Source organism: Flaviaestuariibacter amylovorans (assembly GCF_039541815.1).
GTDB lineage: Bacteria > Bacteroidota > Bacteroidia > Chitinophagales > Chitinophagaceae > Flavisolibacter > Flavisolibacter amylovorans.
The window spans coordinates 801,876-858,607 of sequence record NZ_BAABGY010000007.1 but is presented as its reverse complement, the minus strand read 5'-3'; the positions used below and the strand labels follow the sequence as shown (position 1 = coordinate 858,607).

Here is a 56,732-nt window from a genome sequence, read left to right as displayed (position 1 = left end):
GTGAAGACACCTACGGTTACCCCGCCATACGAGATCGTAAAGCTGTACGGATCGGCCGCATCGTGCACCTTGGAAAAGGCCTGGATGGAGAGCGAACCGATGTTGAAGGTCAATTGGCCGGAGAAATCATGCACTTTCGAGCGCTCCAGGTACATCCGTCCGCCTTTATAGGTTCGTGCCGTCACATAGATCGGGATGCCGTGCTTGCGCGTAAGGGTGGGCAATCCGCGGATATGGTCGGAGTGCTCGTGCGATACCAGCACCGCCCGCACCTTCTCCAAAGAAAGGCCGAGCCGCTCCATCCTCCGCTCGATCTCGCGGCACGAGATGCCCGCATCTACGAGCACGGCGTCGGTGTCGTTGCCGACGTAATAGCAGTTGCCGTTGGATCCGGAATTGAGCGAGGTGAACTGAAGGGCCATGGAGGCACAAAAGTAAGCATTGCCGCCGGGTGGGGACGGGGGCGGTCCTTAAGAATTCGGTAAAGCCGCCGGCAGTTCCGACGGATGCCGCCGCAGTGCCGCCGCCGCGAGCCCATACCGTTCCTGTATGGCGTCCACCAGGCTATCGCGGACCACCAGCACGAGCGCTGTTGGGGATGCCTTTTGCGTTCCGGCATGCAACAGGTGGCGCAGCGTGGCGTCGAAACCCTGCCCCGCCAGTTCGAGCTTCCCGATCTCGTCGATCAGCAACCACCCGCCCGCCTTTTTTACGGCTTCCAGCAGCACGTTTTCGGCCCGGGCGAAGGCGGCGATGGAGAACGAATACCGACCCACCGTGAACGCTTCGGCGCTGCCGGGCTCCGCCGAGGCGGGCCAGCTCGCTCCTGTAGCGATGTCCAGGAAACGACGGTCCGCACCGGTGCCCGGCATCAGGATCCCACACACCTCCTCCCGGTCGTTTGCCCAGGTGGCGAGGGCCGTGGTCTTGCCGCTTTCGATGGGCCCGGTAAGGAGAAATACGTTCATGGCAGGGCCTCCTGCAGTTCGGGAGCTCCCGCCGTCAGCGACCAGAAAATGAGCAGGCGGAGAAACAGCGGCACCCGGCGCCAGCCGCGGCGCGCGCGGCTTTCCTGCCAGGCGGCATGCGAGAGGTGGCGCATCTGCGGCAGGAGTCCGAGCAGCTCATCTACCTGGCCTTGGTACGCCGTCCCTTGCCGGCGCAGGTAGCGACGCAAAAGGCCCAGCACGAACGGAGCCAGTATCCCGTACCAGACAATAAGTGCCGTACCGGTCCAGAGCAACGCCAGCACCACACTCCGGCTCCCTGCACGCGCCGAGTCGGCCTCGAGGAAGCGGATGGCGCAAATGGCCGCGAGCAGGAGCACCACCAGCGCTGCGCGGCTGCGCCGGCGCCGCTGCACAGGGTCGGGTGGCGCAGCAATGGCCGGGCAGGCAGGCAGGTCGGGGCGGAGGGCACTGTCGGCCACCAGCCGCGTAGCCATGGCGCCGCAGGCGAGTCCGCCCAACAAGTAAATGCCCAGGTAGATACCGGTGAGCAGCAGGGCGCCGTCGGGGAGGGCCACCGACAGCTCCCGCCCGATATAGGCCACGAGCTCGTCGGCCGCCTGCCAGAACGAGCGTCCGAAGAAGAGCGTGAGCGTGAGCAGCTTTTGAACCGCCGATTCGAGCAGGGCCAGTATGGCCAGCGTGTAGATGGCGGGCTTGCGGACGCCGCCCAGCGAGAAGAGCAGGTAGCCCACCAGCGCCTGGAAGGAAACGGCGAGGTAGGCCGTCGGCGGCGAGTGCGGGCTCACGGCCGCCTTGATGATCAGCACCAGCAGCAGGCTGTGTAGGATCCGCCGGTAGTGGCCTTCCGAATACCGGCCGATGAGCGAGATGCAAATAACGGCAAACGAGCCGACCAGCAGGCCGGTGAACGGAACCTTGAGCGCATGCATCACCCCGCCGAGCCCCGACTCGCCAAAGGCCCAGAGGGCGGTGAGGCGGTGCAGGGCCAGCCACCGGTGGGCAGGTGTCGGCAAAGCGGGTGCGTTCATAGGGATAAAGGTAGCCCGCTCCGGCCGGTGGGCAATTCCCGGTTTTTTTCGCGGATGATCTCGGCGGCGATGCTCACGGCGATCTCCGCGGGTGTTTTGCTGTAGATGGGCAGGCCCACCGGTATGAAGCAATGCTGCCACGCTTCAGGGCTGATCCCTTCCTGCTGCAGCTCGCGCATCAGCGTCAGCACCTTCGACTCGGAGCCCATCATGCCGAGGTAGGCATACTTGCGACCGAGGAGGCGGCGGAACACCGTCTTGTCGTCGCGGTAGCCGAAGGTCATGATCACCACGTAGTCGTCGGGGCGGTCGCCGATGAGGGCGTCGATGGTTTCGTAGTCGGCCACCACACGCTCCTGGGCGTGCGTGTTCCCGGCAAAGGTGTTCAGCTCCGGCCGGTTGTCGTAGATGCGGATGTAGAAGCCGAGCAGCGTCATCTGCTGCGACAGGGCGAGGCCCACGTGCCCGCCGCCGATGATGTGGATCACCGGCCGCTGGTCGAGTCGCTCGGAGTAGCTCCAGTCGGTATCGTCGCGGTAGGCAAAATGACTACCGGACGGGTGCCCTGCTGGTTCAAGGGCGAAGCCGCCGGGCGATAGCCGGATGCGCGTGTCGTGGTGCCCGGCATAGGCTTCCAACAGTGAGTTTACCAATGCTTCTTTCTCCGGCCCGATGGGCACGAACGCGACGAGCTGGCTTCCCGAGCAGATGAGGCCCGACTGGTCGCGGCTGTGCTCCTTGTCGTGGTACTGGCGTTGCAGGAGGATGTCGCCGAGGCCGGCCTGCAGCAGGGCGCGGGCCTTTTCTACCAGCTTATGCTCCATGATGCCGCCGCCGATGGAGCCGGTGATGGCGCCATCGGCGCTCACCGCCATCTTGAACCCCCTGCGGCCGGGCGAGGAGCCTTCGCTTTCGAGCACCCACAGTAATAATACGGGGATGCCCACTTCGAGCTTCCCGTGGATAAAATGCCAGGTGTTCATCAGCGCGCCCGGTTTTCCAGGATTTTTTTGAAGGATCGGCCACGGATCTCGTCGAGTGTAAGACCGGTGCGCAGCACTTCCTCCTCGGTGATGGCGCCGCTGTTGAGGGCCTTCAGAAAGAAGTTGAGCAGTCCTTGCCCGGTGGCCGCATCGTCGAATACGTCGCCGATGAGGGTGGCCCGCGCTGCCTTTTCCACGAAGGTCTTCAGGCGGTCTACCGCGTCCTCGTAGCTTTCGAGGAAGAAGGCGAAAACGGCCGTATAGCGCATCGGCAGCTGGGCCGGGTTGAGGTCCCAGCCCTGGTAGAAGCCGTTCCACAGCGAGTGGCGGATATGGTCATAGCCCTTCTTCCAGGCGCGGTGCACCACCTGGCGGTTCTCCTCCTGTTGCGCTTCGGTGAGCTCGCCGCGGTGCGGTCCGATCGGCATCGTGTTGGTAGCGCCGTCGGAAAGCCAGATGCCGGTGTGCGCCAGGGCCACCTTGGTCATGTGGTGCGCGAAGTCGCACACGGGGTGGTCCATCTCCTGGTAGCGGGCGGTGATGCCGGCGGAGGCGGTATAGTCGTAGGTGCCGAAGTGCATGGCGATGCAGCGACCGCGGCCCGCCTCGATGAATTTGTACAGCGGGTTGGTGCCTTCGATCGACATAATGCTTTGCGTGGTCTCCACCATCATCTCCATCTTCAGGCTTCCTGCCGGCAGCTGCAGCTCCGATTCGAGCAGGTCGAACAGGGCGGCGAGCGTGGCTGGCTGCTCGGGTATCGTGACCTTGGGCAGCATCACCACGAAGTTGTCGGGGAGCTTGCCGCCTGTTTCTTTCACGAGGGTGCTCACAAAGAGGTCGAGGGTGCGGAGGCCGCGCTCCTTCATCTCCTCGGTAAAGGGCTTGATGCGGATGCCGATGAAGGGCGGGAGGGTGCCGGCGGCCATGCCTTTCGCCACTTCCTGCGCGGCGCTAACGGCGGTGGCATCCTCTTCCTCGTTGGCGCGGTTTCCGTAGCCATCTTCAAAGTCGATGCGGAAGTCTTCCACGGCCTCGTGCTGCAGCTTGCGGATCACCTTCCCGTACACTTCGTAGGAAAGGCGGGCGGGGTGCCGGCGCTTTTCTTCGGGCGGGAGGGCTTCGTATTCTTTGGCGATGTGTTCTGCCTTGCTTTCTGCGTTGAACTGTCCGGAGCCGTTAAGGTGAAATATGCGGCCGAAGGAGAGGAAATCAGGCGCATAGGTCTGGAAGGTCTCCAGGGCACGCTCGCCGAGGGAGCGGGCGAGGTCGGAGCGGAACAAGTTGGCGCCGCCGTAAACGGTATGCACGGGCTGCCGCTCGGGGCGGTCGCCGGGGTAAAGCTGTTGAAAGGCCAGGTTGGCGGTGCGCAGGCTGCCGAAGAGCTGCTCGCGGGCGCCGGTGGGGATCGACGTATTCATGTGGTCAGTGTCAGTTGGTAAAGAAAACGGGTCTGTAAAATAGCGCAATCTGCGCACCCGGCGGCAGCTGTTTGCCTCCGGGCCGATGCTCCCTCAGCTTCCCCGGTAGGTGGAGTAGCCGAACGGGTTGACGAGCAGCGGCACATGGTAATGGCTTCCGTCGAATACGGTGAATTGTATTTCTACGGCCGGGTAGAAGCCCGTGAGCCCCTGCGCCGCGAAATAGGCGCCGGTGTCGAAGGCCATCCGGTAGGTGCCGGGCGGAAGCGTACGCCCCGGGGGCAGCAGGTCGGGGATGCGCCCGTCGGCATTGGTGACGCCCTGCGCGATGGTGCGCCAGCTCTTGCCGAGCGGCACCTGAAGACGAATGGTGATGTCCTTGCCGGGGCGACCGATGGAGGTGTCGAGCACGTGCGTGGTGAGCTGGCTTACCCTAAGAAAGGACCAGTCCTCCCCGGGCAGCAGCTTTTTCAGGCGCAGCAGCGTGATCTTGTGCTGCTCGCCCATGGCCACGTGTATCTCCTCTTCGGATTCGTTGTGCAGCCGGTCCTGCAGCAGCCGCGCCATTTCGGGGGCCGATTTGCCGGTGGCGCAGACAATGAAGATGAAGCCCTGCTGCTGCTCGTACCGGTCGTTGCCAGCGGCGAGCGACTGCAGCGTGCGCTCATCGGCGCTGTTGACGCCCGATTGCTCGGCGCCGGCCAGGTGGCTGGTAGCGGCGTATTTCTTCCGGAGGCTGTCGAGGTCGCCGATCTTCGGATGGTGCGTGAAGGCTTCGCGCCAGTCGGCGTCGGCGCAGTGCCCGTACCAGGCATCGGTGGCCTGCCGCGCAAGGTCTTCGACCGACGGGAAGGGCATCCCTTCGAGCATGCGGGCCACCCAGCGCCCCGATCCGCAGCAGGATTGCAGGGCCGTTGCCGCTTCGGCGGGCGGAAGGTTGTTGAGTTCGTTCAGGGTCATTGGTTTATTTGTCTATTGGTCTATTGGTAAGGTCGTTTCAGTGGAGGCGTCCTCTGGTAGCGAAGCTAGCTTTGGGTGGTACAGGGTGACGCCTCATGAGGCTTTACGGGGCTTCGAAAGTGGAGCTCAGACCTTCCTAGCCCATCACTCCATCACCCCATCACCCCATTATCCCATTATCCCATTACCCCATCAGCACATTATTTCCCCTGTTCCAGCCAGCAGCGCACCTGGTTCCGCTCTTCTTCCGTCATGCCGGTCTTGTTGTTCTGGGGCATTGTTTTCGTGATCACCACGCGCTGCAGCACCTTGTCCTTCAGCTTCAGCAGGTCCTGCGGACTTTCGAACATCACACCGTTCGGGGCAGAGGTGTACACGTCGTCGGTGGGGCGGGAGGAGTGGCAGGACATACAGCGTTTCTGGACGATGGTCTGTACGGTTGATGGGGCAACGTCGCCCGTGCAGGCGCCGGGGTTCTTCGGCGGCGCGGTCATGAAGGCGGCGCCGAGCAAAATGGCGGCCGACACAGGCAGCACCCACAGGTTCAGCTGGCCCTTCTCGCGCAGGTTGAGCCAGTGCTTCACACCCGCCGTTCCAACGGTGATGATGGCCAGGATGAGCCAGCCCTGTGCGTTGCCGAAGGTGCTCGGGAAGTGATTCGAGATCATCACGAAGAGCACCGGCAGCGTCAGGTAGTTGTTGTGCAGCGAGCGGAGGCCGGCGAACTTGCCCAGCGCCGGATCGAGTGGAAGTCCTTTTTTGGCCGCCGACACCATGGCCTTTTGCGCGGGGATGATGATGAAGAACACGTTGCCTGCCATCAGCGTCGCCAGCATGGCGCCGAAGTGGATGTAGGCTGCACGGGCGCTGAACAGCTGGCTGTAGCCCCAGGCAAACCCCACGGCCAGCAGGAGGCCGACGAGCCCAAAGAGCGGTCCCTTTCGCACAAGCGGCGTCTTGCAAAGAAGGTGGTACAGCATCCAGGCCACGACGAAGGAGCCGACGCCGATGCCGATGGCCGCGGCCGGCGACAGTGCCCGCACGTTGGGATCGATCAGCATGCCCTTCGCGTTGAAATAGTAGACCACGAAGAGCAGGCAGAAGCCCGAGAGCCAGGTGAAGTAGGCCTCGTACTTAAACCAGTGCAGCTCGCGCGGGATCTCTTTCGGCGCCACCTTGTATTTCTCCAGGTAGTAGAAGCCGCCGCCGTGCACGGCCCACAGGTTGCCCGCCAGCTCGTCGCGCAGGCCCTTGGTGCGGTTGAGCGCATTCTCGAGGAATACGAAGTAGAACGAGGCGCCGATCCAGGCGATGCCGAAGGTGATGTGCAGGAGGCGAACCACGATGTTGAGCCACTCCATGAGGTGACCTTCCCAGGGCGTGTCGCGCACGAGCTGCCACGTAAAGGCCACGGCCGATACGAGCACGAGCAACAGCGCTGCGTAGACCAGTCCCTGGTACCAAGAGAGCTGGTCGTGCCGCTCGTCGTCGCCGGCTTCATGGCTCGCCTTCGCGATCGCCGGCAGCTGGTAGGTCAGCGACACCAGCATGAAGCCGATCACGAGCAGCAACAGGTATACAAAGGCGTTCATCATGGGCTCAGCGGGTTGGCGTACCGAACAGGCGCAGGCGGCTTACGCCGCCGTCGGGGTAAATGGTGAGCCGCACGTGGGTGAATACAGCATCACTCGTCAGCTCTTTGGTGAATTCGTGGATGCTGTCGGCCTCCAGCTTTTGCTCCGGCAGCAGCGGGTACCAGTCGGCATGGTTCTCCAGCGCGTCTTCGTCGGTGGGCGCGTGGCAAGCCTCCAGCGAGCAGCGATCGGGATAGTTGCCTTTGAAGTGGGCTGTGTCCACTACGGCGCGGCGGATGCTGCCCGGGTGGGCAAGGCGTAGGATCACCCAGTCGCGGTTGCCCGGCGTGCGGTTCCGCTTCGTTTCCCAGCCATCGCCCATATTGACGCCACGGCCCGGCATGATGAGGTTGCTCATCGACGAGAAGAACATATCGTTGCAACCGATGGCCTGTCCGCCGTTGATGGCTGCCGCGAGATCTACTTCTTCGTCCGGTGCTACTCGGCTCCAGTCTTTGACCACCGTACCGTACACCTTGAGGCGGGCCACGCCGCCGTCGGGGTAGATATGCAGGCGCAGGTGGCTCCAGGCTTTTTCGGAAGCGCATTCGTAAAAATTCTGGCTCCCGGGGTCCAGCGGGGATTGCGGCAGGAGTTCTTCCCAGGGCACGCTTTCCCAATCGGTGATGCCCGACGCGTCCTCGATGAGGGCGGCCTCTATGGACGCGTGCGGCGGGTGGTTGCCCAGGAAGAAGTTGGTGTCGATGTCGAAGCCGGCGATGGTGCCCGTGGTAGCTAGCTGCACCACGCACCAGTCGTGGCCCGGTGTGCGCTTGCGGCGCGACTCCCAGCCGTCCATCCACTTACCGCGGTCGGTGTATTTGTCGGTGATGAAGATGCCGCGGCCGGGTTGTATCAGGTTCTCTTTCTCGGCAAAGAAGTCGTCGGTGGCGTACAGCACTTTTCCGCCAAGCCGGGCGGCTGCCAGGTCGGTGAGCTGCGCAAAGGCCGGTGCTTCTTTGATGATCTCGCTTACTTTCTGAAAAGCCATGTTCCGTTCGGGGTTTTGGGTAAGTTATGAAATCCGGCTGTGATGGGTATGCCAGCTAAAAAGCTATCGCCTCCAACGTCTTGGAGACCGTGCTCGAGATAAGGGGTGGTCTTGTGGCGGTGCAATACCGCCCCGGAGACCGGACGAATTTTCCAGTCAGCACTACCGGGCGACCATAAGGTAAGGTCGGCATCGTAGCCAACCCGGATAAACCCTTTCCGGTTGTCGAGGCGGAGCAGGCGGGCTGGCGCTTCTGTCAGCAGCGGGATGAATTGCTCCGGTGTAAGTACGTCCGCTAGCGCGGTCCAACTCGCAGGGAGCAGGTATTGAAGACCGGCGATGCCACCCCAGGCCTCCAGCAGATTGCCGCTATCGAGCATTTTCAACTCGGGCGGGGCGGGAGAGTGATCCGAGGCGATAAGGTCGAGGATACCGTCGCGCAGGGCCGCTTTCAATAATTCGTTGTTGGCACGCTCGCGTATCGGCGGCGCACATTTATACAGGGTATTCCCATCGGCAATGTTCTCTGCGTTGAAGAGCAGGTAGTGCGGACAGGTTTCCGCGGTCAGCGGCAGTCCCTCTGCCTTAGCTGCGGCAATGAGCGGTAATGCGCTTGCCGACGAAACGTGCACAATGTGCACAGGACAGCAAAAACGTCGGCAAACATCGATGGCCATCGCCACCGCTCGATCTTCCCAGTCCTTGGGCCTACTAGCGAGGTATGCTGCGTAGGAACGCGGCGAGTGCTTGAGGGCTTCTCTGGTGCCTGGCTCGTCGAGTTCACAATGGAGGAGCAGTGGCACGTTGTGTTGGGCGAGCAAGGGCGCCGCGGCCTCCAGGTCAGCCTCGGTCACGTTCGGAAAATCGTCGATGCCTGAATGCGTCAGAAAGGCTTTAATACCTAGTACACCCGCTTCAATCAACGGACCGATTTCGTGAAGGTTACCCGGTACCAGGCCTCCGTAAAAACCGACATTGGTGTACATCTTGTCGCGTGAGGCTTCCTTCTTGGCCTCCAGCGCCGCCACCGACGTGGTGACCGGCGAGGCGTTGAGGGGCATGTCGACGATGGTGGTGATGCCACTCTGGAGCGCCGCTTTGGTAGCGGTTTCAAAGCCTTCCCAATGGGTGCGTCCTGGCTCGTTTACATGCACATGCACGTCGATCAGTCCGGGGATTACCATATGAAATCGCGCGTCGATCGGTTTTGTGTGGGGCATTCGTTCAGCCGGGAAGGGACCAGGCTCGATATGCGTGATGATACCGTTGCGCATGAATACGGTCGCTTCGTGGAAGCCGCCATCGATCCAGACCTTTTTGCTGTATACAGAATTCCGGTCCTTTCTCATCATACTTCCGGATTATACAGTCCCATCAATACTTTTTCGGGCGTCATCGGTGCGCTATACGGCACCAGCGCGTTTTTATTGAATGCCAGTACCGCGTTGCGCAGCGCGAAGAAAGCGCCGATGCCGTACATGAGCGGCGGCTCGCCCACGGCCTTCGAGCGCAGAATGGCCCCATCGGAGCCCGGCGCATCCAGGAAGTGGATATCGAGCACCTTCGGCACCGAGTAGATGTCGGGGATCTTGTAGGTAGAGAGCGCGTTCGAGAGCAGCTTGCCCTGTTCATTGTAGACCACTTCCTCCATGGTCATCCAGCCGATGCCCTGCACGAGCCCTCCCTCGCACTGGCCCAGGTCGATGAGCGGGTTGATGCTCTTGCCGAAATCATGCACCACTTGCACCGCGTCGAATTCATAAGTGCCGCGCAGGCAATCGACGGTGCACACGGTGATGGCCGTGCCGTACACATGATAGGCGAAGGGGTGCCCCTTGCCGGTAGCCTTGTTGAAATGGATCTCGGGCGTGGCATAGTGTCCTTTGGCGCTCAGGTTGACGCGCTGCGCAAAGGCCAGGTGCACCAGTGTCTTCCAGTCGAGCTCCGTAGCGATCCCGTCTATGTGTACAAGCTCGTTGCCGATCGAGATGTCGGCATCGCCGGCCGCCAGGTGTTGCCGTGCTACGGCGGTCAGTCGCTCCAGTACTTCGGCGCAGGCGATCTGCACGGCCTTGCCATTGAGATCGGCGGTGGCCGATGCGGCCGAAGGCGAGGTGTTGGCAACGCGCGTCGTATTGGTGCTCTCCACGCGGATGCGGTCGCGGCGGATGCCGAGGCTGCGTGCCGCCACCTGCTGCATCTTCGTGTTCACGCCCTGGCCCATCTCCACCGCGCCGGTGCTGAGGCTCACGCTGCCGTCCCAGTAGATATGCAGTAGGGCGCGCGCCTGGTTCATCATCGTATTGGTGAACGAGATGCCGAAGCAGATCGGCATCAAGGCAAGTCCTTTCTTAAAAAGCTTGTTCGCTCCATTGAAGGTTTCCACCTCGCTTTGCAGGCGGGGCAGGTCGAAACGACGCGCAGCCTCGTCCCAGCATTCGGCGGCGTGGCAACCCCGCACGATCTGGCCGTACGAAAATTCATAGCCTTCCGGCATCAGGTTCTTCCGCTGCAGCTCGATCGTAGAAATACCGAGCGCCTTCGCGGCCTGATCGATGGCGGCCTCGATCACGAACATGCCCTGCGGGCCGCCGAAGCCCCTGAAGGCGGTGTTGGGCGGCAGGTTGGTTTTGCAGGAATGTGCGGTCAGGTGCACATGCGCTACCCCATAGGTGTTGGTGCCGTGAAAGAGCGTTCGCTCCAGGATGGCGGGAGAGAGGTCCGCCGCGGCGCCGCCGTTTTGAAAGTAGGTAGCCTCGAAGGCGACGATCTTATGATCGGCATCAAGCCCAATTCTGTAGTCGGAGCTGTAGGGGTTGCGCTTGCCGCTCATGCGCATGTCTTCCATGCGGTGGGGCATGCATTTCACCGGGCGCCGCAGGTGGTACGCGGCAAGGCCGGCCATCGCGGCCCACATGGCGGCCTGATCTTCCTTGCCGCCGAAGCCGCCGCCGAGGCGCGTTACGTCCACCTCCACCTGGTGCATGCCCATATTCAGGAGGTGGGCCACCGTTTCCTGCACGTGGCGGAGTCCCTGCGTCGACGAGTACACCCGCAGGCTGCTGCCTTCTAGCGGCTGCACATAGGCGCCGTGGGTTTCAAGATAGAGGTGCTCCTGTCCGCCGGTCTCGGCGCGGCCGGAAAACACATGGGCGCAATTCGCGAAAGCTGCCGCCACATCGCCCTTTTGAAACGTGCGCGAAGGCGACAGCAGTTGCCCGAGGCCGAAGGCTTCCCTTGGATCGGTCACCACCGGCAGCGGGTCGATGTCGACCTCGATGTCGGCAAGCGCCGCCTCGGCGAGCTCCTCGGATTCGGCCACCACGAGCAGCAAGGGCTGCCCCATGAAGGTGACGGTATCGGTGGCAAACAGCGGCTCGTCGGGGAAGATGCCGCCGATATTGTTGTGACCCGGTATGTCGGTTGCCGAAAAGATGCGGACGACGCCTTCGCGCTGCGCCGCGCGGCTCCAATCGAGGCGCCGCACCGTACCATGAGCCAAGGGGCTGTCGAAGATCTTCGCATGGAGCGTGCCCTCGAAGGTGGGCAGGTCGTCGAGGTACAGGGAGCGCCCGGTAACGTGGCCGGCGGCGTCCTGGTTGGGGACGACCGTGGCTTCGGGAATGGCTTTGGTGGCGGCAGCGATCATACGGAAAGCATTTGGTGAACGGGCGCAGCGTCGATGCGGGCGAAGTGGGCGAGGAGCAGCTGCCGGAGCAGGAGGCGCTTGTAGTCGGCCGTGCCGCGGGCGTCGGAGATGGGCGCAATCTCTTCCTGCGCAAGTGCGAGCGCGCCTTCGATGGCTTCCGTGTTAAGCGCCTTGCCTTGCAGGTAAGCTCCGGTTCGCGAAAGGTACTTTGGGAACGGGCCGACGCCCCCTGCCGAGAGGTGTGCAAAGGTAACCTGTCCGGAAGCGTCAAGCCCGATCTGCGCCGCGCTGTTGACGGAGGCGATATCGAGATTGGTTCGCTTCGACACCTTTTCGAAGGAAAACCGGGAGGCCGGCGGCGCGAAGAAAATTGCTTCGATGAGCTCGCCCGGTGCCTTGTCGAGTTGCTTGTATCCTTTGTAGAACTCTTTCAGGGCCACGGTGCGCATGCTGCCCATATCGTTCAGAACGAGCTGCGCATCGAGCGCCAGCAGGAAGATGGTGAGGTCGCCGATGGGGGAGGCGTTCACGAGGTTGCCGCCTACGGTGGCCATGTTGCGGATGGGCGTGGACGAGATCAGCTTGCCGTGCGCCGCCAGTTGCGGGAAGTGCTCCTGCAGGAGGCGCGACTCCAGCAGCTGCGTCACCGTTGCGGCCGCGCCGATGCGGATCCTTCCCTCTTCGAGCCGGATCGAGCGGAGGCCCTCCCGGTCGGCAAGCAAGCTAACTGGTGATGCCTTGACCGCATGTGGCTTTTGCACGAGGAGGTCAGTGCCGCCGGCGAGGGGCAGGGCAGGAATGCCGTTTGTAGCGGGTGCGGGCTCCGCGTTCTGCTCCAGGTCGCGGAGCCGCGCTTCGATGCCGGTGAAGTAGCCCGGAAGGAAACCTTCCGCCACCAGCCATTCCAGCGTGCCCTCGGCGGGCTTCGCTTCGATCTTGTCGCAGATGACCTGCGCCGCGCGCTCGATCGATTTATACCCCGTGCACCTGCAGATATTGCCATCAATGGCGGCGATGGCCTCCGGATAAGTCTTCGCCGAAGGGTGCAGCACGAAGCCCGTAAACGAAAGCACGAAGCCGAGGGTGCAGAAGCCGCACTGCGTGCCGTTCGTATCCACCATTGCCTGCTGCACCGGCGAGAGTTCGGGACCGTTGAGGCCTTCCACCGTCACGATGTGCTTGCCGGCGGCATTGCCCAGCGGCATGAGGCAGGAGGTGGCGGAGCGGTAGGTGAGGCGCCCGTTCTCGAAGTCGCCCACGAGCACGGTGCAGGCCCCGCAGTCGCCCTCGCGGCAGCCGATCTTGGTGCCCGTGAGCCGCTTGCGGTACCGCACAAAGTCGAGCACGGTGCTGCCGGCGGCCTCGGCCGTGCCCACGGTGCTGTCGTTGAGTAGGAATCGGATCATCAGTATTCGGTCTTTTGAGTGCTGCTGCTCCACGCGCGGAAGGCTTCGAGCGCTTCGTCGCGCATCAGTTGCTGCGTGAACAGCTTGCGCTCGTGCACGGGCCGCGCGATCTCTTCATAAATAAACTGGTCGTCGAAGGCGATGGCGGCCGCGTCGGCCTGCGTATTGGCGTAATATAGTTTGTCGGGGCGGGCCCAGTAGATGGCGCCGAGGCACATCGGGCAGGGCTCGCAGCTGGTATAGAGCTCGCAGCCGGCGAGCTGAAAGGTGCCGAGCACGCGGCAAGCTTCGCGGATGGCCGTTACCTCGGCATGGGCGGTGGGGTCGTTGCTGGCCGTCACCTGGTTGGTGCCGCGGGCAATGATGACACCATCTTTCACCACCACGGCCCCGAAGGGACCGCCCGCGCCCTGCAACACGTTATCTACCGACAGGCGGATCGCTTCCCGCATGTAGGGATTCTCCTCGTTGATCATAGCAATCGTTTAAAACAGACTGAAGTCGTCACTGTATGGAAGGCTACCCGTAAAATCGAGAGGCGTGGGGCGTCAGGCGTGAGGAGAAAGCCATTCCAGCCGGGCACTTCGCCTCACGCTGGACGCCTTCCAACGCCCGACCAAAGGCGGAGCGATCGACGTAGCGACGACACGTAAGACGATAAATATAGGAAAATCGGCGGTGGCAGGCACACAGGGATCGACGCGCGCTCCCGGGCCGGTGCCGTTCATACCATGTCCGATTTTTCAGTACCCCGATTTCCGGTTTCAGCAGCCCCGTACCCCGGTTCGGTAAACAAGCCCTGTTTCCGCATTTCTACGGGACAGCATTCGTGCTGAAATCTGTGTCCAGAAAGAAAAAGGAACATCTATGAAAAAAATCACGTGTATGCTAATGGGCGTCCTGGTGACGGTCAGCGTGTGGGGGCAGCAACGGGTGATCCGGGGGAAGGTGACCGACGCTTCGGGCGCGCCGCTCTCGGGTGTCTCGATTGCCGTCAACGGCCGCACCGTGGGCCAGACCGACGCCGCGGGCAACTTCTCCGTGCCTGCCGAGGCCGGCAACAGGCTTGTGTTCAGCTCCGTCGGCTTCAGTCCCCGCGAGGCGGCTGTAGGCACCCGCGACCAGATCGACATCTCCCTGCCCGCAGCGCCCAAGGAAATGACTGAAGTAGTGGTCACCGCACTCGGACAGTCGCGCAGCCGCACCAAGGTGGGCTATTCCGCAACGACCTTCAATTCCGAAAACATCAACCGTGTAGCGCCGGTGAACGTGCTCGACGGCCTCCAGGGCCGCGTAGCGGGCGCCGACATCTCCACGACCGGCGGCCAGCCCGGCTCCTCGGTGAAGGTGGTGCTGCGCGGATACGGCAACCTGGGCGACCAGAACCAGCCGCTGTACGTGATCGACGGCGTGCCCCTCTCGGACGCGCGCCTCGGCTCGAGCGCGGCGGGCGGCCTCGACTTCGGTGGCGGCCTCAACGACCTCAACCCCGCCGATGTGGAGAGCATCACCATCCTCAAGGGCACGGCTGCGGCCTCGCTTTACGGCTCGCAGGCCAAAAACGGCGCGGTAATGATCACCACCAAGCGCGGACGCGCCGGCAAGCTGCGCGTGGGCATCGCCTCGGCCGCCACCTTCTCGAAGGTGGGCATGCTGCCGACGCCGCAGGACCAGTTCGGGCAGGGCTGGGACGGCACCTTCATCCCGATCGAAAACGGCTCCTGGGGGCCGCGCCTCGACGGCCGCGAGCGCCTCTGGGGATCGGTGGTCGACAACAGCCAGCTGCTGAAGCCCTTCGCCTTCGTGAAGAACAACATCCGCGACTTCTACGAGACGGGCGCGGAGCTCAACAATACGGTATCGCTCTCGGGCGGCTCCGACCTGCTCAACTTTTACCTCTCGTACGGGAACCTCAACTCCGACGGGCCGCTGCCCACGAAGGCCGATTACCTGAACCGGCACACCTTCTCGCTCCGCACCAACAGCAAGTTCGACCGCCTCACTATCGGTACCTCGTTCAACTACGTCAACAAGCTGCAGCATGCAGTGGCCACCCAGGCCGAATCGGGCGTGTCGGCCGGTATGTTCGAGGACCTGCTGCAGGTGCCCGTAGATATACGGATTGCCGACTTCCGGGATTACCGGAACAAGTTCTTCAATGTCGACAACTTCTACAGCCCCTATGCCGAGAACCCGTATTTCATCCTGAATGAGAACGGCTCGCAGCAGCGCTCCGACCGCTTCTTCGGCAACGTGGACCTCGGGTACAAGATCTCTGACGCGCTCAGCGTACAGGCGCGCCTCGGCGGCGACTTCACCAATGCCGGAACCTTTATCTGGAAGGCCCGCAGCGTACCGGCGCCCGGCTCCTGGAACGACGGCGCCAACCCCGAAGGGCAGGGCCGCTCCCCGAACGTCGGCTCCGTGCAGCAGGTCAACAACTACGCGGGCCTCATCAACGGCGACCTCATCGTCAAGTACAACCGCAATCTCGGCGACCGCTTCACCCTCGAGGCGCTGGCCGGCTTCAACTACAACCAGGTCACGAGCCGTGGCAACTCGGCGCGTATCGAAGACCTCGTGATCCCCGGATTCTACCACCTGTCGAACTCGCTGAACCCGCCCACCGCGGCGAGCGCCGAGAGCCGCAAGCGCACGATGGGCACCTATACGCAGGCCATCCTCGGCTACCGCGAGCAGCTGTTCCTGACGCTGAATGCGCGCAACGACTGGTCGTCGGCACTGCCCATCGCCGACAACTCCTTCTTCTACCCGGGCGCCAACCTGGCCTGGCTCGTCTCGAAATCGCTGAATCTTTCGGGAACGCCGATCAGCCACCTGAAGCTGCGCGCCGGCTATGGCAAGACCGGCTCCGATGCGAATCCCTACCTCGTGTACTCGACGCTCGTGACCGGCAACGTGGGCCTCGGCTTCGGCAGCATCACCTTCCCCTTCAACGGCGTACCCGGCTTCGAGATCGGCAACCAGATCGGCAACCTGGCTCTTAAGCCTGTGATCACCAACGAGCTGGAGACGGGGTTGGAGCTGCGCCTCTTCAACAACCGCATCGGCATCGACGCCACTTACTATGTGAAAACGACCGAGGGACAGATCCTGGGTGTGCCCATCGCTCCCTCGTCCGGTTTTACTTCGCTGGTGTCGAACATCGGCACCGTTACCAACAAGGGCATCGAGCTGTCGGTGGATGCCACGCCGGTGCGCACGAAGCACTTCACCTGGAACGCCGTATACACCTTCACCCGCAACCGCAGCAATGTCGACAACCTGGCCGAGGGGCTCGAAAAGATCCAGCTGAATGCGGCGTACGACGCGGAGTTCAACATCCGCCCGGGAATGCCGGTGGGCATCTTTGAGGCACCGGTGCCGCGCTACGCACCCGACGGCCGTATCATCGTCAGCGCCAGCACCGGAATGCCCGAGGTGGCTGCCGAAAAAGCGATCTACGGCAGTGCGCAGCGCGACTATACCATGGGCCTGAGCAACACCTTCACCTACAAGGACCTCTCGCTCAACTTCGGCCTCGACTTCCGCAAGGGCGGCCTGTTCTACAGCGGTACTGCGGACCTGTACCACTTCACCGGAAACGCCTGGAATACGACCTACAACGACCGGAAGCCCTTCATCGTACCTAACTCGGTGGTGGAAAGCTTCGGCGCCGACGGCAAGCCGGTGTACACGGAGAACACGACCTACATCACACAGGCCAACTACGACGATTACTTCTACACCAACAACGGCAAGGCTGTAGCCTACCAGAACCGCATCCTCGACAAGTCGTTCCTGAAGCTGCGCGACGTGACGCTGACCTACCGCCTGCCCCGCTCGCTTGCGTCCAGGATCCGCGCGGAGAACCTGTCGCTTTCAGTGTACGGCAAGAACTTCCTGCTCTGGACGCCGAAGGAGAATGCGTATATCGACCCCGAGGCCTCCAACTTCGGCAACGACCTCTCCGGCGAATTCGGCGAGTTCCGTACCGGGCCTACCATGAAGCAATACGGTGTGCGCCTCACGGCCAATTTCTAACCCCAACAAAGCACGAACAATGATCAACTTCAAAAGAACCCTGCTGCCCGCGGCCCTGGGCCTGCTCCTCGCCGGCAGCAGCTGCAAGAAGGCGCTCGATATCAACCAGGATCCCAACAACCCCGCCATCGGTCAGGGAACACCCACCATCGTATTCCCGGCGGCCGTGATGTCGACCGCGGGACGCGTAGGCGGCGACATGGCCATCCTCGGCGGCATCTGGGCGCAGTACTGGACACAAAGCGCCACGGCCAACCAGTATAAATACATCGACGCGTACAACGTGAAGAGCGCCGACTTCAACGGCGGCTACACCGAGCTCTTCGCCGGCGCCCTCAACGACTACCAATTCGTGATCGGCAAGGCGAACGAGCAGCGTAACTGGAAGTACCTGCTGATGGCGACCGTGATGAAGGCCTACACCTACCAGGTGCTGGTGGACCTCTACGACCAGGTGCCCTATTCAGAGGCCTTCCGGGGCACGGCCAACCTGCAGCCTAAGTTCGACGACGGCTACAGCATCTACAAGTCGTTGCTCGCTGAGATCGATACGGCGCTGGCGCGCGACTACCACACCGGTGAGTTCGATACGCGCGACCAGCAGGCCGACATCGTGTTCGGCGGCGACATGGATCGCTGGGAGGAGTTCGCCAACACGCAGAAGCTGAAGATGTACCTGCGGATGGTGAACAAGAAGCCCGCAGAGGCCCAGGCCGGCATCGAGGCGCTCTATACCGCGGGCGCACGCTTTCTCTCCACAGATGCAGCCATCAAGTCTTTCGTGAACCAACCCGACAAGAGCAACCCGTTTTACGAGTACAATGTCCGCAGCCTCAACGTGAGCACCAACCTGCGCGCCTCGCGCACGCTGCTGACCTACCTGCAGGCCAATGCCGACACGCGGCGCCCGGTGTACTATGCGGGCAACAACGGCCTTGACCAGGGCGACTACGGCACCACGAGCAGCGCCGGACAGAACGCCTCGGTGGTGAACCAGTCGGCCACCGACCCGGTGTACTTCATCTCGGCGGCCGAGTCCTTCTTCATGCAGGCCGAGGCCCGCGAGCGCTACTTCGCCGGCGCCGGCGCCAAGGCCCGCTACGACCAGGGAGTGCTGGCCGCCTTCGATCAGCACGACCTCGACGGAACTGCGTTCGTGAACGGAGCGTATGCGTATCCCACCGCCGGAACGCTGGATCAGAAGATCGAGGCCATCTCCACGCAAAAATGGATCTCCTTTTTCGGGTCGCACGCGCTGGAAGGTTTCTTCGAGAAGAACCGCACCGGCTATCCGCGCACGAGCGCCGTGTATTCCGATAACCCGGCCTACGTACCCGGCCAGTTCGTGGTGTCGCGTAATGCCGTTACCAACAACCAGCTGCCGAAGCGCCTCGTGTTCCCCGACGTGGAGCGTACGCGCAACCGCAACACCCCGGCCGAAGTACCGATCACCACCCCCGTCTGGTGGGCTCTTTAACCCTTTAAACGACCCGCTCATGAAGCAATCACTGCTCCTCCTGCTGGCCGCCGTACTGGCGCTCGGCTCCTGCAAGAAAGACCACCCGGCCAATACCGAGGACCGCGTGGGCAGCTCCCGCGTAACGCGCTTTCCCACCTTCACCATGAACGGCGACCGCTATATGTCGATCCCCCGCGATGGCAACTTCACCGACCCCGGCGTCACGGCCGTGGAAGGCAGCACCCCGCTCACGGTGACCGCCTCCGGTACGGTCGACGCGAGCACGGTGGGCGTATACGACATCGTCTATACCGCCATCAATAAGGACGGCTTCCCGGGTACCGTCACACGCACTGTGGCCGTGCTCCCGGGCGTCGAACAGCCCGGTGTCAACATCGCCGGCGCCTATAAGAATCTGGGCTCCTTCAACTACACCGCGCAGATGCAGAAGCTGGCGCCCGGGTTCTACCTCGTCGACAACGTATGGGGCGGCGGCAGCGCGGCGCTCATCGCGGCGTATGTGCTCACGGTGAACGGTACCGACCTGCTGGTTCCGCGCGCGGAATTGAGTCCGTACGGCGGTGTCAGCGGCACAGGCACCCTCGACGCGGCGGGCAACCTCGATTACCGCATCACCCTGCACGACCTCGGCGTCAACAACTCGCTGCGGAAATGGAAGAAACTCTAACCTCTTAAAACCGACTGAACATGAATAAGCTTTTCCTCGCCTGCGCCCTCCTCGGCATCAGCCTCGCGGGCTGCAAGAAAGAAAACGTCGATCCGGGCGGCACCGGCACCGAAGCCGTCTCCAACGAATGGTGGGCCATGCTTACCGACGCCAGTGGCGACGATGTCTTCCACCTCGGGCATTTTGCGATCGCCACCTATAATACGGCTTCCGCCCGCGACTCGATCTGGGTCGACGACATCAAGCACGGCTGGGGCATGAAGGGCAAGGTGGGTGTAGATCTACAGGCGCTCACCTTCGGCTCGCCCACCGGCGGCAGCAAGAACGCCTACTTCAACCCCGTAGCGCCCACGGCCTTCCCCGAGCGCGTCACTATCACGGCGGGCAAAGTGCTGCCGCGCGCCGGCCGCTCGCGCACCGGCAACGTCACCGACAGTATCTATATGGAAGTGGAGTTCTCCGACGACCCCGGCACCAAGTACCTGCTCAGCGGCCATGCCCGCACGGCCTTTGCCGAAGACGAGTATTGATCTGGTTGTTTTATAGATTCCATTCGCAACCTTGAAAAACCTCCGGCCGCGGTGCGCAAGCACTGCGGCTTTTTTTAAGTCTGCAGCTCGTTGGGAAGCTTCGCATAGTGGGATGCGCACCGGCACCGTGTACCGGTACCTTTTCCCATTTCCTGGTCGGGCAGCGCCAACAATTCAGTACCGTTTTTTTACCGCTCTTCCGTCGCTTCCGCAACCTGCGCAAAAGAGGCGATCCCGATGCAGCGAAAGGCGGAAGTTACCTGCCTATCGGGTAGCGGCGCAAGCCATCGACCAGAACCAAACCAATGGAGGAACCGACTATGACGAACATCCTGATCCTCGAAGACGAGGCCCGAGCGCCGGGCCTGCTGCAGCAAAGCCTCGAAGCCCTTTCGGTAGAGTTTCCCAACCGCTTCCTCGGCTCTTTTTCCACCATCCAGGCGGCCGTAGCCTGGTTCCGCAACGGCGGGGCGCCGGACCTGGTGCTGTGCGACATCCGCCTCAGCGACGGGCACTCCTTTCACCTGTTCCGCCAGGTGCCGGTGCAGGCCCCGGTGATCTTTACTTCGGTGTACGACGACTATGTGCTGCAGGCGCTTGCCTACAACGGCATGGAGTACCTGTTGAAGCCGGTGCACGAGGAGGAGCTGCGCCATGCCCTCCGCAAGGCGGCCCAGCGACGCTCTTTCTTCGCCAGCCAGGCCGCGGGCCTCGACCTCTTTCCCGACGGCACCGGGCGCAAGCGCCGCACGCGCATCATCGTACAAAAGGGGCTCGAGCAGGTGGCGCTGCCGCTCTCCGAGGTGGTGCTGTTCTATACCGAGCAAAAGGTTGTGTTCGTACTCGACCGCCGCGGCAATAAGTATATCTACGACCGCCCGCTGCAGGTGCTCGAGGCCGAGCTCGATCCGCAACAGTTTTTCCGGGCCAACCGGCAATACCTCATTCATCTCGACTACATCCAGAGCTTCCGTCCCTTCGACAAGAGCAAGCTGCGCGTGGAGATGGACCTCCCCGGCAGTCGGCCCGCCATCGTCATCAGCCAGGAATCGGCACCCCGCTTCCGCCGCTGGATTGAGTGCTAGCCTCCCTGCGGTGGCAGGGGGGCAATAGAGGAACAAGGAGCAACGAATATCAGAATGTGAAAGGAAAGGCAGCGGAAATAGAAGAAGGTGTTTTTTACCGCAAGGAGAAGAAGGAGCTAACGGATGCGCTACCGATCGCCCGGGTGTGGCGTAGCACATTCGTACCCACCTAGCTTACCTGCAGGAGGCCTTCAAACGTTGAGTTTCTCTCCACCTATGCAATCATCCGCGCACATCGTATCGAATCGGTAACAGCTGCGTTCCTTCTCTTATAGCTGACTTTTATTTCACTGTTGCCCATAAAAGCCGTTCGAAGTAGCACGCTGCAAATCCGTATTCTGCGGATCCCTGTTTCTTATTCCCTGTTCCCTGTTCTGTGTTCGATATTCCCTGTTCCCCGTTCGATATTCCCGCAGCCGTTATCTTGCAAACATGTGGCTTGCTGCTGTCTTTATCGTGCTGATGGCGTTTGCGGCCGTGGCGGCCCGTAAACTCACCGTGGCCGGCGGTGCCTGTGGCGCGTTGGTGGCGGCGGGCCTGTTTGCCGGCCTTGGCTGGACGGGCATCGCGCTGCTCGGAACCTTCTTCGTGCTCGGTACCGGTGCTACGATGTGGAAGAGCGCCTGGAAGGCGGTGCACGGACTGCGCGAAGGCGGTGGAGGGCAGCGACGCGCGGTGCAGGTGCTTGCCAATGGCAGCGCTGCAGCGGTGGCGGGCCTGCTGGCTTCCCTTATTCCCCAGCAGGCGCCATCCTGGGCCTGTGCCGCCGCCGGCGCACTCAGCGCCGCCACTGCCGATACGCTCGCCTCCGAGCTGGGGAATAGCTACGGTCGCCGTTACGTCAATATCCGCACGTTCCGTCCCGATACACGCGGCCGCGACGGGGCCGTGAGCCTGGAGGGGTTTCTGTTCGGCGCCGCGGGCAGCGCGTTGATCGCGGTCGTCTATGCCGTTGGTTTTGGCCTGTCGCTGCATGTTGTCTGGATCTTAGTGGCCGGTACGTTCGGCAATGCGCTCGACTCCTGGCTCGGCGCCGGCCCACAGCGTTGCGGCCTGCTCGATAACGACGGCGTGAACTTCATCAATACCGTGGCCGCTGCCGGGCTCGCGTCCGGGCTTGCATTGCTGTTTGGCTGAGGAGTGAAAAAACAAACACCGCTTCAAAGGAAGCGGTCTTTGTTTCGGAAATATCAACTATGGCTCACGCTTCCTCCTGATTGCGTTGAAACTGCTTCAGCTGAACGGCAAAAAGCAACACGCCTACAAGAAGCAGCACCACGGCCAGGAAGCCAATGAAGAACTTATGTCCGATCGGGGTCGGGAGGTAGGCGGGACGCAGCTTGCCCGGCTTTGCGAAGGGCGCCGTTTCTTTTGCCACGGCGCCTTCCGCTTTGATGTACTCCACAATATTCCTGATCTGCTCGGCCCCGAGGTCGGTATGGTCGGGCATCACGATCTTATTGTGTTTCTCAAAAAGGGCTACAGCGGTCTTGTCGCCGCTTTTCACCAGCGACTGCGACGACTGAACGAACTTGACGATCCAGTCGAGCGGGCGGCGCTGGTCGAGGCCGGCAAGCGCAGGACCGGTGAGGTCTTTGTGGATGTTGTGGCAGGCGGCGCAGCGGCTGCTGAAAATGGCCTTGCCGTCTTCGGCCGGGGGAGCGGCGATGGCGGCTGCGGTGGCGGCAAGCAGAAGGATCAGGAGGGATAATGTTGTTTTCATATCAGCTTGTTTTGTCTTGGATGAATGCTATTGCAAGGTTCGTTGCTATTGGCGCGGAACTCCCTTACTTGCTTCAGCTCCGGGCCTGATTCTGGTCAGGTGGCTCACTCCGCGGCGAGCCTTTCGAGGTCGCGCAGCAGCTGGTTCACCTCGCTTTCCTCGGTGCCGGTGTAATACCCGCGGATCCGCCCGCTGCGGTCGATCAGCACGAGCTGCTCGCTGTGGATGAAGTCGGTGGGGCCTCCGTCGCCCTCGGCCACCGTGAGCCGGAAGGCGTGGCGGGCAAGGCTGTAGATCGTTTTCTTATCTCCGGTAAGCAGGTCCCATTGGGCACCGCGAATGTTCCGCCGCTCCGCGTAGCCGGCAAGGGTGGCTGCCGAATCACGCTCCGGGTCCACCGTAAAAGAGGCCAGCTGCAGGCCCTCTGCCTTCCCATAGGTCTGCACCCGCTGCATGCCGTACATCATCTTCGGGCATACCACCGGGCAACTCGTGAAGAAAAAGTTCGCGACGACGATCCGTCCTTTCCAGGAGGCGCCGGACACCCTTGCTCCCTGCTGGTTCTGCAGCGTGAACGCGGCCACGCGCGCATCGGCGGGCGCCAGCACCGGCAGACGCTGATACCGCGACTCGTACCATTTGACGACGCCGTATACGCTGAACGGGATGAGCAATACGAGAAGGGTGAACAGCCAGGTAGACGAGCGGGACATGGGAATATCGAATAATGAGTGATGAGTAATGAATGTAGAAATACGGGCGACCAGGTGGTCGCCCGTATTTCTTTCTACTGTTTCGCCACAGCAGCCGGAGCAAGCTTGGCGGAGGTAGTCGCCTCGATGGGCGCGGGGTTGTCGGGCGTGAAACGGGGCGCGCCCTTACCCGGGTTTTTACTGGCGTCGAACAGCGCCGGCGTATAAGCCAGCACCAGGATTACGGCCATCGTAACGAGCCAGGGGCGGAAGCTGTCGAAGAGCGGGATCCGCTTCTCGTCGTGCAGGGCCTCGCTCACGGGCAGCTCCAGCACGGCTTCCGCGGTGCGCTTGCTGAGGATGGTGCCGAAAAACACGATGAAGAAGAGCACCGCGGCCACCGTCATGATGATGCCGCCGCAAACGGCCATCAGCGTGGTGGGCACCCATTCGGGCGTATAGAGCGGGTGCTCGGGGTTGAGGTAGGTGAGGCCCAGGTTGGTGCGGCGCGGCTCGCCCTGCAACCCGCCCCAGGAGAGACCGGTGGAGAAGATGAGGATGCCGATTACCCAGAGGTAGGGCACAATGACGTTGATGCGCGGCAGGAAGATCTTTTTGCCCGACATCCGCGAGTAGAGGTACACGCTCATGCCGATGATGGCGAGGAACACGGGGCCGGCAACGGTCATGTGGAAGTGGCCCGGCATCCACGCGGTGTTGTGCACCACGTTATTGAGCTGGTAAGAGGCGTTCACGATGCCCGTGACGCCACCGAAGATGAACAGGAAGAGGCCGGCAATGAGGTAAGCGAACAGGAAGCGCTTCGGGTCGAGGTAGGGGAGCTTGCCGAAGAAGCCGAGCAGGCCCCTAGCGCCACGGCGGCGGCCGGCGTATTCGAGCGTGGCGGCGATGGTAAAGGCCGTAATGAAGCTCGGGATGGCCACGCCGTAGGTGAGGAATCCCTGGAACATCTTGACGCCTTTGGTGATGGTGGGGTCGCCGAACTGGTGGTGCACGCCCACCGGCACCGACAGCAGCAGGAACCCGAAGAGGGCGATGCGGCCGGCCAGGTCGGAGAAGAGCTTGCCCCCGGCCAGCTTGGGCAGCATGGTGTAGAACATGATGTAGGCAGGCAGCAGCCAGAAATACACCAGCGCATGGCCGAAGAACCAGAACAGCGTGCGGGCAAGGGTTACGTTCACCGTCTGCGTCCAGCCCATGGCCCAGGGCAGTAATAATACAAGTACCTCGTAGGCTACCGCGAGTGTGCACACGAACCAGATGATGAAGTTGACCAGCGTGCCGAGTACGGCGAGCGGCGTTTTGGTGGTCGGGTGTTCCCGCTTCCAGGCGCGGTACATCCGGGCCCAGTCGAACAGCGGCAGCCAGGAGCCTACGATCAGCAGGGCGGCGCCGAGGTAGAATAGGGGGTGTGCTTTGAGTGGCGGGTAAAAGGTATACAGTACGGAGGCCTTGCCGGCGATCATGGCCCAGGCGGCCATCACGGTGCCCACGGTCATCAGCCAGAACGAGATCCAGGCGTTGGCCTTGTTGGGCTCGCGCTTCAGGTAGAAGGCCATGGTGGCATGCCCGAAGGCGACGGCAAAAAAGGTGGTGAGCACCACGGCGTTGATGACGCCGTGAAGGGTAAGGCCCTGGTAGTAGTCGAGCCCGGCCATCTTGGATTCATGAATGGCGCCGGAGCGGTAGATGGTCTGCATCAGCCCGTGGTAGATGCCGATGGAAAGCATGGCGATGGGGATACCGAGTTCCCAGTAGATCAGGCGCTTCAGTGATTTCGAGACGTTCATTTGGTTGCTTTTACGTGTGCGGAAACAAGGTTATTTGGTAGCGGTGGGATCGTTCACGATTACCTGGGCCTGCATGTTCTGGTGGCCGGCGCCGCAGTATTCGTGGCAGGTAATGGTGTACACGCCCGGTTTGTCGAACTTCACCGTCGACTTGTTGATGTTGCCGTAGACGGCCATCAGGTTCACATTCTTTTCGGCAATGTTGAAGCCGTGCACCACGTCTTTGGAGGTCACGAAGAAGTCGACCTCGGAGCCGGTAGGGATATAGACTTCGGAGGGCTCGAACTGCCACATGCCGGCCACGGCATACACCTGGTAGGTCTTGTCGTCGATCTTCGTCACTTTCGGCGTCTCGTAAACTTTATCGTAAGGCAGGCACTCGGGCGCGTCGTTGTATTTATCCCGGGCATAGAGCACGGAGAAGACGAACAGCGACATCAGCGCGCCGGTGAGCAGGAGTACTTTCTTTTCGGATTTGTCGAAGGCCATAGCAGTGTGTGTTTAGCCGCGTTGCAGCATGAGGAAATAGATGCCGTACCAGGTGGCAAGCGAAAGCAGCACGAGCAGCAGGAAGAAGGCGATGGCGCCGCGCGGCTTGAAGGAGGCATCGAATTCGGCCTCGGTTGGCTTTGAGTCGGTGCCGGGCCGGGTGCGGATCTTTTCAGTCAGTTCCATAAATAGGTGGTTGAAGTGCAAAGCTATCCGCGCCTGCCGGGGCCGCCGCTGACGCCACTGTGCCCGGAAGCTGATTTTGATCAGGTGGTAGGCTAACTAAAACGCGAAACCCCGGCGGAGCGGCCGGGGATGATGATTGCTGACGCGGGACGGATCGTATAAATACGTGGCGGTGGAACGGGCGTTACGTAGGGGCATGAAAAAGCCCCGGCTGTATCGCCGGGGCATATCGGTTGAAGAAGATCAGCTGCCGCGGTTGGCGCCGGTGGACCGCACTTTCTTGGGTGCGCCCGCGGGCTTGGAAGCATTGCCGCCTTTGATAAAGGAGGAACCTTTGGAGGCAGGTCCCGGCTTCTGGCCTTTGCCGGCGCCTTTGTCGTTTTTCTTTCCGGTGTTAAATAGGGACATAGCGAACGTTTTGTTTGTTCAAATCTAAGGTATTTGCCGCATTGTAAGCAAGGCCGCCCTGATGGCCACGACCCCGTTTTTTCGTAGTTTTCTTCCTTCGTAGGCTACTCTTCGGCACTATTGACCAATACATATGAGATCACTCCTGACAATCCTGATGCTCCACCTGGCGAGCTCCCTATCCGCGCAGCCGCCGGTATGGCAATGGGCCGCCCGCGGGGGCTCCCCGACCAATTCCGCCAACCCGTTCCAGGAGGAGGTGGTGGAAATGAGAACGGACAAGGCAGGCAATGTATACCTTCTGTGCCGGGTAGCAACCGTGCAGCCGCTCACGCTCTCCGGTGTTCCGGGTTCGGTGACCGGTTACGGCCAGTCGGATATCCTGTTGCTTTCCTACCGCAAGGACGGTGCGTTCCGCTGGAAAAAGCTGATCGGCGGGTACTGGGAGGAGCGGCCGCGTGCCCTGGACCTGGATACCGTCGGCAATATCTACATTGCAGGAAACGTTGCACCGCCGCACCCGGTGAACAACCCCGGCGAGACGCTCGTTCATTACGATACCGACAGTATCCAGCCGGTGGGTTCGGCGAAGCGTGTATTCATCGCGCAATACGATACGTCGGGAACGTTTCGCTGGCTCCGGCAGCTGGCGCCGGACACCGCATCGGAGCTCACCAACAGCCGCTACAAGATCTACGATCTCATTGCGCGTCCTGGAGGTGGGGTGGACGTGCTCTGCTTCCTTGCGGCAGGGCCCGTCTATAACGGGCCAACCGCCGACTCCGCCCGCACCTTTGTCCTTACCTACGATGCACAGGGCAACGCAACGGCGCTCCTGAAGCCGCAGATCACCATGGACGTGCTGACAGGTTCGAACCTGGCAACCAGCCTCGTCTACTTCAACGTGCTGCGCACGCGTACCGGCCGTTTCGTAGTCTCGGGAAGCCAGACCTTTAACACGCAGCCTCCTTACAACGATACGCTCGACTTTGCCGGCGAGCCGGTGCGCACCAGCCTCTTTATCGGCTGCTTCGATGAGCAATGGCGTCTGCTCTGGAAAAAGGGCAATGTCATCGCTTCCGGCATCATCGGCCAGCCGGCCGAGGACGCTGCCGGTAACCTTTATTTTGCAGGAGGCGGCTGGCCCGGCGACGTGGCCGCGGGCTTTCCGGTGCTGAACAGCCAGGGGAATCATTCGACACCGCTCCTGCTCAAGCTGAATGCTGCCGGCAACCTCCTCTGGGGGCGCACCGCCGGAACCAACGCCAGCACGAATGCGGTGGCCGTGGCCGTACAAAACAACAAGGTATACCTGGCCGGTGCCTACCCGGGCCTGCTCGATTTCGGAGGCATGAGCCTCGAGAACCCGCCCAACAGCTTATACGACATGTTCCTCGCCACCTTCGATGCCGGCACCGGGAACATCCTCCGGCCGGATTCCCTGGACAGCACACCCGGAACGAACGACAGGGCCACGGCCCTGGCCCTGTCGCCGGGCGGGCAACTTTACCTCGCGGGGCATTTCGCCGGCGACCTCCAGGCAGGCAACACCCCGATCGTAGCTGCCGGTGGCCTTTCCGACTTTTTTGTAGTCCGCACGGAAGTAGGAAACGTGGCCACGTCCGCCACCACTCCGGAAGCGTTGCCCGAGCCCATCCTCTTCCCGAACCCGGCCGCCAGTTACGTCACGGTGCGTCCCGCAAGCGGTGCAGCCACCTGGATCGCGGTCCGGCTCTACACGCTCAGCGGCCAGTTGCTGGCATCCGCGACCGGCTACCGCGCGGTGCGGCTCCCGGTCGCTGCTTATCCCGCGGGTGCCTATGTCGTGGCGGTCGAAGACCTCCGGCGGCGCCTCGTGCAGCGGCGTATCCTGCTGCGGCAGTAACGGGCAAACTCAGGTTTGGGGCTGATGCAGGTCAGTTTTTCGGCGGGCCGGGACGGATACTTTTGCTACGCCGGCGTACCGAAACGCCACCGAGCCACGCACCATGAAGAGTCAATCCATCGCCAGCGACCCCACCGTATCCGAGATCGTGCGGGCCGATTACCGCACCGCCGACGTTTTTAAGAAATGGGGCATCAACTACTGCTGCGGCGGCAACCTGCCGCTCGCCGAGGTCTGCCGCCTCCAGGGACTCGATGCCGGGTCGATCCAGTCGGAGCTCGACAACGCGCGCCGGATGCGCGTATTACCGTCGTCGGTCCGCTTCGAGCAGTGGCCGCTGCCCTTCCTGATCGACTACATCACCCACATCCACCATGCCTATATCCGCGAAACGGGGGCGGCGCTCGCCAGCCAGCTGTCGGCCTTCGTGAAAGGGCATACCAAAAAGTATCCCTACCTCGTTCGGGTGGAAGAATGTTACCTTAACCTGCTGACGCAGCTCATCGAGCATACGAACGAAGAGGAGGCGCGCATCTTCCCCTATATGCGCCAGGTGGTGAGCGCGGCTGCCGGTAAGGAAAGCTATGGCAAGCTGTTCATTCGTACCCTGGGGCTGCGGCTGGGCCCGGTTGTCGAAAAGGAGCACAAGCGCATTTCGGTGCTGCTGTCGGAGCTGCGCAGCATCACCGATCACTACCGCTTCGGGGATGCGGCCTGCACCAACCACCAGGTCATCTACCACAGGCTCCGGGAGTTTGATGAAGACCTGGTGCAGCACAAGCACCTGGAGAACAACATCCTCTTTCCGCGCGTGCAGGAGCTCGAAAAAGAACTGATGGCCCTTTGAGGTTCTTTATTATGTTTGCGAAAACCGTGATCCAGTGAAGATGCCGCAGCTTTCGGACCGGCAGGCAAGCGGGTACGCGGCGCTTGCCTTCGTACTTACACTACTTGCCAACTTTTACCTCCCCGGGTATTCCATCACGCTCAGCGGGTTGCTGGTGGTCATCTTCCTGTCGGTATTCGTTTCCACCCGCAGCTCCACCATCATCGCCGGCGTCGTCTCCTTCCTCGTGGTGTGCGGCTTTCTCGTGCGCGACATCGTAGAGGAGCACGGGCTCGGCTGGTCGCAATACGGGTTCATGGCCCTGCTGGTGCTTTTCACCACGCTGATCGTACTGTATATCAAAAGCCTGATCCAGCGCATGCAGTTCGACGAGTCGCACATGACCTCGCTCTTCGAAAACGCCACGGAAGGCATTATCCTCACCAACAACCGCGCGGAGATCGTGCTGGTGAACCCGGCTGCCTGCCGCATGTTCGGCTACGAAGAGGAAGAGCTGCGCGGGCAGCTTATCGAATCGCTGATCCCGAAGAAATACCGGACCGGCCATGTGCAGCTCCGTAACGAATTTTACGAAGGACCCAGCAACCGGAAGATGGGCCACGGCCGCGACCTGAACGGGCAGCGCAAGGATGGCAGCACCTTCCCGGTAGAAGTGAGCCTTTCTTCCTATCGCCAGCACGACGTGCATTATGCCATCGCTTTTATCGTCGACATCACCCAGCGCAAGGAAGCCGAGCGCAGCATGCTCGAGCAGCAACAGCAGCTCGAAAAGGTGACCAACGACGTGCGTAAGCTGAATGCGGAGCTCGAAGTGAAGGTGGAAGAGCGCACGCTTATCCTCAAAGAGGCACTTCAGCGGCTCGAGCAGTCGCAGGCCGAGCTCAGCGAGGCCCTCGACAAGGAGCGCCAGCTCAACGAGATCAAGAGCCGCTTCGTATCGATGGCCTCCCACGAATTCCGGACGCCGCTCTCCGCCGTGCTCTCCTCGGCCTCGCTGCTGGCCAAGTACACCACCACCGAGCAGCAGGCCAACCGCGACCGGCATATCAACCGCATCCGCGAGTCGGTAAAACACCTCAACGACCTGCTGGAGGACTTCCTGTCGCTCGGCAAGCTCGACGAGGGTAAGATCGGCGCCCAGATGGACGACTTCGACCTCCCGGAAAATATCACCGACTGCCTCGACGAGGTGCGGGGCCTCGTGAAGGAAGGGCAGGAGATCCATTACGAGCATAAGGGCGGTACTACCGTATACAACGACAAGCGGCTGCTCCGCAACATCCTCATCAACCTGGTAAGCAATGCCCTCAAGTTCTCCGATACCGGCAGCACCGTAGAAGTACGGAGCATCGTGGCCGACGACGAGGTGCTGCTGACCGTGCGCGACCGGGGCATCGGCATCTCGGAGGAAGACCAGGAGCATCTTTTCAGCACCTTCTTCAGGGGCCGGAATGCGCTCAACATCCAGGGCACGGGCCTTGGCCTGCACATCGTAAAACGATACACGGACCTGATGGGCGGCACGATCAACCTGAACAGTAAACTGGGCGAAGGCACCACGGTGACGCTGCGCCTCCCTAAACACGCATGACTCCCATGGCAAAAACGATCCTGGTCATAGACGATAACAACGACCTGCGCGAGAACACGGCGGAGATCCTCGACCTAGCCGGCTACCAGACCCTGACCGCCGAAAACGGCAAGCGGGGCGTGGAAGTGGCCACCCGCGAAAAGCCCGACCTCATCGTGTGCGATATCATGATGCCTGAGCTCGACGGCTACGGCGTGCTGCACCTGCTTAAGAAGAACCCCGACACGGAGCGGATCCCGTTCATCTTCCTCACCGCCAAAACGGAGCGCAGCGACTTCCGCAAGGGCATGGAGATGGGCGCCGACGACTATGTGACGAAGCCGTTCGAGGATATCGAGCTGCTCAATGCCATCGAGGTGCGGCTGAAAAAGTCGGAGGTGCTGGAGCATAATTATGCGCCGTCGGCACAGGGTCTTTCGCAGTTCGTGAAGGACGTGAAGGACACAGGCATGCTGAAGCAGCTCTCCGGCCAGTACGACGTGGAGCACTTCTCGAAGAAGCAGACCGTGTACGGCGAAGGCAAGCGCCCCCGGTACCTCTATTACCTGGTGAGCGGTAAGGTGAAGGCCTTCAAGACGCATGAGGACGGCAAGGAATACATCACCGACCTGTACAGCGCCGGCGACTTCATCGGGTACACCGCCCTCATCGAGGATATGCATTACGACGATACGGCTACCGTGCTCGAAGACGCGGAGCTGATGCAGATCCCGCGCGACGAGTTTTTGCAGATGATCTACAGCGACATCAACATCGCCGCCAAGTTCATCCGGATCGTAACGCAGAACGTGAAGGAGAAGGAAGAGCGCCTCCTCAACCTGGCCTACAGCTCGCTGCGGAAGCGCGTGGCCAAGGCCCTTGTCGACATCCACGGGAAATTCTACAGCCAGCGCCCGGATTCCGTGATCGAGTTTTCCCGCGACGACATCGCCCAGTACATCGGCACCGCCACCGAATCGCTGATCCGCACGCTGAGCGATTTCAAGAGCGAGAAGCTGATCGACATCAAGTCGGGCAAGATCTCGATCATCAACCTCGATAAGCTGAAGAACCTGCTGTATTAAACATGCGGGTGATCGAGTCACGAGCCTCGCTGACGCGGAGTTGGATTGTCCCGGCGCAAGCGCCTGGCTGTTCTGAAAGATCGACGCGGGCTTCTCGCGTAGACGCCACGGCGCAGTGCACGCTGAGAGTACTATTTCGTCGCTAACTGCTGATCTTGCTTGTTGTACGGCTTCTATCGCGCCGCTGCGCACCAGATTCGCACTTTGACCTGTGACCACTAATTATGTCTACCACCCTGTTCAATTAAATTACTGCTGCGGTAGGCAGGTCGCTTTTTTAATGCGGCGAATATTCCCTGCGAACTCCGCGTCTTCGCGCCTCCGCGTGAAACCCGCGTGCCACTTTGAGAAAAGCAAGGCCGCGTGCGGCCGCCAAACCCAGAGCAACTCAGAGAAAGCAAGTGCATCCTGGCGCCGCGCAGTCGTGCCTCCGTGCCGCCGTGTGAACCCGTAAGCGCAGCGAACACGCATGTCGCCTGCAGCATCCCGGAGCGCCTGTTTTCCTGATTATTGACTGGCGAGACGCCTGACCAGACTCGCCAAACGGCCTAACGCGCGTCAGTCCCATGCCGCACCCGCGCGGGTACTTTTGTGCCATGAGCCCCCAAGAGTTGAACCCGGTACTCGTGCGTAAATACAACCAGCCCGTGCCCCGCTATACCAGTTATCCCACGGTACCGTTCTGGCAAGCGGAACCCGATGTTACCGAATGGACGGCCCTGTTCCGCCGGCAATTTCACGAGGAGAACCACACCCGCGGCATTTCGCTGTACGTGCACCTTCCGTTCTGCGAAAGCCTGTGTACCTATTGCGGCTGCAACAAGAAGATCACCACCAACCACTCGGTGGAGGAGGCGTACCTCGCCGCCGTGGAAAAGGAATGGAAGCTGTACCGCAGCCTCATGCAGCAAACGCCGGTCGTACGCGAGCTGCACCTCGGCGGCGGAACGCCCACCTTCTTTTCGCCCCGCAACCTGAAGCGGCTGCTCCACAACCTCCTCAAAGGAAGCATCGTGCACCCGCAGCATGGGTTCAGCATCGAGGGGCACCCGAACAACACCACGGCGGCGCACCTGGCCATACTGTACGACGCGGGCTTCCGGCGCATTTCCTACGGCGTGCAGGACCTCGACCCGGAAGTGCAGCGCGTCATCAACCGCGTCCAGCCCTTCGGGCACGTCCAGAAGGCCACCGACGCGGCTCGGGAGGCGGGCTTCACCTCGATCAACTTCGACCTCATTTACGGGTTGCCGCTGCAGACGCTTTCGGGCATGGAGCATACGATCAACTCCGTGATCGACCTGCGTCCCGACCGCATCGCCTTCTACAGCTACGCACACGTGCCCTGGACGAGCCGTGCGCAGCGCCTCTTCGACGAGCGGGACCTGCCCACACCGGAGGAGAAGATCGGCCTGTACCTGAAAGGGAAGGAGTTGCTGCAGCAGGCGGGCTATGTCGACGTCGGGATGGATCACTTTGCCCTGCCGGGCGACGAGCTCGCCGCCGCGCGCCGGGAAGGCCGGCTGCACCGCAACTTCATGGGCTATACCACGCAAGCCACCAAATTACTGCTCGGACTGGGTGTCTCCAGCATCTCCGATGCCGGGATCGCGTTTGCGCAGAATGCCAAGACGCTGCACGACTACTATGCGGCTGTAGACCGGGGCGAGCTTCCGGTGCAAAAGGGGCATGTGATGAGCGCCGAGGACCGGGCCTTCCGGCGCTACATCCTCGATATCACCTGTACCGGTATCACGCGGTTCCGGCCCGAAGACGGAGCCCTGCTGCGGCAGTTCGTGTTCCCGCGCCTGAAGCCCCTTGCCGCCGACGGGCTCCTTACCTGGGATGAGGGCGGCCTGGAGCTCACCTCGCTTGGACACTATTTCATCCGCAATTGTTGCGCACCTTTCGACCTGTACAAGATCCGCGCGGAAGCATCCAACCTGGCGGGCCCGATCTTCAGCCAGGCGATCTGAGCTCAGGTAGATGCTGCATTCAAGGTTTGCATTTTCTCAGCAGTATCACTGGACGATTTGGTTCTGCAATGCGTGGGCGGTTGCCCAATTGCCCGGCAGAAATGCAGGTTGGTGGGATAACATGCGGGTAGTTGATCGCGTCTACGCCTCCAATGTAGCGTGTGGTCAAATATGTCTCTTCCGGGAAGCCCGGTGTTGATTTGTGCCGCCGAAATGCCGTATTTTCCGGCCCGAATCGAGACCCTGCTTATGAGCTACCAGCCCGGTACCCACCTCATCGCTACCCTCCGCGTGCCCGACGCCGCGCTGCTGCAGCGGGCCGCAGCCTTCCGCGACTTTCTCCATCCCCTGATCGACGACGCCGGTCTGCAACGCCTCGGCGACGTCTACCACGACTTTGAGCCCGGTGGGTTTACGGCGGTCGTGTGCCTTTCCGAGAGCCATCTCTCGGTGCACACCTGGCCGGAGCACGGGCTGCTCAATATGGACATTTACCTAAGCAACCACCTGCGCAGCAACGACGGCACCGTACACCATCTTTTCCAGGCAATCCAGAACTACTTCGGTGCCGAAGTGGTACAGGAGCAATCCCTCAAACGCTGATCATGGGCCGGAAACTGCATACCTGCCCGGGCTGCGGGGCCATGTTGCCCTATGCCGCCGAGGGCGTCAACCTGAAAGTGTGTACCTGCGGGGCCGTAGTGGAGCATAAAGAGGACGGCACCCTGGCCACACGAGGCTATTACCGGATCGACGCGCCCTTTGAGTTGCTGCAGCCCGGCACCCAGGGGCAATGGCAGGGACGTCCCTTTACAGTGCTCGGGCGTATCCGGGCCTTCTTCCCCGGCACGGCGTATAACTACTGGACGATCCTATTTGACGATGGCGAGCTTTCGTGGCTCGGTGAAGGCTATGGCCTGTACTCGGTGCTGCGTTCAACCACCATCGAGCGCCGTTTCACGCCCGACGACCTCGATGCCCTCAAGATCGGGGCGCGGCGCGACCTTTTCAAAGAAACGCCCTACCTGCTGGTGGGCAAAGGCCAGTGCCGGCAATGGGAAGTGGAAGGGGAGTTGTTCCTGCCGCCACGCAGCGAGCGGTTCCGGGAATTCAGTTTCGCCGACCCCGGGGGCCGGCACTTCGTCATCTTCGAGTTCACCCGTAATCATACGGTCACCTTCGAGGAGTTCCCGGCAAGCTTCGATTCGTTCGGGTTTACCAACACCCGTCCGGAGCCAGAAGGTGCCGGTATCAAGGATTTTTCCTGCACCAAGTGCAACCGGCCGGTGCGCATCCGCAACTTTCCCTACGCGCAGAGCGGCCACTGCGATCATTGCGGGCACCACCTGGCACTTTCCGATTCGGGCAACACGTTTGTCGCCAACGGGCGCAATGAAACCGACCCCACGCCAGTCATCCCGGTAGGCAGCAGCGGCACTCTCTTCGGCATTAATTACGAGGTGGTAGGTTATTCCCGCAAGGTGGAAGAGAACCGCTACCGGAGCCAATGGCGCGAGTACGTGCTCTGGAACCGCTTCGAGGGCTACGCCTTCCTGAGCGAGTTCGACGGGCATTGGCTGTACCTCCGCGAGCGCATCGACGGGCCGGTGCTGCTGAAGCCGAAAGCGCAGTCGTTCGAGGTCGACAACGAGCCCTTCCAGCTGTTCAACCGCTATAATTTTTCCGTGGACCACGCCGAAGGCTCCTTTCCCGGGCACTTTTTCGATGTGGGTATGACCGAGGTGTCGGAGTACATCTCTCCGCCGGAGCTCTGGTCGGTCGAGTTCGATCAGCGCGGCAGTGTTACCTGGTTTCATGGCCAGCATGTGCCCAAAAAAGAGGTAGGCGCCGCTTTCGGGATCACCGACAGCCTGCCCTGGCAGAAAGGCGTCGGCGCCGTGGAGCCGCTGTTCTATATCGATGGTTACAAATTGATCGGCGCTACCGTGGTGGGACTGCTGCTCCTGCTCATCGTGCACTGGAGCATCGGCACCACGCTCCAGGAGCGCCTGCTGCTGAGCGAGACGCTCTACTTCACCGGGAGCGATACGGTGACGGCCGTAGGCCCGGAGTGGAAGCTGGAGAAAGGCAGCAGCAACCTGGAGTTCCGGATCCATGCACCGGTCGACAATACCTGGGCGGCCGTGGAGGCATCGCTGATCAACAAAAGCACCGGCAAGGAGTACGGCCTCGAGAAAGGAGTGGAGTATTACTCGGGCTATTCCGACGGCGAGCATTGGTCGGAGGGCGACAGGAGCGAGGAGGCCTACCTGACGGCGATCCCGGCCGGTACGTACTTCCTGCAGCTGCGTGCCCTCCGGGAGGCTACCTACAACCCGGCGTCCCACGTGTCGGTAGAAGTACGGTACGACGTGCCGGCTACCCGCAACGTCGTGATCCCCTTCCTGCTCTTGCTGATCTGGCCCATCGTGCAGTATATCCGCGTCAATACCAACGAAAAAAAGCGATGGGCCAACAGCCCGTTCACACCCTACGAACATGAAGCTTAATTTTTTCAACCGGGCCTCGCCCTATTACCCGTTCCGGTGGTACGTGGTCTTCCTGCTGGCGCTCACCGCGCTGATGGCCTTTCACGACCTCACCGGCCGCCGCATGCTCAGCTTCTCGCGCGACGAGTGGAACGCGGGCGGCCCCGGAAACCATTATCATAAATAACTAAAACGCATCCCATGCCCAGTCCTATCCTCAATTCGATCATCTACGCCTTCCTCGGCTTCGGTATCCTGCTCGTCTGTTTCATCCTCGTAGAAATACTGACGCCCAAGCACAACCTGCGCCGCGAGGTGCTGGAAAACAGGAACGTGGCAGTAGCCCTCCTGGCGGGCTTCTTCATGGTGTCCATGGCCATCATCATCGCCTCGGCCATCCATTAAGCGATGACCGGAAACAGAATCGGCGCCCAGTGGCTCTTGCTGCTGGCGGTTTTTGTCATCGCCACCTGTGGGCTGATCTACGAGCTCGTGGCCGGTACGCTGGCGTCCTACCTGCTCGGCGACTCGGTGACGCAGTTCAGCCTCATCATCGGCATCTACCTGTTTGCGATGGGCGTAGGCTCCTGGCTCTCGCGCTTCCTGGGCGGTAACCTGCTGGAGTGGTTCATCCGCATCGAGCTGCTCGTAGGGCTTGTGGGCGGCTTCTCGTCGACCATCTTGTTCCTGGTGTTCCCGGTGGTGTTCTCGTTCCGCACGGTGCTCTACAGCCTCGTGTTCACCACCGGCATGCTGGTGGGCCTCGAGCTGCCGCTCCTGATGCGCATCCTGAAAGACAAGGTGGAGTTCCGCGACCTCGTGAGCCGCGTGTTCACGGTGGATTATATCGGCGCGCTGCTGGCCTCGCTGCTCTTCCCGCTGCTGCTGGTGCCCCACCTGGGCCTCATCCGCACGGCGCTGTTCTTCGGCATCCTCAACACCGCCGTAGGCTGGTACCTCACGGGCCAGTTCCGCTCCGAGCTGCGCCGGCCCGCCCTGCTCCGCTGGGGCGCCGTGCTGCTCATCGCCGCGGAGCTCGTGGTGTTCGTGTTTTCCGAAACGGTGATGCACTACAGCGAAACGATGACCTTCAACGACCAGGTGGTATACGCCCGCTCCACGCCCTACCAGCGCATCGTGCTCACCCGCAACCGGCGCGAGCTGCGCCTGTTCCTGAACGGCAACCTGCAGTTTTCCTCCGCCGACGAGTACCGCTACCACGAGGCGCTCGTGCACCCGGCGCTCAGCAAGGCCGGGCGCCCGCGCAACGTACTGGTGCTCGGCGGTGGCGACGGACTCGCGGTGCGCGAGGTATTGAAGCATCCCTCCGTAGAGCGCGTGCACCTCGTGGACCTCGACCCGGCTATGACGCAGCTGTTCCGCGGGCAGGAAGTGCTGGCAAGGCTCAACGGCGGCGCGCTTGCGCAGCCCAGGGTCCGGATCAGTAACGCCGACGCCTTTGTGTGGCTGCGCGCCAACCGCGAGCGCTTCGACGCCATCATCATCGATTTCCCCGATCCATCCAACTACGCCATCGGTAAGCTCTATACGGATCTTTTTTACACGCTTGTGAAGCGCTCGCTGGCGCCCGGCGGCGTTGCCGTGGTGCAAAGCACGTCGCCCTACGTGGCACCGCGCTCGTTCTGGTGTGTCGATAGCACCATCCGCTCCGTGGGCCTGCGCACGGTGCCTTACCACAACTTCGTGCCTTCGTTTGGCGAATGGGGCTATATCATGGCCTTCGCACCCGGGGCGCCCGCCGCAGAAAGCCCGCTCCCGAAGGGACTGCGCTTTCTCAACGAGCAGACGATGGAGCAGATGCTGGTGTTCCCCAAGGATATGCGGACCACGGCCTCCATAGGCGTCAACAAGCTCAATAACCAGCTGCTCGTTCATTATTTCGAAGAGGAGTGGAGCAAATACAGCGAATGATGCCCATGGATCGCCGTCATTTCCTGCAGTTGTCGCTCGCGCTTGCCGGTCTTTCGGCCTGTGGCGGTAAGGAGCGCCCCCGGCCGGTGCCGGGCGCCATCGTCGGCGCCAATGCCGCTGTGGGGCACCTCCTGCGCGACGAGCGGCAGCCCCCGCATTCCGACGACTTCCGGCGCACCGGCATCCTGATCGTGGGTGCGGGCGTGGCCGGCCTCTCGGCGGCCCGGCACCTGGAACGCGCCGGCTACCACGATTTCAAGGTGCTGGACCTCGAGGACGTGGCCGGCGGTAATTCCCGCTCGGGAAGCAACGCGATTTCTCCCTTTCCCTGGGGCGCGCACTATGTGCCCACGCCCAACAACGACCTGACCGAGTACCTGCAGTTTCTCCGGGAAGCCGATGTAGTGACCGGCTTCGATGCCTTGCAGCGGCCGGTATACAACGAATACCACCTGTGCTTCGACCCGCAGGAGCGGCTGTTCCTCAACGGCCGGTGGCAGGAAGGATTGGTGCCCCAGTTCGGGCTGCCGGCCGCCGATCTGCGGGAGATCGATCGCTTCCTGGCCCGGATGGACGAGTTCCGAAAGGCGATCGGGTCTGACGGGCGCCCGGCCTTTGCCATCCCGGTGGATGCCTCCAGCAGGGATGCCCGCTACACCGGGCTCGACCGCATCACCTTCCGGAAGTGGATGGAGGAGGCGGGCTTCCGCAGCCCCTACGTGCACTGGTATGCCGATTACTGCACCCGCGACGACTTTGGCGCCCGCCACGACGTGGTGAGTGCCTGGGCAGGCATCCATTACTTCGCCGCCCGTAAAGGCGCCGGCGCCAATGCTGCGCAAGGCGACGTGCTCACCTGGCCCAACGGCAATGCCTTTCTGGTAGATGCGCTGCGCAAAGGCATCGAAGACCGTATTCTTACGGGGCATGTGGCCCTCCACCTTCGCACAGCGGGAAAAGGCGTGACCGTAGATGTACTGGACGTAAAAAAGAATGCGTCGATGCACTACGGCGCGGATCACTGCCTGCTGGCGATCCCGCAGTTTGCCGCCGCCCACCTGATGCGCGACCATTCCCGCCGCGACCGCGCGCGGCAGGCCCTTCATTACACCCCCTGGATGGTGGCCAACCTGCAGGTGCGCGACCTCCCGGAGCGGCCGGGCGTCGGCAGTTGCTGGGACAATGTATTGTACGATTCGCCCTCACTCGGGTACGTGGATGCTACGCACCAGCTGATCCGCGAGCGCTCGCCGCTGCGCAACCTTACTTATTACCTGCCGCTTACCGAAGGGGCGCCGGAGGCGGCACGCCGCGCGGCGCGCGGGCACGATCATGCCCACTGGGCAGAAACCGTGCTGCGCGACCTGGAGCCGGTGCACCCGGGCATCCGGAAGCACGTGGAGCGGCTCGACGTACTGCTCTGGGGTCATGCGATGGCCCAGCCGCTCCCCGGCCTCCTGCACGGCCCGCTTCGCGCGGAGCTCGCGCTGAGTCCGCATCCCTGCGTGCATTTTGCCCACAGCGACCTCGCCGGCATCTCCATCTTTGAAGAAGCTTTTTACCAGGGCCTCGGCGCCGCTAAAAAAATCCTCGCCCATGCCTGACGCACGCCCCACACAACCCTGGATCGGATCCGCATGGACCGATACCGTATTTATCCTGTTGCCGCCTTTCCTCAGCCTGGCCGTTATCGCGCTGTTCCCGGCGCTGTTTCAGAACACGGCCGACATGCCGGAAACCGGCTGGGTGGCGCTGGTGTTGTTGGTGGACGTGGCGCACGTGTACAGCACGCTCTACCGCACCTACTTCGATCCCGAGGCGTGGAAGCAGCAGGGCGCGCTCCTGCGCGGGATTCCGCTGGGGGCTTATGCCGCGGGCGTGCTGGTCTACAGCATCAGCGGTCCGTTGTTCTGGCGCCTGCTCGCCTATATCGCCGTGTTCCATTTCGTGCGGCAGCAATACGGGTTCCTGCGCATTTACAGCCGCAAGGAGTCGAAGACCGGCTGGTGGGCGCGGATCGACCGCTGGGCCATCTACGGCGTAACGCTGTACCCGCTGCTGTGGTGGCACCTGCAGGGGCCGCGTCATTTCAACTGGTTCCTCGACGGTGATTTCGTATTCGTGAGCGCCACGGGTATCGTGCCCGTGCTCAATACCGCATACGTATTACTACTGGCAGTCTATCTTTTTGCCGAAGGTGCGCGTACCTGGCGGCAGCGGCGCCTCAACGTTCCCCGCCTTGCCCTGGTGAGCGGCACGGCGGCCTCCTGGTACTTCGGCATCGTTTACTTCAACGGTGATATGGCCTTCACCATCACCAACGTGGTGAGCCACGGCATCCCCTATATGGCCCTCGTGTGGCTCTACGGCCGGAAGCGCTATGTGCGGGGCGGCCGCGGCCCGCAGTTCCTGCAATACCTGTTCAAGCGGAAGGGACTGCTCGCCTTTGTAGGCCTCCTGTTCGTGTTTGCTTTTGTGGAAGAGGGGCTTTGGGACCTCGCCGTGTGGAAGGAGCACCCTTCGGTGTTCGGTACGGGCCGCTGGCCGCAGGTGGAGCTTCCGAAGGAGGCGCTCGCGTTCCTGGTGCCCCTGCTGGCCCTTCCGCAGCTGACCCACTATATCCTCGACGGGTTCATCTGGAAGATCAAAGAGGAAGAATTCCGCTGGAAAAAAGACCCGGAGCAAACGCCCGAAGTACGCGTGCTCGTTCAGGAAAAGGCGCCTGAGTCCACCGCAGCCGTTGATTGACGGACACAAAAAAGCACGCGCCGCGTGCCTGTTCAATTCATTATAATCAGAAAGGCACTATCAACCCATGGGGAACACTGTCCTCGAAAGGAAAGCACCTTTCACGATTGACGATTCACGCTACCTGCGCCTGGCTCAGGATGTCGTTCATCGAGATGCCGAGATGGCTGTCGTCGTACACACATTCACCGTTGCGGATAATCAGCACCTGTGGCGATTCGTGGGCAACACCGAAGCGGTCGGCCACCTGGAGCGAGATGGGCCGGTGCGTCAGCACGTCGAGCAGGTGAAAGTCGAGGTAGGAGGGACGCTGCGCTTTGTCGACCCGCTGGAAGGCGACGTTGCTGATGGAGCAGCGCGTGCTGTGCTTGAAGATCACCTGCGGCACCTCGTGCGAGCGGGCGATGAGTTGTTCCAACTGGTCTTCAGAGGTAAGCGGGTTCCACTGCATGAGCTTAGATTTTGTTCGAAGTAGACGCTTTGTAAACGGTAGAGGGGCAGCCATACTTGCGGGAGGCGCAGGAGCTCATCGAGAGCACCAGGGCGCTCAGCAGAACAACGGAGGCGAATTTGATCTTCATGACAAAAGGTTTGACGATAAACGGTTTAATTTGCCGGATATTACCCCAAAAGTAGGAATGAATATCCATTTTATCTCGATCGGCGGGAGCGTGATGCACCAGCTTGCCATAGCGTTAAAGCGAAAAGGATACCAAATTACCGGCTCCGACGATGAGATCTTCGAGCCCGCCCTTTCCAACCTGAAAAGCGAGGGCCTCCTGCCCGCCGAAACCGGCTGGTTCCCCGACCGGGTGCACGCCGGCCTCAACGCCGTGATCCTGGGCATGCACGCCCGGATCGACAACCCCGAGCTGCAGCGCGCCCGGGAGCTCGACCTCCCCATCTATTCCTTCCCCGAATACATTTACCAGGAGAGCCGCGGCAAGAAGCGCGTAGCCGTAGGCGGCTCGCACGGCAAGACCACCACCACCGCCATGATCATGCATGCCCTCAGGGGCGCCGGGCAGCCCTTCGACTACCTCGTGGGTGCCCGCCTCCAGGGCTTCGACCAGTCGGTGAACATTACCGATGCCCCCGTGATCGTGTGCGAGGCCGACGAATACCCCGCGTCCGCCATCGAGAAGCGTCCCAAGTTTCATTTTCTTTTTCCGCAGGTGGCCATCCTCACCGGCATCGCCTGGGACCACATCAATGTGTTTCCGACCTTCGAGATCTACCTCGAGCAATTCCGCATCTTCATCGGCATGATCGAGAAGGGCGGCATCCTGATCTACAACGACACCGACCCAGTACTGGTGCAGGTGGTGGAAGAAACCCGCCGCGACGACCTCCGCTACCAGCCTTACGGCGTGCTTCCGCATACGATTGCCGACGGCCGCACCACGGTTACGATCGATGGCGCCACCACGGAAGTGACGGTGTTCGGCAACCACAACCTGCTCAACATGCACGCTGCCTGGCTGGCGTGCAAGGAGCTCGGTCTCGACGCCGGCACCTTTGCCCGCCACATCGCGGACTTTACCGGGGCAGCCCGCCGCCTCGAGCTGCTCGCCCGCTCGGAAGGCACGATCGCCTACCGCGACTTCGCCCATGCGCCCTCCAAGGTGAAGGCCACCATCGAAGCGGTGCGTCAGCAGTATCCCGGCCGCCGCCTCCTGGCGGTGCTGGAGCTGCACACCTACAGCTCGCTCAACGAAGCCTTTCTTGACGAGTACTCCGGGGCGCTTGACGCGGCCGACGCGGCTGCGGTCTTTTTCTCGAAGCATGCCCTCGAGCTGAAGCGCCTGCCCGACCTCCCGTTGGCCGTGGTGAAGGAAGGCTTCGCCCGCCCCGACCTTGACGTCATCAATGAGCGCCCGGCCCTCGAGGCCTGGCTGGAGCGCGCCGACCTGGAAGGGGCCGTGCTGCTGCTTATGAGCTCGGGCAACTACGATGGGCTCGACCTCGGTGCCCTGCAGCAACGGATCGCCGGCGCCTAGTTTTATTTAACATTTTGGCCCGCACAAAATTCTATCTTTAGGGCTTCTTAGAACACAGAGCATGCTACAACTGAAAAAGCCCCTGGCGGTTATTGATATAGAGGCAACCGGGAACAATGTGGCCACGGACCGGATCGTGGAGATCGCCATCATAAAGCTCCTGCCCGACGGTGTGCGCACGGTGAAGCGCAAGCTGCTCAACCCCGAGATCGAGATCCCCCAGAACATCATCGACATTCACGGCATCACCAATGAAATGGTGAAGGACGCGCCCGTCTTCAAGCAGGTAGCCCAGGAGCTGAAGCAGTACCTCGACGGCTGTGACCTCGCCTGCTACAACGCCTATCGCCTGGATGTGCCCCTGCTGGTGGAAGAATTCATCCGTGCCGACGTCGACTTCGACATGAAGAACCGCAAGGTGGTGGACGTACAGAAGATCTATCACCAGATGGAGCAGCGCAACCTTGCTGCCGCCTATAAATTCTATTGCGACAAGAACCTCGAAGGCGCGCATGGCGCCGAGGTGGATGCCACCGCCACGGCCGAGATCCTCTTCGCCCAGGTGGAGCGCTACCCGCAGCTGGGCGCTACCCTCGACACCGTGATCAAGGCGGTGGGTGAGGACCAGATCATCGACTTCGCGCGCCGCTTCGTATACAACGAGAAAGGTGTGGAGGTTTTCAACTTCGGCAAGCACAAGGGCCGCACCGTGGCCGACGTGCTGAAGGCCGAGCCGCAGTACTACGACTGGATGATGAAGGGCGAGTTCCCGATGAACACGAAACAGAAGCTGACCGAGCTCTATACCCGGATCATGCTGAAGAAGGCCTAGATCCTTAATGCAGCCAGTGGAGAAGATCGTAATCATACCGACCTACAACGAGAAGGATAATGTGGAAGCCATCATCCGGGCCGTGCATGACCTGAAGCAGGACTTTCATGTGCTCATCATCGACGATGGCTCGCCCGACGGCACCGCCGACATCGTGCGTGGGCTGATGGACGAATTCCGCGGCACGCTCTTTCTCGAGGAGCGTCGCGGCAAGCTCGGCCTCGGTACCGCCTATATCCACGGCTTCAAATGGTCGCAGCAGAACGGGTACCAGTTCATCTTCGAGATGGACGCCGACTTCTCGCACCCCGTGGCCAAGCTCCCCGAGCTTTATGCCGCCTGCAAGACCGGCGGCGCCGACGTGGCCGTGGGCTCGCGCTACGTGCGCGGCGGCGGCGTGCACAACTGGCCAGCCGACCGCATTGCGCTTTCGAAAGGCGCTTCCGTATATACCCGGATGATCCTGTGGATGCCCGTCGCCGATCCTACCGCCGGCTTCGTGTGCTACAAGCGCGAAGTGCTCGAGGCCATCAACTTCGAGGAGATCCACTTTGTGGGCTACGCCTTCCAAATCGAAATGAAGTTCGCGGCCTGGAAGCTGGGCTTCAAGGTCAAGGAAGTGCCCATCCTCTTTACCGACCGCACCCACGGCGAATCCAAGATGAGCAAGGGCATCGTCAAGGAAGGCATCCTCGGTGTGCTGAAGCTCCGCTGGTATAGCCTTTTCACGTCTTACCGCCGCAAAGTGCGCGTACGGGAAGAGGCGATGGAAACAATGGGGTAATGTGCTAATGGGGTAATGGGGTAATTAATAAAGTACTTGCCGGGGCGACGCTCCGGCTTTTTTGTGCGGTATCTGTTTCCTGTTCCTTTCCCTGTTCCTTATCCCTTGCTCGTTGTTCCTGGGGCACCTACGGCTGAAGCCATGGGCTGGGTTAGCGATGGTGGTTATCCGATATTCTTTGTGGACGCAAATGAATGCGTCTTTACGGGTTCTGCCCTAGCTTCGCCGCATGCGCAAGGCTCTTCTCCAGCTTCATACCGCCGTATTTCTCTGGGGCTTCACCGGCGTGCTGGGGCGCGTCATCACCCTGAGCCAGGTGTGGCTGGTGTGGTACCGGCTGGCGATCACCGTGGTGTCGCTGTGGCTGCTCTACGCGGCACTCGGCAAGATCCGGCGGCTTCCGCTGCGCTCGGCCGGGTACATCTCCCTGATCGGTTCCATCCTCGCCTTTCACTGGGTGTGCTTCTACGGGAGCATCAAGCTCGCCAACGTCACCATCGCGCTTACCTGTCTGTCTACCACCGGCCTGCTCGCTTCCTTTCTCGAGCCGCTCGTCATGAAAAAGAAATTCGACTTCGTGGAGATCGGGCTGGGGCTGTTCGCCATCGCCGGCATCGCCGTCATTTACTGGAACCACCTCGAGTTCTCGAACGGGATCATCGTCGGCCTGCTCTCCGCCATACTTACGGTATTGGTGTCGGTGCTCAATAAGAAGATGATCGACCAGTACGAGCCCGAAGCCATCACGCTCTACCAGCTGAGCGGCGGGTTCGTGGGCCTTTCGCTGGCGCTGCCGCTCTACCTCGCCGTCTTTCCCGAGCCCGCGCAAGCGCCCGTTGCGGCCGACTGGCTTTGGCTCATCGTACTGAGCTGGGTCTGCACCATCGGCACCTTCTTCCTCTACATCCGCGCCCTGAAAAAGGTGAGTGCATTTACCATGAACCTGACCCTGACACTCGAGCCCGTTTATGGCATCATCCTCGCCTTCCTGTTCTACCAGGAGAACCGGCATTTCAACTCCTGGTTCTATGTGGGCTTTGCGCTCATCTCAGTGGCGGTGCTGTTTCATATGTGGCGGCTGCTCCGGCCCGCTAGGCCCATGCTGCACGGAAGCGAGGGCAACACGTAAGCCGATTGATTATCTTGTCGTCTTCTTGCCTGCCGCACCTTGATTTTTCGCTTATGTCCACCGATACCCGCACCTCCAACCACCATGCCTTCCTGACCCGCGCCGACGACGAGCTCGTGGCCCGCGACCCGATCGTGCAAAACATCTTTACCGGGGGCATCGCCTTCGTTCTGCTCCTGGCGCTTCTGGTCTTTACCGGTTTGCCCCGCCTGAAGGGTGATGGCCTTTGGCACTGGTCGATACTCGTGATCTTGTTGCTGATGCTGGTCTCGTCGGTCCGCCAGCTCGCCAACCGGCGGCCGCGCATCGTGGTCAACGCGAACGGGTTCTGGACCCGCAGCACTGGCTTCGTAGGGTGGCAGCAAGTGGAGCAGATCGGGTTCCGCACAAATGAGCAGGGTGGATTCTCGGTACAGTTCCAGGCACGCACCGCCACCAAATTCTACGAAGCGTTGATTACCGGGCTCGACGTAGACCACATGATGATCTAGGGCAGCATCGCGCAGCACTTCGAGCGCGTGCACCGGGCGCAGGAAAGCTGAACCCTTTGATTTTACGGGTCAGGCAGCGACCGTCAGGAACTTAACGAGGCTCCGCTTCGCGATCGGGAGCAGCGTCTCGTCGATCGGGAAGGCGAGTCCCGTTTCGATGCGGTACACAGCGGGATTCGGAAGGTCGCCGCGCGTTTTGATGAGCTCGTATTTCATGTGCTCGTAGGTAATGAACAGGCTGCGGCGCAATTCCTCGATATAGGCCGTCTTCATGCTCCGGTAGCGCTCGTCGTGTTTCTCGAAGATCGACAGCCGGTATTGGTACACGCGTGTGTGATGGCTGTCGCCGGCGGTCAGGAAGAAATAGCCTTCCTGCGTATCGAGCGGGATGATGCCTACCGGGGCGATGGCCAGGTGCTCTTCCACGAACTCGTAGATCTCGGCACCGCTGGAGATGGACGTCTTCATCTTGTCGGCCGAGTAATGAATGATCTCCTCGAGCTCCTGCATCACGTCCGAGTCCTCGATCATCTGCTCATACAGCAGCTGGAGCTGCTCGATCTGCACGCCGGTAAAGCGTTTCGGAAATTGCTCCTGCAGGTACTTCTTGTTGTCGCGGAAGGCCACGAGGTTGTTGTAATGGAATACGAGGTCGGAGAGCTGCGGGTACAGCTTGTTCTCGTTGAAATAGGTGTTGATCTCCTTCAGGTAGGCGAGGAGCGTGTATTTCTTCAGCTCGAAGTCGATATAGCCTTCGGCGAACCAGGTTTGCGACAATTGCTTCATGGGCGCGAACGTTTGCTGGTATCAATTTACGAATCGTCCAAAACAAATGCCATACCTGTTTACCTTTAAACCGTTAAATGTGGAAACCATGTTGAAGATCCTGCCCGTCCTGTTGTTGCTGACTGCCTGCAGTCCGACCACCTACTATATCGTGCGCCACGGCGAGAAGGAGGCCCCCGGCAGCGCCATGGGGGGCGACGTAGCCCTCTCGGCCGCGGGCGAGCAGCGTGCCCTGGCGCTGCGCGAGCGCCTCAAAACGGGCCGCATCCAGTACATCTACAGTACCGACACCCGCCGCACCAAAGGCACGGCCCGCCCGCTGGCCGAGGCCCTCGGCGCCGGCATCGAAACCTACAACCCGCGCGACACGGGCTTCGTCCGCTACGTGCTCGGCAGGGGCAAGGCCAACGCCCTGATCGTTGGTCACTCCAACACCGTCGACGACCTCGTGAACAGCTTCCTGGGCCGCACCGAGCTCCAGGACCTGCCCGACTCCGCCTATAGCAACCTGTTCATCATTACACGGAAGGGAAAGAAGATCTCGTATGCCCGTGAGCGGTATGGGAATTAAGAAGGCAGTATACGTAGAACAAGTGTTTCTTAACCGCTAAGAAAAGAAGTGGCTAAGCGTTTCGCTAAGGGAGCGTCTATTGGTCTATTTGTTTATTGGTAAGGAGTCGTTTCGGTGTGGGGATTTCCTCCATCGGGGTGCACCCGAAATAGCTTCTTGCGATAGCGTGCACTACTTAGCAGTAGGTAGGTCCAATCAATCTGAAATCAAAAATCTGAAATCCGAAATATAAAAGGTCCCGCGTCAGCGGGACCTTTTCTTAGCGACTACCTTAGCTTCTTCTTTTCTTAGCGGTGAGAAACCCTTCTTCACCTTACCAACCTTAATACGCCCGGTTGCTATCGAAGTTCTCCAACTCATTGGCTACAGCCGTGAGGAAGGTGGCGCCGAGGGATCCGTCCACGATGCGGTGGTCGTAGGAGAGGGAGAGGTACATCATGTGGCGGATGGCGATGGAATCACCGTGCGGTGTCTCGATCACCACCGGGCGCTTCTTGATGGCGCCCACAGCCAGGATGGCGACCTGCGGCTGGTTGATGATGGGGGTGCCCATGAGCGATCCGAAGGTGCCCACGTTGGTGAGCGTGAAGGTGCCGTCGGCGATGTCCTCGGGCTTCAGCTTGTTGTTGCGCGCGGCGTCGGCCATGCCGTTCACCTGCTTTGCCAGGCCCACAAGGTTGAGCTGGTCGGCATTCTTGATCACCGGCACGATGAGGTTGCCGCTCGGAAGCGCCGTAGCCATGCCGATGTTGATGTCTTTCTTGACGATGATGCGCGTGCCGTCGAGGGAGGAATTGATGAGCGGGAATTTCTTGATACAGCGTACGATGGCCTCCACGAACAGCGGGGTGAAGGTGATCTTGGTGCCCTCGCGCTTCTCGAACTCCTTCTTCGCCTTGTCGCGCCACATCACGAGGTTGGTGACGTCGGCCTCGGTGAAGGAGGTGACGTGCGGGCTCGTATGCTTGCTGCGCACCATGTGGTCGGCGATGAGCTTGCGCATGCGGTCCATCTCGATGATCTCCACGTTGCCGCGGTATTCGGCCGGCGGCGCGTTCTGTTCCACCTTGTTCATCGGGATCACCATATCCTGCTTGGGCTGGGCGAGGGCAGCTTGTTGTCCGCCTGAGCCTGCCGAAGGTTGTCCGGCTGAGCTTGTGGAAGCCTTGCCGGCGCGCTTATCGGATACGTATTGCAGGATGTCTTTTTTAGTGACGCGCCCCTCGTTGCCCGTGCCGGCGAGGCTTTCGAGCTCAGCCATCGACACACCCTCCTGGGCGGCGATGTTGAGTACGAGCGGGGAGTAGAAGCGGCCGGCGGTGCCTTCGTTGCCTGACGAAGCAGGAGCCGCGGCAGTGGCCGGAGTCGCCGGAGTGGCCTGGGGTGCCGGCTGCGGAGCGGCGGCGGCGGCGGGCGGCACGGGTGCTGCGGCGGCCGGCGCGGTGCTGGCAGCGGCCCCGGTACGGATGCGGGCGATGACGGTGCCGATGGGCACTACGTCGTTTACACTGAACAGCACTTCCTCGATGGTGCCTTCGGCGGTCGAGGGCACTTCACTGTCTACTTTATCGGTCGCGATCTCGAGCACGGTCTCATCCATTTTCACCGGGTCGCCGGCGTTCTTGTGCCATTTCAGGATCGTCGCTTCCATGATGCTTTCGCCCATCTTCGGCATTACAAGGTCAACTGTCGCCATACTAGCAATTCTATGTTTAAAGGGTCATTGTGCAAGCAATCGGGATTTCATTAGGAGCCTCCCGTTCAATCGGGGCCAAAAATAAGCAAAGGAGAGAGGTTTATTGGTCTATTGGTTTATTTGTTTATTGGTAAGGGTCATTTCTGCGTGGCAGTTTCCCGGGAGGCTACCATCCACCTGGTCGAAGGCAGGTTAAGGTACAAAGCGATTTTTACCGCTAAGAAAAGAAGAGGCTAAGGTATTCGCAAAGGGTAAGGTCCTGCTGACGCAGGACCCTTTTTATTTCAATGTTTGATTTTCGAATTAAGATTTCTTTCGGTACGTGTTTCACGAATGCCCCGGGCAGCGTTCGAAGCGAACAAGCAATGTATGAGTGTCTGGCTGGGCTCGTACCGGGCTGACGAACCATTCGTGAACGACCCGTTACCAATAAACAAATAGACGAATAGACCCGTAACACCTCTTTGCGAATACCTTAGCTCCTTAGCTTCTTAGCGGTAAAAAACACTTCTTTTACTTCCCGTTCTTCAATACGAACTTCCTCAAAAAATTCAGCGCCGTATTCGCCGTCAGCTCCATGTTGCGCGCGCGGTCGAAGCGGTAGTTCAGGAGCAGCGTCTCTGTGCGCTCACGGTCGCCGACGGCGATCCAGATGGTGCCTACGGGCTTTTCCGGGGTGCCGCCGCCCGGCCCCATGATGCCCGAGGTAGCGACCACGTAATCGGTGCCCAGCACCCGCAGACCGCCTTCCACCAATGCGCGCACCGTCTCCTCGCTCACCGCCCCATGCCGCTGCAGCGTCTCGGCCGGTACGCCCAGTACCTGCATCTTGACCTCGTTGGCATAAGCCACCACGCTGCCGGTGAACACCGCCGAGGCACCCGCGGGCTCCGTCAGCAGGCGCGCCAGGTATCCACCCGTGCAGCTCTCCACGGTACCCACGGTTTTTCCCGCCTCCTTCAGTGCCGCATGTACGGCCCCGGTCAGGCTGCTGTCGGTGTCGGCCACGAGCCATTCGCCCACCAGTGTTTTCAGCTCCGCAAAGTGGCGGTCGAGGGCTGCGTTCACCGCGCCGGCGTCGTCGCCGCGCCCGGTAAGCCGGAGACGCACCAGCCCGTACGACGGAAGATAGGCCAGCTTGATCCACCCGGGGAGCGCCGCCTCGAAGGAGGCAATGTGCGCCGCGAGGTCCGACTCGCCCTTGCCGGCCGTGAGTGCCGTACGGTGCGCGATCGCCGGGAGGGTGAAGCGTTCCAGGAGCTTGGGCAACACACTGTCGGTGATGAGGCCTTTCATCTCGTGGGGCACGCCCGGCAGCGACACATAGACCACCCCGTCCTGCTCGAACCACATGCCGGGTGCGGTGCCCCGGCGGTTGGGCAGAACGGTGCAGCAATCGGGCACCTCGGCCTGCTTCAAATTCACCTCCGAAGGGATGCGGCCAAAACGGCTGAAGATGTCGTGCACGTTCTGCAGCGCGGCGTCGTCGATACGCACGCCGGCGTTGAAGTATTCACGCAGGGCCGGCTTGGTGATGTCGTCGGCGGTGGGGCCGAGGCCGCCGGTGATGATGAGGATGTCGTTGTCGCGGCTTTGGGCGCGGAGCGCGTCCAGGATCTCGTCGCGTACGTCGCCTACCGCGATGCGGCGCTTCAGCCAGATGCCGGCCTTGTTCAGTTCCTGCCCGATAAAGGCACTGTTGGTGTCGATGGTTTGGCCGATGAGCAATTCATCGCCGATGGTGATGATGGTAGCCGAGATCACGTTCATGAACAGGGTTTGCGGGGCAAGGTAAGAAGGATACGGGTTGGGCCGGGTGCGTCGTGTACCGGCAACCCGTTGTTAAAATGAAAACACCCGAGAGCGGTAATCGATATCTTTAGCGGGCTCATCCGATGCGTATGAAACATCCCGTGCTTCTTTTTTGTTCAGTGCTCCTTCTTTCCGCCGGTGCCTCGGCCCAATCGGTACCGGATCGCCTCGCGCAGGCGTGGGAACGCTTCACTACCGATTCACAAATGCTGGCCGGCATCGCTTCGCTGTATGTGGAAGAAGCAGGCAGCGGCAACGTGGTCTTTAGCCAGAATGCCCGCACCGGCCTCGCGCCCGCATCGACCCAGAAAGTGATCACCGCGGCTACGGCCTACGAGCTGCTGGGCCGCGACTTCCGGTACCGCACGGACTTCTACCTCGCCAAAGGGCCTTCGATGCGCTCTCAAAACCCACGCGACTCGTTCCATTTCCTGGTGGTAAAGCCCTCCGGCGATCCCACCCTGGGATCCTGGCGCTGGAAGTTCACCACGGAAAGCGCGGTGCAGGCACGGCTGGTGGACGCGCTGCGTAAGAGTGGCGCCCGGTCCATACAGGACGTACGCATCGACACCGTTGGCTGGCAGGGAGAAAGCATCCCCGGCGGCTGGACCTGGCAGGACGTCGGCAATTATTTCGGCGCGGCGGCCCATGCCGTGAACTGGCACGAGAACCAATACGACCTTGTACTCCGCAGCAAGGGCCGCGGCCTTGGTGAGCTCGCCGAGTTCGTGGAGACGCGCCCGAAGATCCCGGGGTTCGCCTTGACCTCCTTTGTGCGCGTGGCCGCCAAAGGCACAGGCGACCGCACCAACATCTATTACGGTACGCGCCCGTCTGCCATCGGTTACCCGCTCGAAGCACGGGGCACAATACCTGCAGATGCCGAGGCCTTCACCGTTACGGGCTCCTTCCCGGACCCGTGGGTGCCCTTCTATTCCGCGCTTTGGGATACGTTGCGCGCTGCGCAGCTCAGTCCTGCTGCGCTGAACGTATACGCGCCTGCTGCCGCGATGGCCCACCAGGGCCTGCCGCAGCGACTTGCCCACTCCGAATATTCGCCCTCTCTCGACTCGATGGTGTTCTTTTTCCTGCGCCGCAGCGTCAACCTCTATGGCGAAGCATTTACGCGGCGCATCGCCCTCCAGGCCGGCAGGCAGGCCCTTACCGACGAGGGCACCGAGGTGATGCGCGGCTTCTGGAAGGAGCGGGGTGCTTCGGTAGCCGAGCTGCACCTGATGGACGGATCGGGACTGTCGCCGGAGAACCGCGTGAGCACACGCGCACAGGTGCAGGTGCTGCAGTATGCCCGCAGCAGGCCCTGGTTTGCAGGCTACTTCCAAGCCTTCCCGCTTTATAACGAAATGAAGATGAAGAGCGGCACCATCAGCCGGGTAAAGGGCTTTTGTGGCTACCACAAGGCGCGCGATGGCAAGGAGTATGTCTTTTCCTTTATCGTCAACAATTATAACGGCAGCGCATCAGCGATCGTCCAGAAGATGTACGCAGTGCTGAACGAGTTGAAATAGTTTGACGTTTGTAGTTTATAGTTTTTAGTTTGCGCCTGCAAGGCTTACTTCACGTGCGCCTCCGGACAACGATAAACAACAAACTGCTTTTATGAGCGAACAGAACTTCAAGAACCACACGCGGCTTTCGGGCGGCTATCATGGACTTACTTTTTCCCTGATCCTCATCTTGCTGGTGGGCGCGATCCGCTACTGGAGCCGGGCCGCCACGGAAGACAAGTATGCCCCGGTGCTGTTCGTGCTGACGGCCGTGATCCTCATCTTCCTGTTCTTCTTCATCCGCATCTTCGCGCTGCGGGCGCAGGACCGCGCCATCCGCGCCGAGGAGAACCTGCGTCACTTTTTTCTGACCGGCAAGGCCTTCGACCGATCGCTTCGCCTCGGGCAGATCATCGCGCTGCGCTTTGCCTCCGACGAGGAGCTGCCCGCGCTCGCCGAGCGCGCCGCCCGTGAAAAGCTAGCTCCTAAAGATATCAAGATGGCCATCCGCAACTGGCGCGCCGATCACCACCGGGTGTGAGAACGTGAATCGTCAATCGTGAATCGTGAATCCGCGATGCGCGGTAAAAAGAACGTCCCGCATTTGCGGGACGTTCTTCGCTATCAAGCGTAAGCTTTCACGATTGACGATTCACAATTCCCATCCTGCGTCAGCTATTCACGATTCACGATTGACGATTCACGTCGTGCGTCAGCCATTCACGATTGACGATTCACGATTCACGACCTCACTTGCCGATAAACCGATCCAGTGAAGCCTTGCCCGGACCGAGCAGCAGGATGGCGAGGTAGCCCGTAAGGTAGATGGCCGCCATTTCGCCTTCGCCGAACAGTTGTCCTTTGTGGGCGAGGAACAGGGCCACGCCCATGGCGATGATGAGCGGGATACAGGCCAGGCGTGTAAAGAGCCCAAGGATCAGGAAGGCTGCGCAGAAGAACTCTGCAAACACGACAAGCGCGAGCGACGTCGTGGAGCCGATATGGAACGGGTCGGCAAACTTGGGGGCTTTTTGCGCAAAGTGCATGAGCTTGTCGAGTCCGTGGTTGACCATCATCATCGAGCCGAAGCCGAGGCGCAGCAGGAGGGTGGCCATCGTAAAGGCGCTATCGGAGGTGTGTGTGCTGAACAGTTTTCTCATGGGGCTGGTTTTTCGGACGCAATGATACGGAACAAACCGGTTGCCGGGAAGGGTGTCCACTTAACAATCTTTTGTGAGCCGCGCTGCCTTAATTTGCGTCCTTAGTCCGGATTGGAATGTTATTTGGTAAGGGAGCCCAAAATATTCGCGCCCTCCCCGCGTTTATCCACCTAACGGCAAAAGGTAGTCTATGAAGCAACTCTGGTTTCTCGGTGCATGGTTCCTGCTCCCTCACTTCGCTTCGGCACAGGCATCCTTCGTTTTTCGCAACCCCGACGCGCGTTTTCTGGCCGCCAAGGAATTCTACCAGAAAGGCCAATACAACCTGGCGGCGCCTCTTTTCAAAGAGTTGCGGGCGGGCCTGCGCGAGACCGATCGCATCAACCGGGCGATGGACGCGCAGGAGATCGACTACTACGCGATCTCCACAGCGCTGATGCAGGGCGAGACCGCCGCGGCCACCGATGCGCTCCAGTACATCAACGTTACCAAGAACAACGCGCGGGTGCAGATGATGCACTTCCAGCTCGCCGAGTTCTATTTCCGCCGCCAGGAGTTCAGCGAGGCACTCACGCACTACGAAGCGGCGGGCACCGGCAATATCAGCGAAGAAGAGCTTTCGGCAGCGCAGTTCCACCAGGGCTATGCCTACTTTACGCAGAAGCAGTTTGCCCAGGCAAAGCCCCTGTTCAACGCCGTGCGGCAGAAAAAAGGTGATCCCAACCAGATGGACGCCCAGTATTATTACGGGTTCATCGCCTTCACCGACCGCAACTACCGGGAGGCCCTCGACGCCTTCCGGGCCGTGGAGAATCACCCCACTTACGAGGGTATGGTGCCCTACTACATCGCGCAGATCTATTATGTGCAGGGCCAGAAAGACCAGGCCGTGCGCTATGCCGAGGAGAAGCTGAAAGCAGGCAAGGCGCAGCACTACGACCTCGAGCTGAAGCAGTTGCTCGGCCACGCTTACTTCGAGCGGAAGGAGTATGCGAAGGCATTACCCTATCTCGAAGACTATGTGAACCGCTCCACCAAGGTGCGCCGCGAAGACCTGTACGAGTTGTCGTACAGCTACTACCAGGCGAACAATCATACGAAGGCGATCGAGGGATTCCGCCAGCTCAGTGGCAAGGAAGATTCCCTGAGCCAGCATGCGATGTACCTCCTCGGCGACTCCTACCTGAAAACGGGGCAGAAAGCGAATGCGCGCAACGCCTTCCTGTTCAGCGCCGCCAACAACAGCAACGCCGAGCAACGCGAGATCGCGCGGTTCAACTACGCCAAGCTTTCGTACGAGCTCGGCTACCAGGACGAGGCCCTCAAGAGCCTGCGCTCCTTCCTCAACGATTATCCTTCGTCGACCTACGCGCCCGAGGCCACCGAGCTGCTCGTGGGCGCACTGGCCAACACCAACAACTACCGCGATGCGCTGACGCTGATCGAGGGGCTCCGTAATCCTACGGCCGCCACCCGTCGCTTTTACCCGCGCATTCTTTACGGTCGTGCCACCGAAATGATCAACGACGGTCGGCTCGAGGAGGCCGAGGCGCTCATCGACCGCGCGCTCAAGGATCCCAACAATACGTCGGTGCTGCCCTGGCTGCAGTTCTGGAAAGGGGAGCTTGCCTACCGCGACGACCGCCTCGATGAGGCCATCCGCTATTACCAGTTATACCTGACCACTGGCGCGCCGGCCAGCGGCGAGGCCAATGCCCGCACGGTGAACTATAACCTGGGCTATGCCTATCTCCGTAAGGAGAACTACACCGTGGCCCGCGGCTATTTTGAGCCGCTGGCACGCAGCGTGGCCATCAACTCCGACCCGCTCACGCAGGATGCCTACCTGCGCGCAGCCGACACCTGGTTCATGGGACGCTCCTATGCACAGGCCCGCACGATGTACGACAACGTGATCCGCTTCTCCTGGCCGGCAGAGGATTACGCTACCTATCAGAAGGCCATCATCGCAGGCATCACCAATGCCAACGAAAAGGTGACGCTCCTCAATACGCTGGTGCGCAAGTTCCCGAACTCGGCACTCGTGGACGATGCGAATATGGAGATCGCCAATACGCTGCTGGCCGCCGAGCGCTTCCGTGAAGCCATTCCCTACCTGAGCACGCTCACGAAGGCTACGGACAACAATACCTTGAAGCCGCAGGCCTTCCTGAAGCTGGGCATCGCCCACCAGAACTCCAACAACGATGCCGAGGCGATTGCCAGCTACAACGTGATCCTGACACGCTACCCGAACTCCGAAGAGGCCGACGACGCCCTCGAAAACCTGCGCACCATTTACGTGGAGCAGGGACGTGCGGGCGAATATGCCGACGTGGCGCGCAAGGCCGGCAAACCGCTTTCGGTAAGCGCCGAGGACTCGCTGACCTATGCCTCTGCCGAGATCCAGCTGCAGAACGGCAACACCGCCGCGGCGCAGACCGCGCTCGAGCAATACCTCCAGAAGTTCGCCACCGGCACCTACGCGCTCGACGCACACTTCCACCTGGGCGACATCCTCTTTACGAAGAAGGATACGACCGGCGCCCTGCCCCATTTCGAGCTGCTGGCCGAGCGGGCACCCAACAAGTGGGCGGAGCGCTCGGCGCTCACCGCGGCGCGTATCTACTTCTTCGGGCAGCGCAACTACGCACAGGCAGAGCGCTACTTCACCCAGCTCAAAGGCCTCACCGGCAGCCAGGAGATCCGGCTTGAAGCCATGCGCGGCCTGCTCCGCAGCCAGTACCAGCAGCAAAAATGGACGGAGGCGGCTGCCAACGCCCGCGAGCTGGTAGCGCTGAAAGGCAGTACCACCGACGACAAAGCGCTTTCGAACATGGTGCTCGGCCGCTCGGCGCAGCTGGCCGGTCAATTCAACGAGGCCATCACTGCGTTCCGCGCCGTCATCGCCGTCAACAAGGCCGCCCTGGCCGCGGAGGCCCGCTACGAGATCGCAGCGAGCCTGCTGGCGCAGGAGAAGCTGAAAGACGCGGAAAAGGCGGCCTTTGAGGTCATCTCCAAATCGGGATCCTACGAATTGTGGGTCACCTGCGCCTACATCCTGCTCGGCGATATCTACTACCGGCAGAAAGACTTCTTCAACGCGAAGGCTACATACCAGAGCGTGGTCGAGAATGCAACGCAGCCCGACCTGAAGGCCGAAGCGCAGCGTAAGCTCGACGAGGTCACCGCCGAGGAAGCCCGCACCAGTAAAGTAGGCCAGTAACCACCAAGCAAACCCTCCATGAAGCAAACCCTCCTGTTCTCCGGATGCCT

Annotated in this window: 52 protein-coding genes (2 of these 52 cut by a window edge); 28 read left to right on the top strand and 24 right to left on the bottom strand. The window is 61.2% G+C overall.

Annotated features, from left to right (window positions below):
- The 12 genes from ABD937_RS12195 to ABD937_RS12140 all read right to left on the bottom strand — a co-directional run.
- Window positions 1–422: the 5' portion of an MBL fold metallo-hydrolase gene (locus ABD937_RS12195; protein ID WP_345256013.1), read on the bottom strand. 418 nt of this gene lie to the left of the window's left edge; 422 of the gene's 840 nt are visible here — the first part of the coding sequence; its start codon is at window positions 420–422; its stop codon lies off the left edge, out of view.
- Between the two features lie 48 nt (window positions 423–470).
- Window positions 471–968 (bottom strand): nucleoside-triphosphatase, encoded by a 498-nt coding sequence (locus tag ABD937_RS12190; protein WP_345256012.1) that lies wholly within the window; start codon window positions 966–968, stop codon window positions 471–473.
- Window positions 965–1,999, bottom strand: coding sequence for a hypothetical protein (locus tag ABD937_RS12185; protein ID WP_345256011.1), 1,035 nt, complete (start codon window positions 1,997–1,999; stop codon window positions 965–967). The genes ABD937_RS12190 and ABD937_RS12185 overlap by 4 nt, the downstream gene beginning before the upstream one ends.
- Window positions 1,996–2,982, bottom strand: coding sequence for an XdhC family protein (locus ABD937_RS12180; protein ID WP_345256010.1), 987 nt, complete (start codon window positions 2,980–2,982; stop codon window positions 1,996–1,998). The genes ABD937_RS12185 and ABD937_RS12180 overlap by 4 nt, the downstream gene beginning before the upstream one ends.
- On the bottom strand, window positions 2,982–4,403 hold the full coding sequence (locus ABD937_RS12175) for a DUF6986 family protein (protein ID WP_345256008.1): 1,422 nt from the start codon (window positions 4,401–4,403) through the stop codon (window positions 2,982–2,984). Before ABD937_RS12175 ends, ABD937_RS12180 begins: the two co-directional genes overlap by 1 nt.
- A 93-nt stretch (window positions 4,404–4,496) precedes the next feature.
- Window positions 4,497–5,363, bottom strand: a complete 867-nt coding sequence (gene uraD, locus ABD937_RS12170) for a 2-oxo-4-hydroxy-4-carboxy-5-ureidoimidazoline decarboxylase (protein WP_345256007.1) — start codon at window positions 5,361–5,363, stop codon at window positions 4,497–4,499.
- 200 nt (window positions 5,364–5,563) lie between these two features.
- Complete coding sequence (locus ABD937_RS12165; RefSeq protein WP_345256006.1) at window positions 5,564–6,958, bottom strand: urate hydroxylase PuuD; 1,395 nt, start codon at window positions 6,956–6,958, stop codon at window positions 5,564–5,566.
- A gap of 4 nt (window positions 6,959–6,962) precedes the next feature.
- Window positions 6,963–7,988: an allantoicase gene (gene alc, locus ABD937_RS12160; RefSeq protein ID WP_345256004.1), complete on the bottom strand. Its 1,026-nt coding sequence runs from the start codon at window positions 7,986–7,988 to the stop codon at window positions 6,963–6,965.
- The gene (allB, locus tag ABD937_RS12155; RefSeq protein WP_345256003.1) at window positions 7,970–9,340 is read right to left on the bottom strand and encodes an allantoinase AllB; all 1,371 of its coding nucleotides are present in this window, start codon (window positions 9,338–9,340) and stop codon (window positions 7,970–7,972) included. The genes alc and allB overlap by 19 nt, the downstream gene beginning before the upstream one ends.
- Window positions 9,337–11,637 (bottom strand): xanthine dehydrogenase molybdopterin binding subunit, encoded by a 2,301-nt coding sequence (locus ABD937_RS12150; RefSeq protein WP_345256002.1) that lies wholly within the window; start codon window positions 11,635–11,637, stop codon window positions 9,337–9,339. Before ABD937_RS12150 ends, allB begins: the two co-directional genes overlap by 4 nt.
- On the bottom strand, window positions 11,634–13,043 hold the full coding sequence (locus ABD937_RS12145; protein WP_345256001.1) for an FAD binding domain-containing protein: 1,410 nt from the start codon (window positions 13,041–13,043) through the stop codon (window positions 11,634–11,636). The genes ABD937_RS12150 and ABD937_RS12145 overlap by 4 nt, the downstream gene beginning before the upstream one ends.
- Window positions 13,043–13,519 (bottom strand): nucleoside deaminase, encoded by a 477-nt coding sequence (locus ABD937_RS12140; RefSeq protein ID WP_345256000.1) that lies wholly within the window; start codon window positions 13,517–13,519, stop codon window positions 13,043–13,045. The genes ABD937_RS12145 and ABD937_RS12140 overlap by 1 nt, the downstream gene beginning before the upstream one ends.
- 391 nt (window positions 13,520–13,910) lie before the next feature.
- On the opposite strand from ABD937_RS12140, the gene ABD937_RS12135 reads away from it, so the two are divergent.
- The 6 genes from ABD937_RS12135 (at window position 13,911) to ABD937_RS12110 (ending at window position 21,986) form a co-directional block, all read left to right on the top strand.
- Window positions 13,911–17,087 (top strand): SusC/RagA family TonB-linked outer membrane protein, encoded by a 3,177-nt coding sequence (locus ABD937_RS12135; RefSeq protein ID WP_345255999.1) that lies wholly within the window; start codon window positions 13,911–13,913, stop codon window positions 17,085–17,087.
- A 19-nt stretch (window positions 17,088–17,106) separates the two neighbouring features.
- On the top strand, window positions 17,107–18,564 hold the full coding sequence (locus ABD937_RS12130; protein WP_345255998.1) for a SusD/RagB family nutrient-binding outer membrane lipoprotein: 1,458 nt from the start codon (window positions 17,107–17,109) through the stop codon (window positions 18,562–18,564).
- Window positions 18,565–18,583: 19 nt separating this feature from the next.
- On the top strand, window positions 18,584–19,234 hold the full coding sequence (locus ABD937_RS12125; protein WP_345255997.1) for a DUF5011 domain-containing protein: 651 nt from the start codon (window positions 18,584–18,586) through the stop codon (window positions 19,232–19,234).
- Window positions 19,235–19,254: 20 nt separating this feature from the next.
- On the top strand, window positions 19,255–19,764 hold the full coding sequence (locus tag ABD937_RS12120; protein ID WP_345255996.1) for a lipid-binding protein: 510 nt from the start codon (window positions 19,255–19,257) through the stop codon (window positions 19,762–19,764).
- Between the two features lie 320 nt (window positions 19,765–20,084).
- Window positions 20,085–20,849, top strand: coding sequence for a LytR/AlgR family response regulator transcription factor (locus ABD937_RS12115; RefSeq protein ID WP_345255994.1), 765 nt, complete (start codon window positions 20,085–20,087; stop codon window positions 20,847–20,849).
- 432 nt (window positions 20,850–21,281) lie between these two features.
- A complete protein-coding gene (locus tag ABD937_RS12110) occupies window positions 21,282–21,986 on the top strand; it encodes a DUF92 domain-containing protein (RefSeq protein ID WP_345255993.1) in 705 nt (234 codons plus the stop codon).
- A 64-nt stretch (window positions 21,987–22,050) separates the two neighbouring features.
- Here ABD937_RS12110 and ABD937_RS12105 read toward each other — a convergent pair whose 3' ends face one another.
- The 6 genes from ABD937_RS12105 to ABD937_RS12080 form a co-directional block, all read right to left on the bottom strand.
- The gene (locus ABD937_RS12105; protein ID WP_345255992.1) at window positions 22,051–22,572 is read right to left on the bottom strand and encodes a c-type cytochrome; all 522 of its coding nucleotides are present in this window, start codon (window positions 22,570–22,572) and stop codon (window positions 22,051–22,053) included.
- Window positions 22,573–22,676: 104 nt separating this feature from the next.
- A complete protein-coding gene (locus ABD937_RS12100) occupies window positions 22,677–23,285 on the bottom strand; it encodes an SCO family protein (protein ID WP_345255990.1) in 609 nt (202 codons plus the stop codon).
- Between the two features lie 74 nt (window positions 23,286–23,359).
- Window positions 23,360–25,075, bottom strand: a complete 1,716-nt coding sequence (locus tag ABD937_RS12095; RefSeq protein WP_345255989.1) for a cbb3-type cytochrome c oxidase subunit I — start codon at window positions 25,073–25,075, stop codon at window positions 23,360–23,362.
- 30 nt (window positions 25,076–25,105) lie between these two features.
- Window positions 25,106–25,564: a cytochrome c oxidase subunit II gene (locus tag ABD937_RS12090; RefSeq protein ID WP_345255988.1), complete on the bottom strand. Its 459-nt coding sequence runs from the start codon at window positions 25,562–25,564 to the stop codon at window positions 25,106–25,108.
- A gap of 12 nt (window positions 25,565–25,576) precedes the next feature.
- Entirely contained in the window at window positions 25,577–25,750 is a 174-nt protein-coding gene (locus ABD937_RS12085; protein ID WP_345255987.1) for a cytochrome c oxidase subunit 2A, read from the bottom strand.
- A gap of 243 nt (window positions 25,751–25,993) precedes the next feature.
- Window positions 25,994–26,158 (bottom strand): hypothetical protein, encoded by a 165-nt coding sequence (locus ABD937_RS12080; protein ID WP_345255985.1) that lies wholly within the window; start codon window positions 26,156–26,158, stop codon window positions 25,994–25,996.
- Between the two features lie 133 nt (window positions 26,159–26,291).
- Here ABD937_RS12080 and ABD937_RS12075 point away from each other — a divergent pair, with 133 nt between their 5' ends.
- From ABD937_RS12075 to ABD937_RS12020, 12 genes are all read left to right on the top strand, one after another.
- Window positions 26,292–28,043 (top strand): T9SS type A sorting domain-containing protein, encoded by a 1,752-nt coding sequence (locus ABD937_RS12075; RefSeq protein ID WP_345255984.1) that lies wholly within the window; start codon window positions 26,292–26,294, stop codon window positions 28,041–28,043.
- A 103-nt stretch (window positions 28,044–28,146) separates the two neighbouring features.
- Window positions 28,147–28,890, top strand: coding sequence for a DUF542 domain-containing protein (locus ABD937_RS12070; protein WP_345255983.1), 744 nt, complete (start codon window positions 28,147–28,149; stop codon window positions 28,888–28,890).
- 40 nt (window positions 28,891–28,930) lie between these two features.
- Window positions 28,931–30,481, top strand: coding sequence for a sensor histidine kinase (locus ABD937_RS12065; RefSeq protein ID WP_345255982.1), 1,551 nt, complete (start codon window positions 28,931–28,933; stop codon window positions 30,479–30,481).
- A 5-nt stretch (window positions 30,482–30,486) separates the two neighbouring features.
- Window positions 30,487–31,545: a response regulator gene (locus ABD937_RS12060; protein WP_345255980.1), complete on the top strand. Its 1,059-nt coding sequence runs from the start codon at window positions 30,487–30,489 to the stop codon at window positions 31,543–31,545.
- 596 nt (window positions 31,546–32,141) lie between these two features.
- On the top strand, window positions 32,142–33,521 hold the full coding sequence (gene hemN / locus ABD937_RS12055; RefSeq protein WP_345255979.1) for an oxygen-independent coproporphyrinogen III oxidase: 1,380 nt from the start codon (window positions 32,142–32,144) through the stop codon (window positions 33,519–33,521).
- A 249-nt stretch (window positions 33,522–33,770) separates the two neighbouring features.
- Complete coding sequence (locus ABD937_RS12050) at window positions 33,771–34,124, top strand: S-adenosylmethionine decarboxylase family protein (RefSeq protein ID WP_345255978.1); 354 nt, start codon at window positions 33,771–33,773, stop codon at window positions 34,122–34,124.
- A 2-nt stretch (window positions 34,125–34,126) separates the two neighbouring features.
- On the top strand, window positions 34,127–36,031 hold the full coding sequence (locus ABD937_RS12045; RefSeq protein WP_345255976.1) for a DUF4178 domain-containing protein: 1,905 nt from the start codon (window positions 34,127–34,129) through the stop codon (window positions 36,029–36,031).
- On the top strand, window positions 36,021–36,197 hold the full coding sequence (locus ABD937_RS12040; RefSeq protein WP_345255975.1) for a hypothetical protein: 177 nt from the start codon (window positions 36,021–36,023) through the stop codon (window positions 36,195–36,197). Before ABD937_RS12045 ends, ABD937_RS12040 begins: the two co-directional genes overlap by 11 nt.
- A 14-nt stretch (window positions 36,198–36,211) precedes the next feature.
- Window positions 36,212–36,415, top strand: a complete 204-nt coding sequence (locus ABD937_RS12035) for a DUF350 domain-containing protein (protein ID WP_345255973.1) — start codon at window positions 36,212–36,214, stop codon at window positions 36,413–36,415.
- Between the two features lie 3 nt (window positions 36,416–36,418).
- Window positions 36,419–37,942 carry a polyamine aminopropyltransferase gene (locus ABD937_RS12030; RefSeq protein ID WP_345255972.1) on the top strand — a complete coding sequence of 508 codons (1,524 nt, stop codon included), beginning with the start codon at window positions 36,419–36,421 and terminating at the stop codon, window positions 37,940–37,942.
- Window positions 37,939–39,546 (top strand): flavin monoamine oxidase family protein, encoded by a 1,608-nt coding sequence (locus ABD937_RS12025; RefSeq protein ID WP_345255971.1) that lies wholly within the window; start codon window positions 37,939–37,941, stop codon window positions 39,544–39,546. The genes ABD937_RS12030 and ABD937_RS12025 overlap by 4 nt, the downstream gene beginning before the upstream one ends.
- Complete coding sequence (locus ABD937_RS12020) at window positions 39,539–40,690, top strand: hypothetical protein (protein ID WP_345255970.1); 1,152 nt, start codon at window positions 39,539–39,541, stop codon at window positions 40,688–40,690. Before ABD937_RS12025 ends, ABD937_RS12020 begins: the two co-directional genes overlap by 8 nt.
- Window positions 40,691–40,805: 115 nt before the next feature.
- On the opposite strand, the gene ytxJ is transcribed toward ABD937_RS12020, so the two are convergent.
- Together ytxJ and ABD937_RS12010 are read right to left on the bottom strand one after the other, a co-directional pair.
- A complete protein-coding gene (gene ytxJ / locus ABD937_RS12015; protein ID WP_345255969.1) occupies window positions 40,806–41,141 on the bottom strand; it encodes a bacillithiol system redox-active protein YtxJ in 336 nt (111 codons plus the stop codon).
- Between the two features lie 4 nt (window positions 41,142–41,145).
- Window positions 41,146–41,271, bottom strand: coding sequence for a hypothetical protein (locus ABD937_RS12010; protein WP_345255968.1), 126 nt, complete (start codon window positions 41,269–41,271; stop codon window positions 41,146–41,148).
- 57 nt (window positions 41,272–41,328) lie between these two features.
- Here ABD937_RS12010 and ABD937_RS12005 point away from each other — a divergent pair, with 57 nt between their 5' ends.
- The 5 genes from ABD937_RS12005 to ABD937_RS11985 all read left to right on the top strand — a co-directional run bounded on the left by ABD937_RS12005 (window position 41,329) and on the right by ABD937_RS11985 (window position 45,926).
- Window positions 41,329–42,690: a UDP-N-acetylmuramate--L-alanine ligase gene (locus ABD937_RS12005; RefSeq protein WP_345255967.1), complete on the top strand. Its 1,362-nt coding sequence runs from the start codon at window positions 41,329–41,331 to the stop codon at window positions 42,688–42,690.
- Window positions 42,691–42,751: 61 nt separating this feature from the next.
- Complete coding sequence (locus ABD937_RS12000) at window positions 42,752–43,522, top strand: exonuclease domain-containing protein (protein ID WP_345255965.1); 771 nt, start codon at window positions 42,752–42,754, stop codon at window positions 43,520–43,522.
- 7 nt (window positions 43,523–43,529) lie between these two features.
- On the top strand, window positions 43,530–44,306 hold the full coding sequence (locus tag ABD937_RS11995) for a polyprenol monophosphomannose synthase (protein WP_345255964.1): 777 nt from the start codon (window positions 43,530–43,532) through the stop codon (window positions 44,304–44,306).
- 229 nt (window positions 44,307–44,535) lie between these two features.
- Window positions 44,536–45,435: a DMT family transporter gene (locus ABD937_RS11990; protein WP_345255963.1), complete on the top strand. Its 900-nt coding sequence runs from the start codon at window positions 44,536–44,538 to the stop codon at window positions 45,433–45,435.
- A 53-nt stretch (window positions 45,436–45,488) separates the two neighbouring features.
- The gene (locus ABD937_RS11985) at window positions 45,489–45,926 is read left to right on the top strand and encodes a hypothetical protein (protein WP_345255962.1); all 438 of its coding nucleotides are present in this window, start codon (window positions 45,489–45,491) and stop codon (window positions 45,924–45,926) included.
- A gap of 69 nt (window positions 45,927–45,995) precedes the next feature.
- On the opposite strand, the gene ABD937_RS11980 is transcribed toward ABD937_RS11985, so the two are convergent.
- Window positions 45,996–46,712 (bottom strand): hypothetical protein, encoded by a 717-nt coding sequence (locus tag ABD937_RS11980; RefSeq protein WP_345255961.1) that lies wholly within the window; start codon window positions 46,710–46,712, stop codon window positions 45,996–45,998.
- Between the two features lie 88 nt (window positions 46,713–46,800).
- Between ABD937_RS11980 and ABD937_RS11975 the strand changes: the two genes are divergently transcribed.
- Window positions 46,801–47,283 (top strand): SixA phosphatase family protein, encoded by a 483-nt coding sequence (locus ABD937_RS11975; protein ID WP_345255960.1) that lies wholly within the window; start codon window positions 46,801–46,803, stop codon window positions 47,281–47,283.
- Between the two features lie 322 nt (window positions 47,284–47,605).
- On the opposite strand, the gene ABD937_RS11970 is transcribed toward ABD937_RS11975, so the two are convergent.
- Window positions 47,606–48,979, bottom strand: coding sequence for a dihydrolipoamide acetyltransferase family protein (locus tag ABD937_RS11970; RefSeq protein ID WP_345255959.1), 1,374 nt, complete (start codon window positions 48,977–48,979; stop codon window positions 47,606–47,608).
- 513 nt (window positions 48,980–49,492) lie between these two features.
- Window positions 49,493–50,749 carry a CinA family nicotinamide mononucleotide deamidase-related protein gene (locus ABD937_RS11965; protein ID WP_345255958.1) on the bottom strand — a complete coding sequence of 419 codons (1,257 nt, stop codon included), beginning with the start codon at window positions 50,747–50,749 and terminating at the stop codon, window positions 49,493–49,495.
- Between the two features lie 131 nt (window positions 50,750–50,880).
- Between ABD937_RS11965 and dacB the strand changes: the two genes are divergently transcribed.
- Both dacB and ABD937_RS11955 read left to right on the top strand, forming a co-directional pair.
- Window positions 50,881–52,317 (top strand): D-alanyl-D-alanine carboxypeptidase/D-alanyl-D-alanine endopeptidase, encoded by a 1,437-nt coding sequence (dacB, locus tag ABD937_RS11960; RefSeq protein ID WP_345255957.1) that lies wholly within the window; start codon window positions 50,881–50,883, stop codon window positions 52,315–52,317.
- 91 nt (window positions 52,318–52,408) lie between these two features.
- Window positions 52,409–52,837, top strand: a complete 429-nt coding sequence (locus tag ABD937_RS11955; protein ID WP_345255956.1) for a DUF6526 family protein — start codon at window positions 52,409–52,411, stop codon at window positions 52,835–52,837.
- A gap of 208 nt (window positions 52,838–53,045) precedes the next feature.
- Here the strand turns inward: ABD937_RS11955 and ABD937_RS11950 are convergent, their stop codons facing one another.
- Complete coding sequence (locus tag ABD937_RS11950; protein ID WP_345255955.1) at window positions 53,046–53,456, bottom strand: DoxX family protein; 411 nt, start codon at window positions 53,454–53,456, stop codon at window positions 53,046–53,048.
- A gap of 190 nt (window positions 53,457–53,646) precedes the next feature.
- Between ABD937_RS11950 and ABD937_RS11945 the strand changes: the two genes are divergently transcribed.
- Entirely contained in the window at window positions 53,647–56,682 is a 3,036-nt protein-coding gene (locus ABD937_RS11945; protein WP_345255954.1) for a tetratricopeptide repeat protein, read from the top strand.
- Window positions 56,683–56,700: 18 nt separating this feature from the next.
- Window positions 56,701–56,732 carry the beginning of a TonB-dependent receptor gene (locus tag ABD937_RS11940; protein ID WP_345255953.1) on the top strand. 1,597 nt of this gene lie beyond the right edge of the window, so only the first 32 of its 1,629 coding nucleotides appear in the window; it begins with the start codon at window positions 56,701–56,703; the stop codon falls past the right edge of the window.

Excerpts from the sequence above, each read along its gene's own strand:
- ABD937_RS12190 (WP_345256012.1), bottom strand. The coding sequence starts at position 968 with ATGAACGTATTTCTCCTTACCGGGCCCATCGAAAGCGGCAAGACCACG.
- ABD937_RS12185 (WP_345256011.1), bottom strand. The coding sequence starts at position 1,999 with ATGAACGCACCCGCTTTGCCGACACCTGCCCACCGGTGGCTGGCCCTG.
- ABD937_RS12180 (WP_345256010.1), bottom strand. The coding sequence starts at position 2,982 with ATGAACACCTGGCATTTTATCCACGGGAAGCTCGAAGTGGGCATCCCC.
- ABD937_RS12175 (WP_345256008.1), bottom strand. The coding sequence starts at position 4,403 with ATGAATACGTCGATCCCCACCGGCGCCCGCGAGCAGCTCTTCGGCAGC.
- uraD (WP_345256007.1), bottom strand. The coding sequence starts at position 5,363 with ATGACCCTGAACGAACTCAACAACCTTCCGCCCGCCGAAGCGGCAACG.
- ABD937_RS12165 (WP_345256006.1), bottom strand. The coding sequence starts at position 6,958 with ATGATGAACGCCTTTGTATACCTGTTGCTGCTCGTGATCGGCTTCATG.
- alc (WP_345256004.1), bottom strand. The coding sequence starts at position 7,988 with ATGGCTTTTCAGAAAGTAAGCGAGATCATCAAAGAAGCACCGGCCTTT.
- allB (WP_345256003.1), bottom strand. The coding sequence starts at position 9,340 with ATGATGAGAAAGGACCGGAATTCTGTATACAGCAAAAAGGTCTGGATC.
- ABD937_RS12150 (WP_345256002.1), bottom strand. The coding sequence starts at position 11,637 with ATGATCGCTGCCGCCACCAAAGCCATTCCCGAAGCCACGGTCGTCCCC.
- ABD937_RS12145 (WP_345256001.1), bottom strand. The coding sequence starts at position 13,043 with ATGATCCGATTCCTACTCAACGACAGCACCGTGGGCACGGCCGAGGCC.
- ABD937_RS12140 (WP_345256000.1), bottom strand. The coding sequence starts at position 13,519 with ATGATCAACGAGGAGAATCCCTACATGCGGGAAGCGATCCGCCTGTCG.
- ABD937_RS12135 (WP_345255999.1), top strand. The coding sequence starts at position 13,911 with ATGAAAAAAATCACGTGTATGCTAATGGGCGTCCTGGTGACGGTCAGC.
- ABD937_RS12130 (WP_345255998.1), top strand. The coding sequence starts at position 17,107 with ATGATCAACTTCAAAAGAACCCTGCTGCCCGCGGCCCTGGGCCTGCTC.
- ABD937_RS12125 (WP_345255997.1), top strand. The coding sequence starts at position 18,584 with ATGAAGCAATCACTGCTCCTCCTGCTGGCCGCCGTACTGGCGCTCGGC.
- ABD937_RS12120 (WP_345255996.1), top strand. The coding sequence starts at position 19,255 with ATGAATAAGCTTTTCCTCGCCTGCGCCCTCCTCGGCATCAGCCTCGCG.
- ABD937_RS12115 (WP_345255994.1), top strand. The coding sequence starts at position 20,085 with ATGACGAACATCCTGATCCTCGAAGACGAGGCCCGAGCGCCGGGCCTG.
- ABD937_RS12110 (WP_345255993.1), top strand. The coding sequence starts at position 21,282 with ATGTGGCTTGCTGCTGTCTTTATCGTGCTGATGGCGTTTGCGGCCGTG.
- ABD937_RS12105 (WP_345255992.1), bottom strand. The coding sequence starts at position 22,572 with ATGAAAACAACATTATCCCTCCTGATCCTTCTGCTTGCCGCCACCGCA.
- ABD937_RS12100 (WP_345255990.1), bottom strand. The coding sequence starts at position 23,285 with ATGTCCCGCTCGTCTACCTGGCTGTTCACCCTTCTCGTATTGCTCATC.
- ABD937_RS12095 (WP_345255989.1), bottom strand. The coding sequence starts at position 25,075 with ATGAACGTCTCGAAATCACTGAAGCGCCTGATCTACTGGGAACTCGGT.
- ABD937_RS12090 (WP_345255988.1), bottom strand. The coding sequence starts at position 25,564 with ATGGCCTTCGACAAATCCGAAAAGAAAGTACTCCTGCTCACCGGCGCG.
- ABD937_RS12085 (WP_345255987.1), bottom strand. The coding sequence starts at position 25,750 with ATGGAACTGACTGAAAAGATCCGCACCCGGCCCGGCACCGACTCAAAG.
- ABD937_RS12080 (WP_345255985.1), bottom strand. The coding sequence starts at position 26,158 with ATGTCCCTATTTAACACCGGAAAGAAAAACGACAAAGGCGCCGGCAAA.
- ABD937_RS12075 (WP_345255984.1), top strand. The coding sequence starts at position 26,292 with ATGAGATCACTCCTGACAATCCTGATGCTCCACCTGGCGAGCTCCCTA.
- ABD937_RS12070 (WP_345255983.1), top strand. The coding sequence starts at position 28,147 with ATGAAGAGTCAATCCATCGCCAGCGACCCCACCGTATCCGAGATCGTG.
- ABD937_RS12065 (WP_345255982.1), top strand. The coding sequence starts at position 28,931 with ATGCCGCAGCTTTCGGACCGGCAGGCAAGCGGGTACGCGGCGCTTGCC.
- ABD937_RS12060 (WP_345255980.1), top strand. The coding sequence starts at position 30,487 with ATGGCAAAAACGATCCTGGTCATAGACGATAACAACGACCTGCGCGAG.
- hemN (WP_345255979.1), top strand. The coding sequence starts at position 32,142 with ATGAGCCCCCAAGAGTTGAACCCGGTACTCGTGCGTAAATACAACCAG.
- ABD937_RS12050 (WP_345255978.1), top strand. The coding sequence starts at position 33,771 with ATGAGCTACCAGCCCGGTACCCACCTCATCGCTACCCTCCGCGTGCCC.
- ABD937_RS12045 (WP_345255976.1), top strand. The coding sequence starts at position 34,127 with ATGGGCCGGAAACTGCATACCTGCCCGGGCTGCGGGGCCATGTTGCCC.
- ABD937_RS12040 (WP_345255975.1), top strand. The coding sequence starts at position 36,021 with ATGAAGCTTAATTTTTTCAACCGGGCCTCGCCCTATTACCCGTTCCGG.
- ABD937_RS12035 (WP_345255973.1), top strand. The coding sequence starts at position 36,212 with ATGCCCAGTCCTATCCTCAATTCGATCATCTACGCCTTCCTCGGCTTC.
- ABD937_RS12030 (WP_345255972.1), top strand. The coding sequence starts at position 36,419 with ATGACCGGAAACAGAATCGGCGCCCAGTGGCTCTTGCTGCTGGCGGTT.
- ABD937_RS12025 (WP_345255971.1), top strand. The coding sequence starts at position 37,939 with ATGATGCCCATGGATCGCCGTCATTTCCTGCAGTTGTCGCTCGCGCTT.
- ABD937_RS12020 (WP_345255970.1), top strand. The coding sequence starts at position 39,539 with ATGCCTGACGCACGCCCCACACAACCCTGGATCGGATCCGCATGGACC.
- ytxJ (WP_345255969.1), bottom strand. The coding sequence starts at position 41,141 with ATGCAGTGGAACCCGCTTACCTCTGAAGACCAGTTGGAACAACTCATC.
- ABD937_RS12010 (WP_345255968.1), bottom strand. The coding sequence starts at position 41,271 with ATGAAGATCAAATTCGCCTCCGTTGTTCTGCTGAGCGCCCTGGTGCTC.
- ABD937_RS12005 (WP_345255967.1), top strand. The coding sequence starts at position 41,329 with ATGAATATCCATTTTATCTCGATCGGCGGGAGCGTGATGCACCAGCTT.
- ABD937_RS12000 (WP_345255965.1), top strand. The coding sequence starts at position 42,752 with ATGCTACAACTGAAAAAGCCCCTGGCGGTTATTGATATAGAGGCAACC.
- ABD937_RS11995 (WP_345255964.1), top strand. The coding sequence starts at position 43,530 with ATGCAGCCAGTGGAGAAGATCGTAATCATACCGACCTACAACGAGAAG.
- ABD937_RS11990 (WP_345255963.1), top strand. The coding sequence starts at position 44,536 with ATGCGCAAGGCTCTTCTCCAGCTTCATACCGCCGTATTTCTCTGGGGC.
- ABD937_RS11985 (WP_345255962.1), top strand. The coding sequence starts at position 45,489 with ATGTCCACCGATACCCGCACCTCCAACCACCATGCCTTCCTGACCCGC.
- ABD937_RS11980 (WP_345255961.1), bottom strand. The coding sequence starts at position 46,712 with ATGAAGCAATTGTCGCAAACCTGGTTCGCCGAAGGCTATATCGACTTC.
- ABD937_RS11975 (WP_345255960.1), top strand. The coding sequence starts at position 46,801 with ATGTTGAAGATCCTGCCCGTCCTGTTGTTGCTGACTGCCTGCAGTCCG.
- ABD937_RS11970 (WP_345255959.1), bottom strand. The coding sequence starts at position 48,979 with ATGGCGACAGTTGACCTTGTAATGCCGAAGATGGGCGAAAGCATCATG.
- ABD937_RS11965 (WP_345255958.1), bottom strand. The coding sequence starts at position 50,749 with ATGAACGTGATCTCGGCTACCATCATCACCATCGGCGATGAATTGCTC.
- dacB (WP_345255957.1), top strand. The coding sequence starts at position 50,881 with ATGAAACATCCCGTGCTTCTTTTTTGTTCAGTGCTCCTTCTTTCCGCC.
- ABD937_RS11955 (WP_345255956.1), top strand. The coding sequence starts at position 52,409 with ATGAGCGAACAGAACTTCAAGAACCACACGCGGCTTTCGGGCGGCTAT.
- ABD937_RS11950 (WP_345255955.1), bottom strand. The coding sequence starts at position 53,456 with ATGAGAAAACTGTTCAGCACACACACCTCCGATAGCGCCTTTACGATG.
- ABD937_RS11945 (WP_345255954.1), top strand. The coding sequence starts at position 53,647 with ATGAAGCAACTCTGGTTTCTCGGTGCATGGTTCCTGCTCCCTCACTTC.